The sequence below is a fragment of the Roseobacter litoralis Och 149 genome, from assembly GCF_000154785.2.
GTDB classification, from domain to species: Bacteria; Pseudomonadota; Alphaproteobacteria; order Rhodobacterales; family Rhodobacteraceae; genus Roseobacter; species Roseobacter litoralis.
The window spans coordinates 4151905-4208497 of record NC_015730.1 but is presented as its reverse complement, the minus strand read 5'-3'; the positions used below and the strand labels follow the sequence as shown (position 1 = coordinate 4208497).

55 protein-coding genes (2 of these 55 running past the window's edge) are annotated in these 56593 nt (G+C 56.2%); 19 read left to right on the top strand and 36 right to left on the bottom strand.

The annotated features are described in order from the left end of the window. Positions 1 to 231 carry the 3' portion of a DNA polymerase III subunit epsilon gene (dnaQ, locus tag RLO149_RS20190; RefSeq protein WP_013963937.1) on the top strand. Its footprint begins 456 nt before the window's first position, so the window shows 231 of its 687 coding nt (coding positions 457-687); its start codon lies beyond the left edge, outside the window; its stop codon occupies positions 229 to 231. Positions 232 to 233: 2 nt separating this feature from the next. Here the strand turns inward: dnaQ and secB are convergent, their stop codons facing one another. Together secB and RLO149_RS20180 are read right to left on the bottom strand one after the other, a co-directional pair. Continuing rightward, positions 234 to 734 (bottom strand): protein-export chaperone SecB, encoded by a 501-nt coding sequence (secB, locus tag RLO149_RS20185; protein ID WP_013963936.1) that lies wholly within the window; start codon positions 732 to 734, stop codon positions 234 to 236. A 53-nt stretch (positions 735 to 787) separates the two neighbouring features. Beyond that, positions 788 to 1279 carry an FxsA family protein gene (locus tag RLO149_RS20180; protein ID WP_013963935.1) on the bottom strand — a complete coding sequence of 164 codons (492 nt, stop codon included), beginning with the start codon at positions 1277 to 1279 and terminating at the stop codon, positions 788 to 790. Positions 1280 to 1383: 104 nt separating this feature from the next. On the opposite strand from RLO149_RS20180, the gene RLO149_RS20175 reads away from it, so the two are divergent. Genes RLO149_RS20175 through RLO149_RS20165 form a run of 3 tightly spaced genes read left to right on the top strand, consistent with a single transcriptional unit; the run spans position 1384 to position 3670 of the window. Then, on the top strand, positions 1384 to 2046 hold the full coding sequence (locus tag RLO149_RS20175; RefSeq protein WP_013963934.1) for a Tim44/TimA family putative adaptor protein: 663 nt from the start codon (positions 1384 to 1386) through the stop codon (positions 2044 to 2046). A gap of 47 nt (positions 2047 to 2093) precedes the next feature. Then, a complete protein-coding gene (gene mltA / locus RLO149_RS20170) occupies positions 2094 to 3083 on the top strand; it encodes a murein transglycosylase A (RefSeq protein WP_083825515.1) in 990 nt (329 codons plus the stop codon). Continuing rightward, positions 3080 to 3670, top strand: coding sequence for a Smr/MutS family protein (locus RLO149_RS20165; RefSeq protein ID WP_013963932.1), 591 nt, complete (start codon positions 3080 to 3082; stop codon positions 3668 to 3670). Before mltA ends, RLO149_RS20165 begins: the two co-directional genes overlap by 4 nt. Here the strand turns inward: RLO149_RS20165 and RLO149_RS20160 are convergent. From RLO149_RS20160 to regB, 12 genes are all read right to left on the bottom strand, one after another. Continuing rightward, entirely contained in the window at positions 3667 to 4884 is a 1218-nt protein-coding gene (locus RLO149_RS20160; protein ID WP_013963931.1) for an MFS transporter, read from the bottom strand. The two genes, RLO149_RS20165 and RLO149_RS20160, sit on opposite strands and share 4 nt — an antisense overlap. A gap of 38 nt (positions 4885 to 4922) precedes the next feature. Next, positions 4923 to 6230 (bottom strand): ATP-dependent protease ATPase subunit HslU, encoded by a 1308-nt coding sequence (gene hslU, locus RLO149_RS20155; RefSeq protein WP_013963930.1) that lies wholly within the window; start codon positions 6228 to 6230, stop codon positions 4923 to 4925. 111 nt (positions 6231 to 6341) lie between these two features. Further along, positions 6342 to 7409 carry a hypothetical protein gene (locus RLO149_RS20150; RefSeq protein ID WP_013963929.1) on the bottom strand — a complete coding sequence of 356 codons (1068 nt, stop codon included), beginning with the start codon at positions 7407 to 7409 and terminating at the stop codon, positions 6342 to 6344. Beyond that, the gene (gene hslV, locus RLO149_RS20145) at positions 7406 to 7963 is read right to left on the bottom strand and encodes an ATP-dependent protease subunit HslV (RefSeq protein WP_013963928.1); all 558 of its coding nucleotides are present in this window, start codon (positions 7961 to 7963) and stop codon (positions 7406 to 7408) included. The genes RLO149_RS20150 and hslV overlap by 4 nt, the downstream gene beginning before the upstream one ends. Positions 7964 to 8077: 114 nt before the next feature. Continuing rightward, positions 8078 to 8398, bottom strand: coding sequence for a thioredoxin (trxA, locus tag RLO149_RS20140; protein ID WP_013963927.1), 321 nt, complete (start codon positions 8396 to 8398; stop codon positions 8078 to 8080). 37 nt (positions 8399 to 8435) lie between these two features. Further along, positions 8436 to 11813, bottom strand: coding sequence for a double-strand break repair helicase AddA (gene addA / locus RLO149_RS20135; RefSeq protein ID WP_013963926.1), 3378 nt, complete (start codon positions 11811 to 11813; stop codon positions 8436 to 8438). Further along, positions 11810 to 14767 (bottom strand): double-strand break repair protein AddB, encoded by a 2958-nt coding sequence (addB, locus tag RLO149_RS20130; RefSeq protein WP_013963925.1) that lies wholly within the window; start codon positions 14765 to 14767, stop codon positions 11810 to 11812. Before addB ends, addA begins: the two co-directional genes overlap by 4 nt. Next, on the bottom strand, positions 14760 to 15443 hold the full coding sequence (locus RLO149_RS20125) for a nucleotidyltransferase family protein (RefSeq protein ID WP_044025461.1): 684 nt from the start codon (positions 15441 to 15443) through the stop codon (positions 14760 to 14762). Before RLO149_RS20125 ends, addB begins: the two co-directional genes overlap by 8 nt. Then, complete coding sequence (locus RLO149_RS20120) at positions 15428 to 16447, bottom strand: aminoglycoside phosphotransferase family protein (RefSeq protein ID WP_013963923.1); 1020 nt, start codon at positions 16445 to 16447, stop codon at positions 15428 to 15430. Before RLO149_RS20120 ends, RLO149_RS20125 begins: the two co-directional genes overlap by 16 nt. Continuing rightward, entirely contained in the window at positions 16444 to 16920 is a 477-nt protein-coding gene (gene tsaE / locus RLO149_RS20115) for a tRNA (adenosine(37)-N6)-threonylcarbamoyltransferase complex ATPase subunit type 1 TsaE (RefSeq protein ID WP_013963922.1), read from the bottom strand. The genes RLO149_RS20120 and tsaE overlap by 4 nt, the downstream gene beginning before the upstream one ends. A 50-nt stretch (positions 16921 to 16970) precedes the next feature. After that, positions 16971 to 18518, bottom strand: coding sequence for a PAS-domain containing protein (locus RLO149_RS20110; protein ID WP_013963921.1), 1548 nt, complete (start codon positions 18516 to 18518; stop codon positions 16971 to 16973). An 86-nt stretch (positions 18519 to 18604) separates the two neighbouring features. After that, the gene (gene regB / locus RLO149_RS20105; protein WP_013963920.1) at positions 18605 to 19984 is read right to left on the bottom strand and encodes a sensor histidine kinase RegB; all 1380 of its coding nucleotides are present in this window, start codon (positions 19982 to 19984) and stop codon (positions 18605 to 18607) included. A gap of 90 nt (positions 19985 to 20074) precedes the next feature. Between regB and RLO149_RS20100 the strand changes: the two genes are divergently transcribed. Continuing rightward, positions 20075 to 20698 (top strand): SCO family protein, encoded by a 624-nt coding sequence (locus RLO149_RS20100; protein WP_013963919.1) that lies wholly within the window; start codon positions 20075 to 20077, stop codon positions 20696 to 20698. A 96-nt stretch (positions 20699 to 20794) separates the two neighbouring features. Continuing rightward, on the top strand, positions 20795 to 21349 hold the full coding sequence (locus RLO149_RS20095) for an ActR/PrrA/RegA family redox response regulator transcription factor (protein ID WP_013963918.1): 555 nt from the start codon (positions 20795 to 20797) through the stop codon (positions 21347 to 21349). 4 nt (positions 21350 to 21353) lie between these two features. Here the strand turns inward: RLO149_RS20095 and RLO149_RS20090 are convergent, their stop codons facing one another. From RLO149_RS20090 to RLO149_RS20080, 3 genes are read right to left on the bottom strand one after another with little or no spacing between them, the layout of a single operon-like run. Continuing rightward, complete coding sequence (locus RLO149_RS20090) at positions 21354 to 21842, bottom strand: GNAT family N-acetyltransferase (protein ID WP_013963917.1); 489 nt, start codon at positions 21840 to 21842, stop codon at positions 21354 to 21356. Next, on the bottom strand, positions 21839 to 22426 hold the full coding sequence (locus RLO149_RS20085; RefSeq protein ID WP_013963916.1) for an HD domain-containing protein: 588 nt from the start codon (positions 22424 to 22426) through the stop codon (positions 21839 to 21841). The genes RLO149_RS20090 and RLO149_RS20085 overlap by 4 nt, the downstream gene beginning before the upstream one ends. Continuing rightward, a complete protein-coding gene (locus RLO149_RS20080; protein WP_013963915.1) occupies positions 22423 to 23412 on the bottom strand; it encodes a glycosyltransferase family 8 protein in 990 nt (329 codons plus the stop codon). Before RLO149_RS20080 ends, RLO149_RS20085 begins: the two co-directional genes overlap by 4 nt. A gap of 256 nt (positions 23413 to 23668) precedes the next feature. On the opposite strand from RLO149_RS20080, the gene ahcY reads away from it, so the two are divergent. Continuing rightward, positions 23669 to 25057, top strand: coding sequence for an adenosylhomocysteinase (gene ahcY / locus RLO149_RS20075; protein WP_013963914.1), 1389 nt, complete (start codon positions 23669 to 23671; stop codon positions 25055 to 25057). Positions 25058 to 25268: 211 nt separating this feature from the next. Next, entirely contained in the window at positions 25269 to 25610 is a 342-nt protein-coding gene (locus RLO149_RS20070) for a DUF2853 family protein (RefSeq protein ID WP_013963913.1), read from the top strand. Positions 25611 to 26037: 427 nt separating this feature from the next. Here RLO149_RS20070 and RLO149_RS20065 read toward each other — a convergent pair whose 3' ends face one another. Genes RLO149_RS20065 through tsaD form a run of 4 tightly spaced genes read right to left on the bottom strand, consistent with a single transcriptional unit; the run spans position 26038 to position 28811 of the window. Next, the gene (locus tag RLO149_RS20065; RefSeq protein WP_013963912.1) at positions 26038 to 26481 is read right to left on the bottom strand and encodes an EVE domain-containing protein; all 444 of its coding nucleotides are present in this window, start codon (positions 26479 to 26481) and stop codon (positions 26038 to 26040) included. After that, positions 26481 to 26753: a YciI family protein gene (locus RLO149_RS20060; RefSeq protein ID WP_013963911.1), complete on the bottom strand. Its 273-nt coding sequence runs from the start codon at positions 26751 to 26753 to the stop codon at positions 26481 to 26483. Before RLO149_RS20060 ends, RLO149_RS20065 begins: the two co-directional genes overlap by 1 nt. A 1-nt stretch (position 26754) precedes the next feature. Then, entirely contained in the window at positions 26755 to 27717 is a 963-nt protein-coding gene (locus tag RLO149_RS20055) for an NAD(P)H-dependent glycerol-3-phosphate dehydrogenase (RefSeq protein ID WP_013963910.1), read from the bottom strand. Further along, positions 27714 to 28811 (bottom strand): tRNA (adenosine(37)-N6)-threonylcarbamoyltransferase complex transferase subunit TsaD, encoded by a 1098-nt coding sequence (tsaD, locus tag RLO149_RS20050; RefSeq protein ID WP_044025460.1) that lies wholly within the window; start codon positions 28809 to 28811, stop codon positions 27714 to 27716. Before tsaD ends, RLO149_RS20055 begins: the two co-directional genes overlap by 4 nt. Here tsaD and RLO149_RS20045 point away from each other — a divergent pair. From RLO149_RS20045 to RLO149_RS20035, 3 genes are read left to right on the top strand one after another with little or no spacing between them, the layout of a single operon-like run. Further along, a complete protein-coding gene (locus RLO149_RS20045; RefSeq protein ID WP_245538090.1) occupies positions 28733 to 29596 on the top strand; it encodes a uroporphyrinogen-III synthase in 864 nt (287 codons plus the stop codon). The genes tsaD and RLO149_RS20045 overlap by 79 nt on opposite strands. Positions 29597 to 29656: 60 nt before the next feature. Continuing rightward, positions 29657 to 31144: a COG4223 family protein gene (locus RLO149_RS20040; RefSeq protein WP_013963907.1), complete on the top strand. Its 1488-nt coding sequence runs from the start codon at positions 29657 to 29659 to the stop codon at positions 31142 to 31144. 11 nt (positions 31145 to 31155) lie between these two features. Beyond that, on the top strand, positions 31156 to 32643 hold the full coding sequence (locus tag RLO149_RS20035; protein ID WP_013963906.1) for a heme biosynthesis protein HemY: 1488 nt from the start codon (positions 31156 to 31158) through the stop codon (positions 32641 to 32643). A gap of 129 nt (positions 32644 to 32772) precedes the next feature. Here the strand turns inward: RLO149_RS20035 and RLO149_RS20030 are convergent, their stop codons facing one another. Continuing rightward, complete coding sequence (locus tag RLO149_RS20030; protein WP_013963905.1) at positions 32773 to 33600, bottom strand: transcriptional regulator; 828 nt, start codon at positions 33598 to 33600, stop codon at positions 32773 to 32775. Positions 33601 to 33758: 158 nt separating this feature from the next. Here RLO149_RS20030 and RLO149_RS20025 point away from each other — a divergent pair, with 158 nt between their 5' ends. Then, the gene (locus RLO149_RS20025) at positions 33759 to 34736 is read left to right on the top strand and encodes a fatty acid desaturase (protein ID WP_013963904.1); all 978 of its coding nucleotides are present in this window, start codon (positions 33759 to 33761) and stop codon (positions 34734 to 34736) included. A gap of 36 nt (positions 34737 to 34772) precedes the next feature. Then, positions 34773 to 35579, top strand: coding sequence for an enoyl-CoA hydratase (locus RLO149_RS20020; protein WP_013963903.1), 807 nt, complete (start codon positions 34773 to 34775; stop codon positions 35577 to 35579). Between the two features lie 69 nt (positions 35580 to 35648). Here RLO149_RS20020 and RLO149_RS20015 read toward each other — a convergent pair whose 3' ends face one another. Next, positions 35649 to 36725 (bottom strand): DUF2793 domain-containing protein, encoded by a 1077-nt coding sequence (locus tag RLO149_RS20015; RefSeq protein WP_013963902.1) that lies wholly within the window; start codon positions 36723 to 36725, stop codon positions 35649 to 35651. Between the two features lie 200 nt (positions 36726 to 36925). Here RLO149_RS20015 and RLO149_RS20010 point away from each other — a divergent pair, with 200 nt between their 5' ends. Further along, positions 36926 to 38083 (top strand): hypothetical protein, encoded by a 1158-nt coding sequence (locus RLO149_RS20010; protein WP_013963901.1) that lies wholly within the window; start codon positions 36926 to 36928, stop codon positions 38081 to 38083. A gap of 69 nt (positions 38084 to 38152) precedes the next feature. On the opposite strand, the gene RLO149_RS20005 is transcribed toward RLO149_RS20010, so the two are convergent. The 3 genes from RLO149_RS20005 to RLO149_RS19995 all read right to left on the bottom strand — a co-directional run bounded on the left by RLO149_RS20005 (position 38153) and on the right by RLO149_RS19995 (position 42826). Continuing rightward, on the bottom strand, positions 38153 to 41449 hold the full coding sequence (locus tag RLO149_RS20005; RefSeq protein ID WP_013963900.1) for a calcium-binding protein: 3297 nt from the start codon (positions 41447 to 41449) through the stop codon (positions 38153 to 38155). A gap of 268 nt (positions 41450 to 41717) precedes the next feature. Then, positions 41718 to 42422, bottom strand: a complete 705-nt coding sequence (locus tag RLO149_RS20000; protein ID WP_013963899.1) for an RES family NAD+ phosphorylase — start codon at positions 42420 to 42422, stop codon at positions 41718 to 41720. Next, positions 42416 to 42826, bottom strand: a complete 411-nt coding sequence (locus RLO149_RS19995) for an MbcA/ParS/Xre antitoxin family protein (protein WP_044025459.1) — start codon at positions 42824 to 42826, stop codon at positions 42416 to 42418. Before RLO149_RS19995 ends, RLO149_RS20000 begins: the two co-directional genes overlap by 7 nt. Positions 42827 to 43083: 257 nt before the next feature. On the opposite strand from RLO149_RS19995, the gene RLO149_RS19990 reads away from it, so the two are divergent. Continuing rightward, a complete protein-coding gene (locus RLO149_RS19990; protein WP_013963897.1) occupies positions 43084 to 43929 on the top strand; it encodes a DMT family transporter in 846 nt (281 codons plus the stop codon). Positions 43930 to 43937: 8 nt separating this feature from the next. Here the strand turns inward: RLO149_RS19990 and RLO149_RS19985 are convergent, their stop codons facing one another. The 5 genes from RLO149_RS19985 to RLO149_RS19965 form a co-directional block, all read right to left on the bottom strand. After that, entirely contained in the window at positions 43938 to 45107 is a 1170-nt protein-coding gene (locus RLO149_RS19985; protein WP_013963896.1) for a phytanoyl-CoA dioxygenase family protein, read from the bottom strand. Between the two features lie 19 nt (positions 45108 to 45126). Continuing rightward, a complete protein-coding gene (gene iolB, locus RLO149_RS19980) occupies positions 45127 to 45936 on the bottom strand; it encodes a 5-deoxy-glucuronate isomerase (protein WP_013963895.1) in 810 nt (269 codons plus the stop codon). Next, a complete protein-coding gene (locus tag RLO149_RS19975; protein WP_013963894.1) occupies positions 45933 to 46727 on the bottom strand; it encodes an ATP-binding cassette domain-containing protein in 795 nt (264 codons plus the stop codon). The genes iolB and RLO149_RS19975 overlap by 4 nt, the downstream gene beginning before the upstream one ends. Position 46728: 1 nt before the next feature. Further along, positions 46729 to 47829 carry an ABC transporter permease gene (locus RLO149_RS19970; protein ID WP_013963893.1) on the bottom strand — a complete coding sequence of 367 codons (1101 nt, stop codon included), beginning with the start codon at positions 47827 to 47829 and terminating at the stop codon, positions 46729 to 46731. Between the two features lie 67 nt (positions 47830 to 47896). Continuing rightward, positions 47897 to 48823: a sugar ABC transporter substrate-binding protein gene (locus tag RLO149_RS19965; RefSeq protein WP_013963892.1), complete on the bottom strand. Its 927-nt coding sequence runs from the start codon at positions 48821 to 48823 to the stop codon at positions 47897 to 47899. Between the two features lie 157 nt (positions 48824 to 48980). Here RLO149_RS19965 and RLO149_RS19960 point away from each other — a divergent pair, with 157 nt between their 5' ends. Both RLO149_RS19960 and RLO149_RS19955 read left to right on the top strand, forming a co-directional pair. Then, positions 48981 to 49979 carry a LacI family DNA-binding transcriptional regulator gene (locus RLO149_RS19960; protein WP_013963891.1) on the top strand — a complete coding sequence of 333 codons (999 nt, stop codon included), beginning with the start codon at positions 48981 to 48983 and terminating at the stop codon, positions 49977 to 49979. A gap of 190 nt (positions 49980 to 50169) precedes the next feature. Next, a complete protein-coding gene (locus RLO149_RS19955) occupies positions 50170 to 50433 on the top strand; it encodes a hypothetical protein (protein ID WP_013963890.1) in 264 nt (87 codons plus the stop codon). Here the strand turns inward: RLO149_RS19955 and RLO149_RS19950 are convergent. The 4 genes from RLO149_RS19950 to RLO149_RS19935 form a co-directional block, all read right to left on the bottom strand. After that, complete coding sequence (locus RLO149_RS19950; protein ID WP_013963889.1) at positions 50430 to 51095, bottom strand: L,D-transpeptidase; 666 nt, start codon at positions 51093 to 51095, stop codon at positions 50430 to 50432. The two genes, RLO149_RS19955 and RLO149_RS19950, sit on opposite strands and share 4 nt — an antisense overlap. Positions 51096 to 51218: 123 nt before the next feature. Continuing rightward, complete coding sequence (locus RLO149_RS19945; RefSeq protein ID WP_013963888.1) at positions 51219 to 51728, bottom strand: peroxiredoxin family protein; 510 nt, start codon at positions 51726 to 51728, stop codon at positions 51219 to 51221. A gap of 178 nt (positions 51729 to 51906) precedes the next feature. Continuing rightward, the gene (locus tag RLO149_RS19940; protein ID WP_013963887.1) at positions 51907 to 52848 is read right to left on the bottom strand and encodes a DUF5666 domain-containing protein; all 942 of its coding nucleotides are present in this window, start codon (positions 52846 to 52848) and stop codon (positions 51907 to 51909) included. Beyond that, positions 52832 to 53686 (bottom strand): DUF6502 family protein, encoded by an 855-nt coding sequence (locus RLO149_RS19935; RefSeq protein WP_013963886.1) that lies wholly within the window; start codon positions 53684 to 53686, stop codon positions 52832 to 52834. The genes RLO149_RS19940 and RLO149_RS19935 overlap by 17 nt, the downstream gene beginning before the upstream one ends. Positions 53687 to 53814: 128 nt before the next feature. Here RLO149_RS19935 and RLO149_RS19930 point away from each other — a divergent pair, with 128 nt between their 5' ends. After that, on the top strand, positions 53815 to 54321 hold the full coding sequence (locus RLO149_RS19930; protein ID WP_013963885.1) for a fasciclin domain-containing protein: 507 nt from the start codon (positions 53815 to 53817) through the stop codon (positions 54319 to 54321). A gap of 443 nt (positions 54322 to 54764) precedes the next feature. Here the strand turns inward: RLO149_RS19930 and RLO149_RS19925 are convergent, their stop codons facing one another. After that, positions 54765 to 55220 carry a hypothetical protein gene (locus RLO149_RS19925; RefSeq protein WP_013963884.1) on the bottom strand — a complete coding sequence of 152 codons (456 nt, stop codon included), beginning with the start codon at positions 55218 to 55220 and terminating at the stop codon, positions 54765 to 54767. Positions 55221 to 55506: 286 nt separating this feature from the next. Here RLO149_RS19925 and RLO149_RS19920 point away from each other — a divergent pair, with 286 nt between their 5' ends. Beyond that, a protein-coding gene (locus tag RLO149_RS19920; protein ID WP_013963883.1) for a hypothetical protein crosses the window boundary here: on the top strand, positions 55507 to 56593 show its 5' portion. 452 nt of this gene lie beyond the right edge of the window; 1087 of the gene's 1539 nt are visible here — the first part of the coding sequence; its start codon is at positions 55507 to 55509; its stop codon lies beyond the right edge, outside the window.

The window sequence follows — 56593 nt, the reverse complement described above, 5'->3', positions numbered from 1 at the left end:
TTGCTCGATAGTGAAATTCTGGCGGAAGTTTATCTTGAGCTCATCGGGGGTCGGCAGCCGGATTTTGGTCTGTCGAATATTCCACAGAAAAGCGCCGGGGATACATCGGTCGATTGGACGCCGCGCCCGCGCCCGACCCCTCTGCCTTCACGGATGACCGAGGAAGAAGCCGCCGCCCACGCTGAATTTGTTGCGAAACTGGGCGACGACGCTGTTTGGTTGAAAGCCTGAGTTCAGGCGTCCATCTTGGGTGTTTCGCTCGTCTGACGCCGGGCCAGCTCGTTGCGATAAAGCGACAAAAAGTCGATGTTTTCGAGGTTGAGCGGTGGAAAGCCACCGTCCCGTGTGATGTCGCTGACGATGCGGCGCAGGAACGGGAAAATCATCCGGGGGCATTCGATCAGCAGGAACGGGTGCAATTGCTCATCCGGCACATTGTCCACGTGGAAAATACCGACATAGTCGAGTTCCAGAACAAAGAGTGTCGCGTCGCCGTCCTTGACCTTTGATGTCACGTTCAGCTTGATTGCGGATTCGTATTGATTGTCGGCGGTGCGTTTTTTCGCATCCAGATTGACCTGCACTTGCACGTCAGGCTGTGCGTCAGATGGCGCCCCTTTTTGTGCCATGATGTTTTCAAAGGACATATCGCGAATGAACTGGCCAAGAACCCGCATTTGCGGGGCCTGTTGTTGTCCGTTCGCTTCTGTTTTCACTTCATCTTCTTCAGCCATTGCGCGCTCCTAAAATAAATTTTGAAGACGCTTACCAGCTTGGTCTGTGGTTCTCAATGGTCGGTCCAGCCTGAGGGGCGTTTGTTTTGATCTGCCTCAGGTTTAACTTCGGTGTAATCGCCATCGATGACATTGTCTGGCTGGCCACGTCCGGGGTGCCGCGGGCCATGCGAACGGTTCGCCGCTTCGAAGGTTGTGATGTTCATCCGGGTCTTGATTGCGCGAAAGGCACTGGCGCGAACGCCGGGGATCAACAATAAAAATCCAATCGTATCTGTAAAAAATCCCGGCGTTAGCAATAAGGCGCCCGAAAACAGAATCATTGCACCATGCGCCAAAGGCTCTGTCGGGTCCTGCATCTGGTTAAAGGACGATTTCACCTGCCCAAGGGCCAAAGCCCCTTGATTCCTAACAAGAAACGTCCCGAGAACAGCGGTGATGACCACCGTTGCCAGCGTCCAGCCAAGGCCAATTGCGCCGCCGATCTGGATAAACAAAGCGATTTCTAACAAAGGTATCGCGAGAAAGGCTATAAACAGCCACATTTTGGTACTCCCTTTCGTACGACGGACAGTGGACTTGATGCACTCGTGCACCTACATAAGGCGTCTAGCACATTGTTTCCATCTTCGTCTGACTCGAGGTCGTTATGAACTCTTCGCCTTTAATACAGCTTCTGGTTTTGGCCGGTATCGCTGTCTTTCTGATTTTCCGCCTGAAAAACGTGCTGGGAACACGAGATGGATTCGAGCCGGGGCCGTCACAGACGCCGATGTCGGACAGCGCACCGATGCGTGATTTCGAGGTCATAGAAGGTGGGCCGGACCTGGATATCACGGACCATGTCGAGGAAAACAGCGATGCAGCCGAGGCGTTGGCGAATATGAAACGGCTTGAGCCGGGATTCAATGTGACCGAATTCCTTGGTGGCGCGCGCGGTGCCTATGAGATGATCGTGATGGGCTACGAAAACGGTGAGCTGGCCGACATCCAACCCTTCCTCGCCGAGGACATATACGAATCTTTCGTTGACGGTGTTGCGGCGCGTGAGGATCAGGGGCTGACGATCGAAGCGTCGTTCATCGGTGTGCGGGAATTGAAACTGATGGATGCGACGCTTGATCCTGAGACTAACGAAGGTGAATTGACGATCCGCTTCACGGCCGAATTGACGTCTGCTGTGCGCAACAGCGAAGGCGAGATCATCGAAGGAAGCCTAACCGAGGTCAAACGCCAGAAAGACACATGGAGCTTTGCGCGCCCCATGGGGTCGGACGACCCAAATTGGATACTTGTTTCAACAGACGGGTGAGGTGGCGAACCTTTGCCGCTGCCATCAGCGCCGGGCTCCTTTCCATGATGGGCCCGGTTTTGTCTGATACGCGCGTCACTGTTTTGTCGTTCGATCAGATGCAGGGATGGGCCGAAGACGATCACGCCGCTGCGTTGGACGTTTTCCAAAACACCTGCGCTGATCTGGACGACCCTGACTGGCAAGCCGTTTGCGCCTACGCCACCTCCAACCCCGACCCCCGCAGTTTTTTTGAATTACTGTTTCGTCCCGTCCTGATTGAAGACGGCAAAGACGGGATGTTTACCGGGTATTTTGAACCGGAACTGGACGGCGCACGTCGACCCTCCGCCAAATATCGCTACCCGCTTTACGCATTGCCTCCCGAAGCCCGCGAGGTTGAGAAATGGTACAGCCGCCGCGAGCTTCTTGAGGAGCGCAAGCTGGAAGGCCGCGGCCTCGAAATCGCATGGGTCGACGACCCTGTGGAATTGTTCTTTCTCCAAATTCAGGGCTCAGGTCGGATAAACTTGTCAGACGGGTCCAAATTGCGGGTCGGATATGGTGGCAAGAATGGCCATGAATATAGATCCATCGGGGCAGAATTGGTTCGGCGCGGTGTCTACCAGCCACATCAGGTCAGCGCGCAGGTGATCAAAAACTGGGTTCGGCGCAATCCTGACATCGGCAAAGAGCTTTTGTACCACAATCCATCTTATGTGTTTTTCCGCGAAGTCAGTGAGGTGCCGGGGCACCTTGGCCCATTGGGCGCGATGAACCGTTCGGTTACGACGTTGCGCACGATTGCAGTTGATCCCGCTTTTGTGCCGCTGGGCGCGCCGGTCTGGATCGAGAAAGACGGGGCTGACCCGCTGCGTCGCCTCATGATCGCACAAGACACGGGATCCGCGATCAAAGGGGCGCAACGGGCCGATATTTTCTTTGGCACAGGCGATCAGGCCGGTCGGGCAGCGGGGCGGCTCAGGGACCCCGGTCGCATGATTGTCCTGCTGCCGATCCAACGCGCATATGCAATGGTACCGGAAGCGCTCCAATGACCCGGCGGCGTCTGAAACCAGATGAGGTCGAGCTTTGGCAGAAAGTGACCGAAAACACGCAAGCCCTGCGGCGCACGCAAACCTTTGATCCCGAGGCCTATGCGCCTCAGCCGGTAAAACGGGATGTGCATCTGCCCGTTGAAATAAAGCTTGATGGTAAAACACCCCCAAAACCGGCGTCGCGCAAGACTGAATATGATCTTGCGCCCTCTTTGCCGGACCGCTTGAAAACTGCACCGGTGCAGATGGACCGCAAGACGTTTGGCAAGATGAACCGGGGTAAATTAAAACCCGAAGGCCGCATTGATTTGCATGGGATGACGCTGGATCGTGCGCATACGGCGTTGTCACGTTTTATCCTGTCGTCCCATGGCGCGGGCAAGCGGTTGGTTCTGGTCATCACCGGCAAGGGCAAGAACCGCGACGAAGGCGGGCCGATCCCTGTGCGCCACGGGGTGCTGCGGCATCAGGCACCGCAATGGCTGGCCACGCCGCCGCTGGCGTCGGTGGTGATGCAGGTCAGTCAGGCGCATATCAGCCACGGGGGCGGTGGTGCATATTACGTCTATCTACGGCGGGGGCGTTAGCGGGGCAAATCGCGCTGATACCGCAATATGCCAAGGCCCGCGAGGACCGCGCCCCCGACATAAAATAGCGCAATCGGTATCATTTGATCGGGGAAATCGATGCCAAGATCAATGAAAGCGCCGGTGATACCCGGCCCGATCGCAGATCCAAACACCATCAACGCGGCGGCAGCGGCCTTGATCGCGCCAAGGTGTTTCGTGCCGTAAAACACGGCCCAGAACGCAGTGGTCGCCGTGCCTTGCATGCCCTGCCCGATGCCAAAAATAACGAGACCCACACCGGCCATCCAGATCGTATCTGCGAAAGCCAGAACCGCGAAAGACAAGGCAAACGGCAGCATCTGAAACGGCACGACCCATTTGACGCCAAACCGATCCACCGCCCATCCGGTGATGAAGGTAAAGGCGATGGTTGAAACGGTATAGATCGGCATCAGGGCGACAAAGGACACAAGGCTCCACCCTTTGACCTCCGTCAGGTGGACCTGCTGGAAAAACAGCGCCGTGCCCCAGGCGGCGGGGCCAAGAACGAGGGGGATCATCATGTAAAACAGCGGATGGCGCAGCAATGCGCCCCGCGTCCAGTGTTTGCCGTGCATCCCGAGGCTTTGCGCCGTTTCCGCCATGGATTGCGGCGTGCGTTCCTGACGCAGGAGTATTTGCATCACGGGGATCAGGAAGAGGATGCAGACAGTAGCGACGATCCACAGGTTGCGCCAGTCAGCCTGCAAAAGCAGAGCGACAAAAAGGATCGGCAGAACGGCCTGACCAACGGCAAACCCCATCGAGGCAAGCGAAATCGCCCTGCCGCGTGTCGCCATAAACCAGCGCGACATCGCAACCACGCCCAGTTGAGACATCATGCCCTGCCCCATCAGACGTAAAGCATAGATCACAAAGACGAGCAGAAAACCGTTTGGCACATAGGCCATCGCCATGCAGGCCAGTGCCAGAAAAATCATGACACCAAAAGACAGCTGCCGCACCCGAAAGCGATCCGTCAGCGCCCCGGCCCAGATCATCGTGATCGCGGATAAAGTGGTGCCGATGGTATAGATGGCCCCCCAACCCCCGTCCGTCAGGGAAAAGCTGCCCTTAATCTCACCCGCGAAGAGTGAAATAAAATAGGTCTGCCCGAAGGAGGAGGTAAAGCACAGCAAAAACCCCGCCAGCAGGAACAGCCTGTTTTCAATGACAAAGCGCAGATATCCCATGGGGTCGGTGTCGCAGGCGGGCGCGCTTTTGGGAAGTGCTAAAGAACGTAGCGGCTCACATCCGTGGATTTCGCAAGTGCGCCGAGGTTTTCATCCACAAAGGCTGCATCAACGACTATTTCGTCGCCTGCGCGTTCGGGCGCGGAAAACGACAGCTCTTCGAACACACGTTCCATCACTGTATAGAGCCTGCGTGCGCCGATGTTTTCGACGGATTGGTTCACTTCCGCGGCAATTTTTGCCAAAGCCGCGATGCCGTCTTCGGTAAAGGAAACGGTGACTTTTTCTGTGCCCATGAGGGCTGTGTATTGCAGGGTCAGCGCATTGTCCGTTTCCGTCAGGATGCGCACGAAATCCTCTTCGGTGAGGGCGCGTAATTCAACCCGGATCGGCAAGCGACCCTGAAGTTCCGGCAATAGATCAGATGGTTTGGCGATATGAAAAGCGCCGGAGGCAATAAACAGGATGTGGTCGGTTTTGATCGGACCGTGTTTCGTGCTGACGGTGGTGCCTTCGATCAGGGGCAGCAGATCGCGCTGCACGCCCTCGCGGCTGACATCAGCGCCTCGTGCATCGGATTTGGCACAAACCTTGTCGATCTCGTCCAGAAAGACGATGCCATTCTGCTCAACGGAGTCGATCGCCGCGCGGTTTACGGTTTCATCATCCAGCAGCTTGTCCGCTTCTTCTCCGATCAGCACGTCGTAGCTTTGGGAAACGGTCAGTTTCTTGCGCGTGGTGCGTCCCCCCAGCGCTTTGCCAAAGATATCACCAAGGTTCATCATCCCCATATTGCCACCGGGCTGGCCGGGAATATCCATGGTGGGAAAGGGGTTGGACGTATCGGCGACATCCAGTTCGATGATGGTATCGTCAAGATCGCCGGATTTCAGTTTCTTGCGGAACATCTCGCGTGTGTTTTCGCGTGCATCTTCGCCTGCAATGGCTGAAATGACCCGCTCTTCAGCAGCCAGATGCGCGTTGGCTTTTACGTCGTCGCGCATAAGGTCACGCGTCATGCTGATGGCATTGTCCACCAGATCGCGGATGATTTGCTCCACATCACGGCCGACATAACCCACTTCGGTGAATTTTGTTGCCTCGACTTTCAGAAAGGGCGCGCGGGCGAGTTTCGCGAGGCGTCGGCTGATTTCTGTTTTGCCGACCCCGGTGGGCCCGATCATCAGGATATTTTTCGGGTAAACCTCATCGCGCAGGTCATCCCCGAGCTGCTTGCGCCGCCAACGGTTGCGCAGGGCCACAGCAACGGCACGCTTTGCGTCATTCTGTCCAATGATAAAGCGGTCAAGTTCGGAAACGATTTCACGGGGGGTAAGGTCAGTCAAAGGTCTATCCTGAGATGGTTTCTTACAGGGCATGTAAGGATCAAGCGCGAAAACGGCAACCAAGAAGGCTGTTTCTTGCGTTTTTTAGACCGCTGACAAAGATCCGAATTGTTATAAGTCCGCAGGTGGCAAATGGTGACGCGGGATAAAACCGGGCAGCCGTTTCATCAGGAACGCGCGGATACGCTCCCACCTTGCGCCCAGAAACACCAGAAACACCCCAAGCCCGAAAACCGTGAAGACTGCTTGCTGTCCGTCAAAGACCGTACTGCTGAGAATGACAATATAGCCAATGGCAGCGATCAGAAAGGAACGCCGGTCGATGACAATTGCGATCAGGGCAATGAGGGTCAGAATCAGAACCAGCATCAGATTGCTCCACCCTGCCGACTGCGCCAGAAGGCTCAGCGCAATAGTGTTGACCAAGGCAGGTGCGGCCACAACGTGCAGCCAGAACCCATTCGCAGAGCGCCGCGTGACGCGGTGCGGGTCAGACATGTCAAAAGCCATGGCGATCATAAACACGATCAGGCCCAGACCCAGCGTGATGAATGCAAAGGGACCCCCGGCAGATAGCAAGAACATCGAACGCAGACCCTCTGGCGCGCCCGCGCTGTTTCCCGCAATCAAAACAGAGACTAAAAAGGCGCAAAGAGCGATAATAGCCAGCGCAAAGGGGACGCGGAAACGGAACCAGAAAAGCAGCAAGGCAAAGGTCGAAAGCGCCAAAGGCAAAGGCATGCTGCTGTAGTCTTCCTGAGCGAGCATGAACAACTCACCAAAGCTACTGGTGAATCCATAAAGGGCATTGCCGCCAAACATCAAAGACAATGCAATAGCGGGGGCGACCATGCGTCTGCCCCGGATGAAATATTCCGACAACAACCATATGACGACTGCGCCCAAGACACTTGTCACAATCATGTAGGTCTGAACGGAGGATATGTTTTCGAGCGCGCCAAAGCTGATGATCCCCACCCAGCCAAGTGCCAGAATCCCAAGGCCAATGACGATGAAAATCTCGTTGAACCCACGAAAAAGCTCAAAGGGTTCGTCGCCGGGCTTGAGGTTTTCGCGCGCGCCACGTCTGCTGTCGGCCAGCGAGGTGAGCGATGCGGCTTGCGCCTCAGACAGGATACCCGCCCCAACCGCTGCGCGGATATCATCCTTGCCAATCATGCGCTGATTTTTTCGACCGTCAGGTTCCCGTTGGTATAAACGCAAATGTCGGCGGCAATCGCCATGGCGTCACGGGCCACTTCTTCGGCGGTGCGCTTGCTGTCCATCATGCCGCGTGCGGCGGCCAGTGCATAATTGCCGCCCGACCCGATCGCCGTAACATCGTGTTCAGGCTCCAGCACGTCGCCCGCACCGGTGATGACAAAGATGTCTTTGCCATCCGACACGATCAACATCGCCTCAAGCTTTTGAAGGTATTTGTCGGTGCGCCAGTCCTTGGCCAACTCCACACTGGCACGGGCCAGTTGCCCCGGTGTCGCTTCGAGCTTGGCTTCCAGCCGTTCCAGCAAGGTAAAGGCGTCGGCGGTTGATCCGGCAAACCCCGCGACAACATCAAACCCGCCGGGCGAAAGGCGACGCACCTTGCGCGCGGTGCCTTTTATCACGGTCTGCCCCAGAGAAACCTGCCCGTCACCGGCAATGACGACTTCGCCGTCTTTTTTCACGCCAATTATTGTGGTTCCATGCCATCCGGGAAATTCGTTTCGTGCCATCCTGGCCTCCTGCGTGGTGTTGCGATGTTATATGGCGCGGGGGTCGGAAATGCACAAGGGCAACAAAAAAGGCGCCCATCCTGGACGCCTATTTCGACATTCACTTGGTGCAGATCAGATGTTGTCTTCGATCCAGCCTTGCAGGGCGGCTTTGGGGTTTGCGCCGGCCATGTTCGAAACGACCTGCCCGTCCTTAAAGATGAACAGTGCCGGAATACCGCGCACGCCCATCTGAGCAGGGGAATTCGGGTTCTCGTCCACGTTCACTTTGACGATCTTCACTTTGCCATCCATCTCGGCGGATAACTCTTCCAGCGATGGGCCGATCTGTTTACAGGGGCCACACCATTCAGCCCAGAAATCCACCACGACGGGGATATCGGAATTTTTCACTTCGGCGTCGAACGTATCGTCCGTAACAGCAAGGGTGGCCATTGTCTTCTCCTCGACAGGCTGGGTTTGAGCGCTGAACCTATGTAGGCGTAGCGCTGTCGTCAAGATATAGAGTGTTTTGTAACGCCTGCGTCACGATATCGTGCGGTAAATGCATCAACGTGCAATTGCGCGTCCACAGGATTGCCGTTTCAATTTTTCGATCCGGGTAAACCTGTTTCAACGCATGTGTATATGCGCCCATTTGCCGTAAAATCCCCTCAGGGCAGGCGGCGGGCTGGGAGGGCACGGTCTGGTTTGTCTTGAAATCCACCGCCAAAACGGCCGTGTCAGAGACGATCAGCCGATCAATGATGCCGTGCAGCCGCGCGGTGCCAAACTCGGCAGTCACTGCGACTTCGGCCAGACTGTCCGCTGTGAAGAGATGCGCAAGGTCCGGGTTTTGCAAAACGGTTTTGGCTTCGCTTGCGGCGCGCAGCAGGCCGGGATCGCCTTTATTTGACAGAATATCTATCAGCGCGGGCCAGTCGACAGTGTCAGCGGCAGACAGATGTTCCAAAAACAGATGCACGGATGTGCCATAGGCTTTGGCCGCCTCTTCGTCCTGTCCGGCCTCGCCGGGCAGCGCCTTGGCGCCGCCTAGATCAGAGGGCGACACGGTTTCGCGCAGTGGCGCGCGCGCCGGGGCCCGTGTTGTCAGGCAGGGATCAAGGGCGGTTTGCATTGGCGCGCCGGGGTTTGCTGCTGTCACTGGTAAGGCGTCCCAATCGCCTTTCTGATGCCGCTTGACGGCAAGCCCATGCGTGTCCACCAAATGCGCGCCCGCTGCATCAACGGCCGCATCCACCCGCTGATACCACGTGTCGTTCTGCTTGGAGAGTTCACCCGCTGCGGCAACGATCAACCACTTTTCCGCCCGTGTTAGAGCCACATACAAGAGCCGCAATCGTTCCGCCGCCTGTGCCGCCGCAATGTCATCGAGTTTCGTGGTCAACGCTGCAGGGGTATCATTGGCGGGTGTTTTCCAGACGGGTTTGCCGTTCAGCGTCACAATATCGTCGCGCACCGGATTGTTGCGTTTGCCGCTGTCTGGCAGGATCACGATGGGCGCTTCCAGACCTTTGGCGCCATGCACGGTCATGACGCGGATTTGATTGGACGCGCTGTCGATCTGTCGCTTGATTTCCAGATCATCCGTTTCCATCCAAACCAGAAACCCGGTGAGGCTGGGCACAGCGTTTCGCTCGTAAGCAAGGGCTTGCGACAGGAGCGCGTTGATGCCGTCCTCTGCCTCAACCCCAAGGCGGGCCAGCAGGTTGCGACGCCCCTTGTGGCGGGTCAGGATACGTTCGATCAGATCATAGGGCCGCAGAAAATCCACATTCGCCCGCAGATCGCGCAGCACCTTGAGGGTTTCAGGATAGGCGTCTGCTTGGGTGCGCAGTGCCTGCCACAGGTGGTCTTTGTCCCTGTAATGGGCAAGCTGAAACAGCTCTTTCTCGGACCAGCCGAACAGGGGTGATCTGAGGGCGGATGCCAAAGAAAGACTGTCTTCGGGCACCGCCAGAAAAGACAGGAGCGCAGCTAGATCACGAACCGCAAGTTCACCGCCGACCTTGAGCCGATCCGCCCCGGCGATGTCCAAACCAGCGTTTTTGCAGGCACGGATAATTTCAGTGAACAGGACCGAGCGACGCTGCACGAGGATCAGAAAATCGCCAGCCTGGACCGGTCGGCGGGTGATTTCACCATCCGAATGCTGATCGTCTGGAATGGTGTCGCGTGCGATCATCGCCTTGATCTGCGTCGCGATGCGCTCGGCGAGAATGACGCTGTGATGATGCGCGGCCTTGCGATCAATCGGGTCATGCCACGCGCGATCTTCCTCGGCGGGTTGAGGTTCGATGACGGGCCAGATGTCCACGCGACCGGGCAGCGTATCCTTAAAGGCGATGTGCTGTTCGTCCGTCGAAAACCCGGCGTCTCCCTGCCCGTCAAAAGTGCGGTCAACCACGTCGAGAATGGCGCTGGCCGAACGGAATGAGAATGCCAAGGTTTTGTTTTGAAACAGCTGTTCGGCGGCTCGGATCTTCGATTCGAACTCTGACTGCATCCGATCGAACTCACGCGGGTCCGCACCCTGAAACGAATAGATAGACTGTTTTTTATCGCCCACAACAAAGACGGTACGCTGCGTTTCGGTGCGCGCGCCCTCGCCTGTGGTGAATTCAGCGGCAAGTTTACGAATGACGTCCCACTGCGCTGGGCTGGTGTCCTGCGCCTCGTCCACCAGAATGTGGTCAATGCCCCCGTCGATGCGAAACAGGACCCAGGCGGCCACCTTTTCGTCATTGAGCAAGGCCCGCGCCCGGTCGATCAGATCATCGAAATCCAGCCACCCGCGCAGGGTTTTCTGTTCTTCATAAAGCGGTAGAAACGACGCGGCAAACCGATGCAGCGCATGGGTCTTTTGCGCCGCCAGCAAGGCGATGCGTGCATCACGCGCAATTTCAATACGTCCCATGAAATCATCGAACGCGGGCATTGCGTCAGAAACGATGGCCTGCGTTGGTTTGGTCGGCAGAGTGCCGATTTTGGCACTGAAGGGCGATTTTGCCGTGGGTCCGGTTAAGCATACCTGCTCCAACGCCGGCAGGGACCGGAAATTCAGGGCAGAGATCTGCTGAAGCTTAGCGGCTGCTTTGGCATCGTTGCCGCCCTTTGCCAGCATGGGCGCAATGAGCGCGTTAAGGAGTGCGGCCTCGCCACCCAGAAAGACCTGATCTTCGATCTGCTGCGTCGTGAGGTCCGCGGGTTGATCAAAGAGCGCCAGTGTTTCGGCCCATGACAAGGGATTGCGAAAGCTGTCTTTGTTCTGAACCACGGCTTTTGCGAGTTTTTCGAAATCCTCACCTGTGTAGTGTCGTGCCAGATCTGCAATCAGGCCAGCATCCGGCCCTTGCGCCATCGTGTCGATGATTTCAGCGCGCAGCAGGTCCGCCGCGCGTTCTTCTATTTCACTGAACTGGGGACTTACGCCAGCTTCCAGTGGAAAACGCCGTAGAAGTGACGCGCAAAACGAATGGATCGTCTGAATTTTCAGACCACCCGGGGTTTCAATGGCGCGCGCAAAAAGGGTGCGGGCCTTGCGCAACTTTTCGGCATCAACGGTCGTTTCGACCCCAAGATCGCGTAGCGCTTCGGCCAGCGCCGCGTCCTCCAACATCGCCCATTCGCCCAAGCGTTTGAACAGGCGGTTTTGCATCTCGGAGGCCGCCGCCTTGGTATAGGTCAGGCACAAAATATGTTCCGGTTCGACCTTATCGAGCAACAGTCGTGCCACTCGATCCGTCAGCACGCGCGTTTTGCCCGACCCGGCATTTGCCGCAAGCCAGGTAGAGGCATCCGGTCGCGCTGCATCGACCTGCGCCTGTGTGGCCGGGTGACGGGGGCTCACGACAAATCCTCCGGAACAGGGTCTTGCGTGACATCCCATTCGCCATATCGTGACAGCAGGTCATAGTCGCTGCCGTATTGATCTTTTTCCATCATGCGACGGGCTGTGAACCCTTGATCCATCTCTTGGTAAGCCAGCACCAGTTTGCGTAATTCGGCCAGTATCTGTGCGGGCGGTTCGCTGTCCAAAGGCGCCGGAACTTCACTTGGATTCGAGCCTAACCCGATGAAAGTCGCCTGTGCCACATGCTGCGGCCCCAGCTTTTCAAACGCGCCCTGTTCCACCATCGCAGCTTCGATCAGCAACTGCTTATCAAAAAGTGTCTGCTGTTTGACCGTAGGCGGCGATCCGGTTTTGTAGTCATAGATCAAAACATCGCCATCCTCTGTCTGATCAATGCGGTCGGCGCGCGCGGTCAGGGTGAATTTGATATCCGGCCAGACCATCTTACCGACTGCGTCTTCCTCAAAAGCGACGGGCATTCCGATGTGTTGGCGCGCGCGCTCATTCACAACGAACCACTCGGAAATGCGCGTCAGCCGGGCCAGCCACAAGGCACGCGCGGCGGGCCAGGGTACATCGCGCATCAGAACTTCGTCCGCGACATCGACAAGGTCTTGTGCGGTCAGAGTTGCCGGGTCAGCCAGCGTGCGTCGTACAAAGTCCTCCATGACCTGATGCGAAACCGTGCCGCGCAACAAGGCATCCGGGCTTTGCACCAGCGGGCCCAGTTTACGCAGCCTTAGAACGTGTTTGGCATAGACCGTGTAAGGGTCGCGGATCAGGTGTTTGATGTCCGTAACGGCCAGACGTTTCGGGCGCGCGTCCAACGGCGGGCGCGGGGCGGGGCGCGCGGCCGGGGCTGCGGGTTCGACCTTTTCAAGCAGTACCGTTTGATCAAGCCAGAAGGTGCCGCGATTCTTCATCGCTTCTAGCAGGGCAGGGCCGTCCTGACCCTTCAAACCCGACAGCAGGTTGCACAGTCGATTGACCCAACGCGATGCGACAGTTTCCGCATCATCAGAGCGGATTGAGCGCGTAAGCCAGACTTCAGGTGCGGCGATGGCTTGCTGATAATCGTGCGCAGCAAGCCCAATCCGACGTTCTGGCAAAAGTAAACCTGCCTGATGGCGCAGCGCGCGGTTCAGCCATGGATCTGGTGTCGGCGCTTCGGGCCATGTCCCGTCATTAAGACCCGCAAGAATAACGAGATCAGCCCCCTGCACGCGCGCTTCAAGCGTCCCCCAGATCATAACGTCAGGATGTGGGGCATCACGGTCGCGCACTTCGCCTTCGGACAGCAGCGCGCCCACAAGGTTACCGTAATCAGACGCAGTCATCGGGCCGCCGTGATGCGCCAGATCAGTGAGGTTTGTCATGACCTTAAGGGCTTCTTGTCCAGCTTTCTGTTTCCAGATTTCACCGGTATCGTGACCGAAGGGACCGCTGGAAATTGCCTCCGCCAGCGCCATATGGGCTTGCGCCCAATGGGTTAGCGGGTGCTCACCGCTGGTCTGCACCGAGGCAAAGGTTTGCCCGACCCATGTGCCCCAGACATCAACCGCGTTTTGATGTTCCGGGTTCGGCGAAACGCCTGACAGGGCAACCTGAATGCTGTCCGCGTCGGGGTAGGGCAGTCCATCCCGCCGGATGCGAAGCTCCAGACGTTGCGTGTTCAGAATATGTTCAGCACGGTTTGTGCTGCTATGTGTCAACGGATGTTTGAGTAAGGTCAGCAGGGCTTCGGCATCAAGACGGCGATGAAACAGCGCTGCGACATGCCGCAGAAACCGGCCGGGTGGGCTGAGGTGCAGGGGCGCGCCAGCGGAATCGTCGGGCAGGATGTCGAATTGATCCAGCGCCGCCGTGATTTGCCGCGTCAGCATCCGATCCGGTGTAATGACAGCAGCTTTTTGCCCGTCTTCGACTGCTTTGCGCAGGCGCAGGGCAATGGCCAGCGCCTCACTGCGGGGGCTGGGGGCTTCGAGCAATGTGATCTGTTGGGTGGCCTCGTTCAGGGTGTGGAGTTTGGGCCCTTCGGTCAGCCACGCATCCGTCACCGGAGCCGGGCGCAACGAAAGCGACACCAGCGCGTTGCGCGCAGGGGAAGGCGGCGGTGCGTTGTGCCAAGGGGAGATATCTGAGCGTCCGACGCCGATATGCTGCATCAGTTTGTAGAACCGATATTGCGGGTGGTCCTCTGAAAGCAGCGCATCATCAAGGTGCAGCCACTGTTGGCGTGGCATGTCAAAATCAAACCCCGGCAAGACCAGCGCACCCTGAGGCAATCGGGCAATCGCCTCCATCAACAACATCGTGGTGCCGCGTGATCCCGTAGATCCGGCCAGAATGACGGGGTGCCGGGGCGGATCTATGGCCCAGCGATCGGCCAGCGCAGAGACGAACTGGCGTTGCTGCGCTTCTTTGTCGGGGGTCGTGGTTGTCCGCGACAGGTAGTCTTGCGCAATGCGAATGAAAGTCTGGGTGCGCTGCCAGTGGCCGGATAAATCAGAAACATCGAGGCCGTTGATCGTGTCGGCTGTGACGCCTTCACCCTGCATTTCATCCATCAACGCCGCGAGGCTGTCGGTGAGATCGTAAAGCGATGTGCGCGGGGCCAGCTCTTTTTGCTGCTCGATGAGACGCGCCACGAGTGCGATCAGCTCAAGCCGTCGGCGCAAAGGTTTGACAGCAGGCGGAACGGCGATGCCGGGCGCCAGTTGATCCAATTGCGTCACCAGATGAATTTTCGGCAGCAAACGGGCGGGGCCTGCATCGAAAAGACTGCGCAATCGCCGCTGCATGCGTGACGTGTTGACGATTACCTGCACCCGCGCGAGCTCTTCCGGTGCTGTTTGGCTGACCCGTTCCAGAAGCCCCTGCATCAGACCTTTGGGGAAATCAACGCCCGGTGCCAGACCGAAGACACGGGGCGTGTCGCTGTCTTCAAACATGTCTATATCCAAGCAGCGTCTCGGCGTTAGTCACACCCTGTGGATGGCCGACATCACACCACAGACCCTCATATTCGACTGCGTAGAGCCTGTTTTCGGCCATTAGCATGTCCCATAGAATATTCAGCGAAAACGATGCGCGATCAATTTCGGCCAGCCGTTCGGTTTTGACAATCTGCGCGCCGCTGTAGATGCCGCCGTCCCCGCGTTTGATTTGACCGCTCGGCCCGATCAGGAAATTGCCGGGCCCGTCATAACCAACAGCGTTTTGCGGCGGGATACACATCAAGAGACCGTCCATACGGTCAGGGTCCCACGCTTTTTGCAATTGGTCCAGCGGATTGGGGCCTTGCCAGATGGCATCGGTGTTCAGCGTCATGACCGGACCGGGCCCAAGCAAGGGCAACGCATTGCGCAGACCGCCTCCGGTTTCGAGAATATCCGGCGTTTCCGCAATCGTTTGGACATTTGTGTTGTGCAGATGTTCTTGGAGGATCTCTGCCTTGTAATGCAGGTTTGCAACGACTGTTTCGGCAGGCAACGCGTCGGTCAGCGCGCGTGCATGATCAATCAAAGGGCGGCCTGCGACTTCGACCATCGGCTTGGGGCGATCAGCGGTCAGGTGCTTCATCCGGTTCCCGAAGCCTGCCGCAAAGAGCATTACCGACCAGCCCATTGACCGCTCTTTGATTTGAGTGTGGCGCAGATGTCGCGGGTCGGTTCTGGTAAGGTGGCTCCGATCAATTCCGCTGCAGGTTCAAGCATCGGGTGGGTCAGGTTGGTCATGAGGTGACCCCAAACGCGGGGGAGGAAATCGACGTAGTGGCTTTTCGCATCCCGCATGCAAAGACGTGAAAATACACCCAGAATGCGCATGTTTCTTTGCAGGCCAAAGACGGCATATGCTGCGTCAAACGCCTGCGGATCCAAGGCGTTTTGCGCGACAAAGCGTGCTTTCATATCCGTCGCAAGCTGAGGATCAACATCGCGTCTTGCGTCCTGCAGGACCGACATCAGATCATAACTGCGATGACCCAGAACGGCATCCTGAAAGTCGAGCAATCCAACCCGTGCAACGCCAGTTCTGTCTGGCAGCCACAACAGGTTTTCGGCGTGGTAATCACGCTGGATCAGGACGGTCAGGTCGGTGTCATATTGTGCAAGAAAAGGCTCTAACACTGATATAAAGTCACGTTTTGCGTCGTTGTCCAAGGTGCCCATAGCGCCAAGTTGATACCAGTCAAAGGCCAGCGCAGCGAGCGGTACGGTGATTGCGGACGCGTATGAACCGAGCTTTGGGGGTGCGCTTTTGTGAAGGTGTGTCAGCACGTCCACAGATGTTTCATACAGCAACTCTTCAAGGGCAGGGCTGTCGGCGATCTGATGTGTAAAGAGGGTATCGCCCAAGTCTTCGATCAACAGGAAACCCGCGTCGAAATCTTCATGCATGATACGTGGCGCGCTCAACCCCAACGTCTGAAGGTAGGTCGCGATCTGCACAAAAGCGCTGACATTCGTGTTGTTGGCTGGCGGCGCATCCATCAGGACGGCTGTTGCGCCATCTGGGCGGATCAGCCTGTCGTATCTGCGGTTTGATGCATCACCGGCAAGGGGCGTGATATGGGCGTCTTGCCAGCCTGCCTGCGCGATAAACGCTTTGGCTTGTGCTGCGCGTGTCATGACGCTTTCCAGCTCAATACCACGGCTTCCCATTTCGGATCTGTCCAATCAACCGTCAGGGTGCGGCTGTTTTCAGGCGCGCCTTGGGCAAACCGGATGGTCATTGCGTCATTCGGCGTGAGTTGTGCCAAACGGTCAGGCCATTCGATCAGGCAAATTGCTGTTTCAAAGGCTTCGGTGAGGCCAAGCTCTTCAATCTCGAAAACGGATGAAAGCCGATACAGGTCCGCATGCCACAGCGACCCTGACCGCGTGTCATACGTTTGCACAAGGGTGAAGGTAGGGGACGGCACGTCTTCTGCTACGTCCAAAAGCGATTGAATCAAATGCCGGGCAAAATGGGTCTTCCCGGCGCCAACAACACCATCGAGTAAAATGGTATCACCGGGCCGTAACAATGCGCCCAGCGCAACAGCGCGTTGCGCGGTTTGTTCAGCGGAACCAACGGTGAATGAGCAGGTGTGACAAGCCATACCGCATGCTTACCGCGCGGGGTGCGGGCTGCAAGCGGATTTGCTGCGGTTTAGCCAGAATGCGTGTCTGACAGATGTTCCAAGGCGGGCGGCGTGCCATTCCCCATGACGGCGAACCGAACGACAGTAGCACCGGAGGAGATGCGCGAAACAGTGCATTTGACCTCTGCGCCGGACAGCAGCGATGCTGTCATGTGCCAGGATGTTTTTTCGCCAAAATCGAGGACAAAATCGATCAACCCCTCCCAGAGTTTGTTGGGCGCGCAGTTTTCTTGCCAAGCGCCGACTGAATCGTTGATCGTCACATCCGCAAACGAATTGTCAGGATCAAGGCCCCAAAGTTCACGGTACGCCAGATTGCAGAATGTCAGGACGCCGGTTGAAGAAAAGACAACGATTGCCTCGTCGAACGTGTCCATCAACGATTGGCCAAGCTCAAGCTCTGCGCGGAAATTTCGCGTTAGGGAAACCTCGGCGCTGATGTCTTCGATTAAGAACGCAATGGCACCATCCGGGTGCGGGCGGCCACTGACACGATATGTCTGCCCGGTCTCAAGCGTCCAGGTTTCCTGATAGCGACCATCTGTTGCAGCCGCAATTACCTCGGTGATCTGTTGACGCCATGAGTGGTAGTTTTTGGGTTCCGGCATCCGCCTGTTTTCGCGGATCCGATCAAAAAAAGACATAAGCGTCGGACGCCCGCTCAGGAAATCCGCAGGCAATTCGGTCAGATCAATCAGTGCAGGATTGAACAGCGCCAATTGTCCATTCCGGTCAAAGATCGCCAGGCCGATGGATAGCTGGGCAAAGGTCTTCGCCAGCGTCTGAACAAAATTGCGCTGGGCGGCCTCGGATTTGACCACAGCATTCACATCGACCGCGTGAAAAATCATGATGTCACCAACGCTGGCCACGTTCACGTCATACCAGTCTTTGTGGTCATTATCCGGCAATTGGGCCGACACACGTTGCCGCCCCGCTGTTTCATGAAAGGAGGGTGCAATGTCAAAAACCGGTTTGCAGGGGTCCGGTTCTGTCTGGTGCAGCCGTTTGTACAGAGCGGTATATGCCGCATTGTGCCATGTTACCGACCCTTCGGAGTCGACCTGCCAGATTGCATGCGGTGTTGTGTCGCTGGCCCTGCGCAGGTCTTCTATTTCCTGCTGAAGGTTTTTGAAACGCAGTGATTGTGCTGATGTTTGTACTTCGCTTTCGATCATGTTGATTCGCGTGAATGTGCCTGTGCGCGTCAGCTCAAGAACGGCTGCGTCTTCAAGGTCGCGCGCGGGCACGGTCGTCTGACCCGCCTGGGCCAGCAGGGGGCGTTCCGGCAGGTTTGGAAAGCGATTGATCAGCCGTTCCCGCATGCCGGACCAATCGTCCCGCCCGGGTATCAGTTTATAGAGTTTTGCCGCTGTATCAGAGGCATGCTCAAGGTTTTCATCTTCAAACAGGAGAGAAACACAGTGCTCAGCATTGCCCGGCAGGACGCTATTGTCAGAAGCAGTTTGTTGCTGCCTGCTGAACATCCAATAAACCGCCACCAAGATGCTTAAGACAGCGGCACCCGCGACTGCAGCAATGTCAAAGACTTCCATCGATAATCAGCCCCGTGCAAAAGTACACTACAGGCTTCCCACGGCTTGGTTAATTCACGGTTAATGAAGCCGTCTGTGCCGCGCCTCTAAACGGCGAAACGTTGGTTTTCACCCTTGGTCACAGGGCGATCTCCTTCAAGTGCATCAATCTGTCGCCTCAGCCATTTGACCTCGACTACGGCACCGATGCCGCCCCCCTGCGAGGATGATTCCTCGCGCCCATTGGCAAAGCTGAGTTCAGCGCCGGAGCGCTCAAGAAGCGTTTTGGCGATAAAAAGCCCCAACCCCATGCCCTCATACCCCGGTCGCGCGCCTTTTTCAGATGCCGACCTGCGCCGCTTCATGAAGGGATCACCGATTCTACCAAGCAAATGTGGCGGAAACCCATTCCCATCGTCCATGATCCTGAGCGAGATCGTGTCCTGCGCCCAACTGGCCTCAACCCAAATCTGAGACTTTGCAAAATCAACCGCATTCTGGATCAGGTTGCGCACGCCATGAATGATTTCGGGCTTCCTCAGGATTGTGGGCTGCGCAATTTCCGGCCCGATGATCTGGAAAATAATCTCCTTGCCGCGGTCCATATGGGGTTCTGCGGCTTCTTCGAGGACTGCGCGCAAAGGGGCCTGATGCAGGTGCAGATCATCTTTTCCGGCGCGCCCCATATCGCGCAGGATGTCGCGACATCGATCCGCCTGTTCGCGGATCAACGCGGCATCCTCTTGCAAGTCCGAGCGGTCGGAAAGTTCGTCATATAATTCGCCACTGGCCAGTTTTATGGTCGCAAGAGGAGTCCCAAGTTCATGCGCAGCGGCGGCAACAACACCGCCCAAATCCGTCAGCTTTTGTTCGCGCGACAGGGCCATCTGTGTGGCGGACAAGGCGTCAGACATGGAGTGAATTTCGGAGGTGATCCGTATGGAATAGGCACTAATAAAGACAATCGCGATGATCAGCGCGATCCAGTTCCCGAACAAAAACACGTCAGGCATCGCAAGGATGAACCCCTGTTCGGTGCGCAGCGGGAAATTAAATTGTGCCAGAAGCGACACGAGAATGATGGCCGTACCGCCCAAAAATACTGTCGAGCGCAATGTCAGGACAGCGGCTGAAATCGTGACGGGCCCAAGCATCAGCAGGGCAAACGGGTTATGCAGACCGCCGGTGAGGAACAACAGAAAACTCAGCTGAAGCAGATCGAAAAGGACCGTCAGCATGTTCTGACTTTCGGTCAGGCGCTTGTTTTCCGGAAAGATAAAGGTGGCCACAAGATTGGCGATGGCGGAGGCCCCAATTGCCAGATAGCACAAGCCCAGTTCAAGCTGTAACCCATACATCTTTTGCGCCACGGTGATGGCCGCCAGCTGCCCGGCGATGGCGAACCAGCGCAACACGATAAGCGTCCGAAGTCTGATCCAATTCGCGCGCCTATCGTCAGAAAAGGGCCTGAGGTTCAGATCTGCCAAAATATCACCGGTTGTTGAGTTGCACTGTCCTTCAAACAGGGTAGGACTGCACCTATCTAGGATCAACCCTTGCCTCTGAAGGAGATGCTCATGAATACGCGTTTCATCGCTTTGATTTCTGTCGCTGGCGTGGTCGGCGTGCTGGGCGGCGTATGGCTGGCAACCCAGTCATCAAAAAGCGACGATCAGTTCGCGCAGTGCAGATCCAGTGCCGTTGCAGGGGGTGCAGGTGCGCTGGGTGGACCTTTTGAGCTGGTGAATGCGCAGGGTGACGTGGTCACGGATGCCGATGTCATTACCGAACCATCCATCCTTTACTTTGGCTATACATTCTGCCCGGATGTCTGCCCGCTGGATGTGGCACGTAACGCAGTGGCCGTGGAGGTTCTGGAGGAGAACGGCATGTCCGTGACCCCGGTTTTCATCTCGATCGACCCCAAGCGGGACACGCCGGAGGTTGTTGGCGACTTTGCGGCCAATATGCACGAACGGATGATTGGGCTGACGGGATCACCGGAGCAAGTCAAAGCAGCCAGCACCGCATATCGGACGTATTACAAAGCGCACGAGGGCGATGAGGATTTTTACCTCGTGGATCATTCGACGTTCAGTTACCTCGTCCTGCCGGAACACGGTTTCGTGGAGTTCTTTCGCCGCGAGGTTGCACCTGAACAAATGGCCGAAACGGTCGCCTGTTTCGTAGAGAATGCGTGAACCGTCATAGCCTTATCGGTTAAACTTATTTGACCTGTGGGGTTTTGCGCCACATATATATCCGAACGGACACTAAGTGTGCAGGAAAGAGCGGATATGCCGGATATGAACCCGATTGAGTTAGGTGACGACAAGAGCATCCTTTTGTTGGATGACGACGAACCTTTCCTGCGCCGTCTGGCAAAAGCGATGGAAAAGCGCGGTTTTCAGGTGGAAACAGCAGGCTCGGTCGCTGCCGGGCGTGCCATTGCGACCGCGCGGCCTCCGGCCTTTGCCGTTGTCGACCTGCGGCTTGAGGATGGCAATGGCCTCGATGTGGTCGAAGTTCTGCGCGAAAAACGCCCGGATACGCGGGTCGTCGTGCTGACGGGATATGGTGCGATTGCAACGGCTGTGGCTGCCGTAAAAATCGGTGCCGTTGATTATCTGTCGAAACCGGCGGATGCGACGGATATCGTGAATGCATTGCTTGCGACGGGTGATGATCTGCCGCCACCGCCCGAAAACCCGATGAGTGCGGACAGGGTGCGTTGGGAACATATTCAGCGGGTCTATGAGCTTTGCGACCGTAACGTCAGTGAAACGGCGCGACGGTTAAACATGCATCGCCGGACGCTGCAACGCATTCTGGCCAAGCGCAGCCCGCGCTGAACTCTCAGGTCAGGTCAAAACGCTTGCTGATTTTGTCGACGCGCTGACCGTCGGCTAATGCCACGTTTTCGTCAAACGCCCAATCGCGAAAGCCGCGGCTTTGATAATAGGTCAACCCGCCGTCATTATCCGCGCGGATCGTCGCGTTGATCCATTCATAGCCGAGGTCCTTGGCGGCACCCGCAGTTGCGGTAAACAACGCAGAACCGATGCCAAGCCCGGTTTGTCCAAGTTGCACGAAAGTAGCAATATCAACCGCTTCAGATGGCAGTTTGAGGTTCGGCATGATCCATTGAAACCCGACAACCTGCTCCTCGCCATCGAGGGCTACATGCCAGGCAGAACGATCTGCGTTGCTTTCCATTCGTTTTGCAATGTCATCGGCTGTAACCGGGCGTGTCAACGCGGTGGTGCCGCCTTTTTCGATGATGGCGTTCAGCAGGCGCGCCATTGACCTGCAATCAAGAACCATAGCACGCCGTACATCTATCATGGCATCGCCGCCAGCAATTCGTTGTGGCGCGCGGTAAAGGCGTGCCGCGTCTCAGCCGGGGCGCGCAAGGTAATTTCCAACCCCTGCATGACTTTGTGATCTGGTTTGCCGAAAAACTTGCTGGCTTCGTCTTCGGAAAAACCGGCGATCTGCGTGGCTTCCATCCAGGCGCTGATCTTGTCGGCTTTCTTGATCTGACGCTTCACTGCAACAGGGATGGCAGCGGGAAGACCAAACCGCAGATGGATGGCTGCCATCAACCGTACGTCCAGCGCTTCATACCCCGGTCCAACGGCGGCTTTCACCGGGGAGATCATATCGCCAATCACGTATTCAGGGGCATCATGCAAAAGGGCGGCCAACTGCCATTTGGGGGGTGCCTTGCCGGTGATGCGGGTAAAAAGCGTCTCTACCAAAAGAGAATGTTCCGCAACGGAATAGGCATGCACGCCATTGGTCTGACCATTCCAGCGTGCCACAAAGGCAAGACCGCGCGCGATGTCTTCTATCTCGACGTCAACGGGCGTGGGGTCGAGTAGATCCAGCCTGCGCCCCGACAGCATTCTTTGCCAGGCCCGCTTCATCGGTGGACCGTCAATTCATCAGGAAATCTCGGGAGAAAGCGCGCTATCTTTCGCGCTGATATCAGATGTTTGATTAGCATTTTCGTCATTTTCATACTGTCTGGTGCGAGCTTTCTACCCCCCGTTTCCACTTGCTTGGAGTCTGGAAAGTGTGTCCTGATAAAACGGGCAAATGAGTCAGCAAAGCGCGGTTCGAACTGTCCGCTCTGGTCCTTCCATGGTTTCGCGGGCCCGATGAAATGTATGATGTTCGGATATGCGAAAACTGCAAAGAGTCGCGTTGACCATGAATACTGCCAGTTCCAGACGGGGCTTATTTCGGCCCAATCGTCTTGCAGCACCGCATTATAAAGGTTCTGGTCATGACGTTTCAAATCCTGACGGCGCGCGCGGCCAAATTCGATGCAACGCCGCATCAGCTCCTGTTCGGTATAGGCATGCACATCCATTAGCATTATCCCTGCATTAAAGTATGCAGACGGAACTATCCCCTTGATTGTATTTCGTTTGTTTTGCCGGTTCGGTGTGCGCCATTGCACGTTGTCGCGAACCGATGCGATGCAATGTGGTGCGACGTCAATATCAAGAAGCGCGTTGAAATCACCACCTTGAATGAAAATATCCGAACCCAGATAAAGTATTTTATCATATTCACCGGCAAAAGCGGTCGGCAGGGCGATGCGCAAGTATACGTCATGCGTCTTGCCCTTATCCAGACGCAGGCCATCAAAGACGTCGCCGACATCTATGTGACAAAGCCGTATTCCCAATCCGGCAAGACTTTCCGGAAGCACAACTGCCTGCTGACCGTAACAGATACAGATGTCGTATGCCGGCTTTTCCACAAGCGATGCAATCTGCGCCGCAGCATGTGACGCAAAAGCGAGGTAATTCTGGTCGCAACAAAAGACAATCGCCCTTCTGTGGCGCGGCGGGCGCGATGCCGTTAACCTGACCTGAAATGACTCTGTGGGTGCTGTGGACATAGCCGGGCGTTTGCTCGTTGCTTTTTCAAAATATGTCGCTGGCGGGGTCGGGCTCAGGACACTCTGCGCTTATTCCTAAAGAAGTGAAAGATATTGTCCAGCACTCAGCTTTTCAGTGTCACACATGCGGGGCAAACCCATGAAGATTATGCTGGTTCACAGGATGTGGATAATTGTTGGTATTCGTTCTGTTGCAGCGCCCTGCAACGGGTGGTAGAGCAGCGGCAAAGATCATTCAGAGCCTTGGAGTGCCCGCGTGACCAAAGACTATGTCGTAAAAGATATCGCCCTTGCTGAATTTGGCCGTAAAGAGCTTGATATCGCCGAAACCGAAATGCCGGGCCTGATGGCGCTGCGCGAGGAATACGGCGAAAGCAAACCGCTGGCAGGATCACGCATTGTTGGCTCGCTCCATATGACGATCCAGACCGCAGTTCTGATCGAAACGCTTGTTGCCTTGGGGGCTGATGTGCGCTGGGCGTCGTGCAATATCTTTTCCACGCAGGATCACGCCGCTGCAGCCATCGCCTTGGGTGGGACGCCGGTATTTGCGATTAAAGGGCAGTCCCTGGAAGAACACTGGGACTATCTGGACCGGTCATTCATGTTTGAGGATGGTCCGAACCTGATCCTTGATGATGGCGGCGATGCTACGTTGTATGTTCTGCTTGGTGCGCGCGCCGAGGCAGGCGAAGAAATTATCCCTGTGCCGACATCAGAAGAAGAAGAGGCGATCAAGGCGCAGATCAAAAAACGTATGACCGCGTCCCCGGGTTGGTTTACGAAAATCCGCGATCAGATCAAGGGCGTCAGCGAAGAGACGACAACCGGCGTGCATCGTCTTTACGATCTCGTCAAACAAGGGCAATTGCCGTTCCCTGCGATCAATGTGAACGATTCTGTCACCAAGTCGAAGTTTGACAACAAATACGGCTGCAAGGAATCTCTGGTGGATGGCATCCGCCGCGCCACAGATACGATGATGGCGGGCAAAGTCGCGGTCGTCATGGGATATGGCGATGTGGGCAAAGGCTCCGCCGCCAGCTTGAGCGGTGCGGGTGCCCGTGTAAAAGTCACCGAAGTTGACCCGATCTGCGCCTTGCAGGCGGCCATGGACGGTTTTGAGGTTGTCTTGCTCGAAGATGTGGTCGATTCCGCCGATATCTTTATCACCACGACCGGCAACAGGGACGTGATCCGCATTGAACATATGCGCGCCATGAAAGACATGGCGATCGTCGGGAACATTGGCCACTTCGACAATGAAATTCAGGTTGCGTCGCTCAAGAACCACAAATGGACCAATATCAAAGAGCAGGTAGACATGATCGAGATGCCGAGTGGCAATCGTCTCATTTTGCTCTCCGAGGGGCGCTTGCTGAACCTCGGCAACGCGACCGGGCACCCGTCTTTCGTGATGTCCGCGTCCTTTACCAATCAGGTGCTCGCCCAGATCGAACTCTGGACCCGTGGCGGTGCGTATAACAACGAGGTCTATATCCTGCCCAAACATCTGGATGAAAAAGTTGCGCGTTTGCACCTTGACCGGATCGGCGTGAAACTAACCTCGCTGGACGCGGAGCAAGCGGCGTATATCGGTGTGAAACCGGAAGGTCCGTTCAAGCCGGAACACTACCGGTACTGACTTTAGACCGGCATGCAGAATAGGCCAAGTGGTTTCCGGGAGGCATTGTTTACGCTGCCCGGGAGACACATCCTGTGACCCCAAGGATCGGGAAAATCCGCCTATGGGGAAAACTGTGGTAAATTATCCCTTTTTCGATGGTCCATCAGGTCCTATCATTTCGGTTGAGGTCCAAGTTTGACGGCCTTTTAACCAACGAGGGAATTTTATTATGGGTAAGCGGGACGATCTGATCGCGCAATATGCAGAAGATCTGAAGAACAAATGCGGGATGGAGCCTGATATGGACCTCCTCACCAAAGTGACCATTGGGTGTGGGCCTGCGATTTACAACGCGGATGCATCAACGGTCGCCAGCAGTCAGGCATCGGAACTGGAAACCGTCAAAGAAAAGTTTTTGATGAAAAAACTTGGTCTTGCCGATGGTCCCGAGTTGATGGAAGCCATCAATAAAGTCATCGAGACCTATGGTAAATCCGAGCGGAATAAATACCGCGCTGTGGTGTATTACATGTTGACCAAGCATTTTGGAAAAGAGGCCGTCTACGGATAGTCAAAACCGATATTGATCTGTTGAGCGCCTCTTTTGTTAAAGAGGCGTTTCTTTTTTGTACGGCTTTTAAACTATTGAAGAATTGCACTTATTTATGTGCTGGGCTATCAATAACGCACCCGGCCAGTATGGCCAGGACCAAATTCAAACACGTGTGGTGGACTAGGGAGCACGTGGGGTGAAGAAGGGTTCTGGCTTATGCGCAGGACCCTTTTTCAGTTTAAGAACCTGTTCAGGACCAAGCCCGGTAAAACACCTTTCACATTGTGCTTAGATGAACGCGCCGGATGCGCGAAAGCGAATTCGCATTTCAGACAGTTGTGAGTTCCGACACTATCGCGAAATGCGCCGATCACCCTCATCAGAACCTTCGCACTGCTTCGAGCCGCAACCAGTCATAATGTACCGTACTGGACCGAAGCCTTTTTCAAGGCTGCTGGTTTCCTTGACCGGCGTCAGGCACACCCGCCATGTCACAAATGACCGCCCATTCCTCGGGCTGAACGGGCTGCACCGATAACCGGGACATTTTCAACAGCGCCATGTCGGCCAGCCTCTCGTCTTGCTTTACCGCCTCCAGACTCACAGGTGTCTTCACGGGCCGCACGGCCTTGATGTCCACGCAGTCCCAGCGTTCATCCTCGGTTGTGCTGTCCGGATGCGCCTCTGCGATCACCTCAACAATCCCAACAATGGATTTCTCTTTTTGCGAATGGTAAAAGAAACCCAGATCGCCAACCTTCATCTGGCGCATAAAATTGCGGGCCTGATAATTGCGCACGCCATCCCATTCTTCGCCCGCCTCACCTTTGGCCATTTGATCGTCCCAACTCCAGGTCGACGGTTCCGATTTGAACAACCAATAGGCCATCAGCCGATCACCCGGTTCCAAGGGATCAGATCGACCGACGCAAACAGTCCAGCGGCGCCATAGGGGTCACCTTGGACCCAGGCTCGCGCTTCATCCATATCCGCCACATCCAGAATGATCAGAGAGCCGCACATCTCGCCCGTATCATCCAGTAAGGGGCCTGCCTGTTGTACGGCCGCGCTGGATTTGAGGTATTCCACATGCGCGGGGCGGTTTTCCTGACGAATGGGCAATGCACCCGGTTTGTCATGAGCAATGAGAGCGACGAGCATGTTATTCTTCCTTCAGTGAACGGGACAAAAGTGTGGCCATGGCATCTGCGACATCCAACCTGTTTTCCACAAGTGCCGCAACCACGGATAAGATTGGCAAATCAAGGGCGTTCTCACGGGCATCACGCGCCACAGCGCAAGCGGTCGCGGCACCCTCAACGGTGGTCTCGGGATCAAACGCCTTACCCGCACCCAGTGACAACCCAAACCGGTAATTCCGGGACAGGTCCGATGTGCAGGTCAGCACGAGATCGCCGAACCCGGACAGCCCGGACAGAGTGGCTGGATCTGCGCCTTTGAACTGCGCGTAACGCTGCATTTCCGCATTTCCACGGGTCATCAGCGCGGCGCGCGCGCTTTCGCCGAGCCGCGCACCAATGGCGGCACCGCAGGCAATGGCGATGACGTTTTTCAGCGCCCCGCCCAATTGCGCGCCGGTCACATCGGTGGTGCGATACAGGCGCAGCGTGCTGTTTGACAGCTCTTGCTGCAAATCGCGCGCGCGATTCGGGTTGGCGCAGGCCAGCGTCAGCGCGGTCGGCAGCCCTTTTGCAATGTCATTGGCAAAACTTGGGCCGGTCAGGATCGCATGTTCGCTCTGCGGGCAGATTTCACGCGCGATATCGACGGGCCCCATGCCGGTCTCAAGCTCAATGCCCTTGCAGCACGCGACAAGCGTTTTTCCGGCAACCATCTGGTCAACGCCACGCAGGAACTGGCGCAGCTTTTGCGCTGGCACGGCCAACAGAAGCACGTCGCATTTTTGCAGGTCGGCGAGGTTTGATGTGACAACGACATTTGCCGGCAAAAAAAATCCGGGCAGACGCGCTTTGTTTTCGCGGTTTTGGTGCATCAACTGCGCCTGTTTGGCATCGCGCGCCCACAACAGGACCGGGGCGGTTTGACCAAGCGAGATGGCCAAAGCGGTGCCGAAAGCGCCCGCACCCAATACACCGACACTCATGCCTTTGCCCCTTTTTTGCCGCTGCCGAGCATTGCGGGGCTTTTTGCATCAAGCGGCCATCTTGGACGGGCGGCAAGTGTCAGATCATCGGGCGGATGGTCTGCCATTCTCTCAAGTGCGGCAAAGCCGATCATTGCGGCATTATCGGTACATAAGGCAAGCGGCGGCGCAACAAAACCGGCCCCATTGTCCCGCGCAACCGTCTCTAATCTGGCACGAATTGCCATATTTGCTGCGACACCACCAGCGACACATAGTGTCGCCGTACTCGGTGAAAGCTGATGATATTGGTGCATCGCGCGGCTCGTTTTTTCCGCCAGAACATCAACGACTGCGGCCTGAAAGCCCGCGCTCAGGTCTGCCTGATCCTGTGGGTAAAGCCCGCCCTGATCCCGCACCAACCCGTCGCGCGCCCTCAGAACTGCGGTTTTCAAGCCTGAGAATGACATGTCGCACCCCGTGCGGTCCAGCAACGGGCGCGGTAGGGAAAACCGTTTCGTATACCCCCGCTGTGCCGCCTGTTCCACCGAAGGGCCGCCCGGTTGCGGCAAAGCCAGCAGCCGGGCGATCTTGTCAAAGGCTTCCCCCGGTGCATCGTCAATCGTGCCACCGATGCGTTTGAAATCATCCGGCCCTTTGACGAGCAAGAACTGACAATGCCCCCCCGATACGAGCAGCATCAGATAGGGAAACGGGACATTATCCGTCAATCGAGGGGTCAGCGCATGGCCTGCAAGATGGTTGATGCCATAAAGCGGTTTGCCCGTCGCCAGAGCGAGGCCCTTGGCGCACATGACGCCTGACACCACACCGCCAATTAGGCCGGGACCAGCAGTGACAGCAATCGCGTCAATGTCTTGCAAGGGCGTCTGCGCAACATCCAGTGCTTCCTCGACACAGAGGTCCAAAATTTCCGCATGCGCGCGGGCCGCAATCTCGGGGACAACGCCACCGTAGGCCGCATGCAGGCTGTCTTGTCCGCGCACAATCGAGGATAAAATCTGTGTCTCGCCGGATGCGTTTTTACGCAGCACGGCGGCGGCTGTGTCATCACAACTGCTTTCCAGCGCAAGAACTGTCTGAGTGCGGCCCATTCAAGCCCCCGTTGCATGCCTTTGACTTGGCAGGTAACACCGAAGCGAGGCGCAAACAATGCCGGGGGGTGGCAAAGGCGGTGCAAAAAATTCCTGTGATCCTGACGCGGCCAAAGGGATCGAACTCCGTGTTTAAAGCGGGCATTGCACCAAATGTCCGAGATCGTCTGGAATTCATTCGCAGCCCGCTTCTTGAGATCACGCCGATAGAGCAAAGCGCTGACTGCTCTGGCGCGCAGCATGCGATTTTCACCTCTGCCAATGGCGTGAAACTTGCGCCTAACGGAAACGGGCGGCGCGCGTTTTGCGTGGGGCGGAAAACGACCGAACTGGCGCAATCACATGGGTGGGATGGTGTTTTTGCAGGTGCGACCGTCACGGGTTTGAAAGAATACGTGCTGACCCAACAGCCCCAAGGTGAAATTCATCACTATTCAGGGGTTTTCGTGCGTGGAAACGTCGCCAAAGAGCTGTCGGCTGCGGGTTTGAATGTCATGAATGTGCCGCTCTATGACCAACGTCTTTTACCCTTTTCGGCGGAGGCGTTAGCGGTTCTGCAGGCAAAAACGCCCGTCATAGTGCCGCTTTTTTCGCCACGTACCGCTGCACATTTTGGAGCGATGGCACCGGCTCATCCGAAGTTGTATATTATTGCAATGAGTTCGGCGGTCGCGGATTCTTTAGAAGAAATAGCGGTTTCGCAGCTGATGGTTGCGCAGGAACCCACCGCAAAATCCATGGCAGTTTGTGTGGAATACCTTATACTAAACGACAGCTTGGGTTGAGAGGCCAGAGCGGCAGGGGTAAGGTTCCTTAACAGCATACGCCTGTGAAGATTCGAAAAGGTGGAAGATTTGGCAAAATCACGAAAGCCCAACAAGGCAACTGAAACGGTTGAACAAGGCGTCGAGAAACCAATTGAGGCGGAGGAAATCGTCACCACCGCCACCGACATTCCAGACGCTGACGGTGTTCTGAAACAAGAACCAGAGGCGCAGGAGCTCCCGGAAAAAGAGCCTGTGTTGGACGAAACTCCGTCTGATGTGGATGCCAAGGATGACCTGATCGAAGACGAGAAGCCTGCGGAAATTGCCGCAGCGACGACCGAAAGCGAAACGGTCGATCCCGTCGAGACGGTTGATGCGCTGAAAGAACACGACGCCGAGGACAAAACGGATGAAAAATCCGATGCTGTGGAAAACGAGGCTTGGCTCGACACCGACAAATCCAACGAGAAAGAGCTGGAAGCAGATACCGCTGAGAAATCCGAAAGTCCTTGGGACAAGGAAACCGATGCGGACCCAGTCGAGGAAAAACCCGAGGAACTTGAACCGGAATCGGTGCAAAAGCCAGTCGTTCAGCCGCAGCCCGAAGTTGTGCGTGGCAGTATGTGGCCCGCGATTTTTGGCGGTGTGGTTGCTGCATTGATCGGCTTTATCGCGGGGCGTGGTGACACGTTGGATGCATATTTGCCAGCATCCATGCAGCGTACTGTGGTTGATATCACCGCACTTGAAGCCGCGTCGGCTGAAGCATCTGAACGTGCTGCCGCACAGGCGGCCTTGATTGAGGCGCAAGCGGTGCGACTGGATGCCCTTGAAGCAGTAGACACGACCGAGACGCTTGATGTTATCGCCGAGCTTGAAGCAGATATCGCTGCCCTGACTGCGACAGTCGCCGCTTTGGAAAATCAGGAACCTGTGACGATCCAGACCGATAATGCTGAAGCAAACGAAGCCATCGCGTCCTTGCAGACGGCGCTTGAAGCGCAGAATGAAGAGATCGCAGCACTGGCCGAACGTGCAGAGGCTGCCGAGGCAGGTGCTGCCAAGGAAGCGGCGCAGATATTGGCGCGCGCGGCATTGACGCGGGTCGTGACCGCTGTCGACAGCGGCCAGCCGTTTGGCACTGCTCTGGCCGATCTTGAGGCCGTGACGCCTGTTGAGGTGCCTTCACCGCTGCAGGAAGCTGCGGAAAATGGCGTGCCGACAATGGCGGTCTTGAGAGAGGACTTTCCCGATGTTGCCCGCTCGGCATTGACGGCAGCGCGTTCGGAAACACCGGAATCCGAGGTTGTTGGGATCACGGGCTTTTTTCAGCGACAGTTGAATATGCGCTCCGTGACGCCACGCGAAGGGTCTGACCCCGATGCGGTTTTGTCGAGAATGCAGGCTGCTGTTGAAAACGGCGATCTTGAAACGGCGCTGACCGAAGCGGATGGGCTGCCCGAAGCGGCCAAGGTGGTCATGGCCGACTGGGTGGATGCTGCACAGTCGCGCAAAGCTGCTCAGGACGCGGCAAACGAATTGGCTGATAGCCTGAACAGCAATTAAGGAAGACACTGATGCTTTGGTCCCTGATAAAGATTATCCTGTTCGTTGTCGCGGTCGCCGCTCTGGCGTTGGGCGCGGTTTATCTTTTGGAAAGCGAAGGTGGCGTTCAGGTTCAGGTGATGGGCACCGAATTTACCTTTAGCCCGATCCAATCCGTGATCGCCGCGGCCGTCTTGGTCTTTGCGGTGTGGCTGTTCCTCAAGCTCCTGTCGTTATTGGTGGCATGTCTGCGGTTCTTATCGGGAGATGAGACCGCGATTTCACGCTATTTCGACCGCAGCCGCGAACGCAAAGGGTTTCAGGCGTTGTCCGAAGGGTTGATGGCGCTGGCCAGTGGCGAGGGTCGCGTTGCGATGACCAAGGCCGTGAAAGCCGAGCGTTACCTCAATAAGCCGGAACTCACCAACCTGCTTGTGGCACAGGCGGCTGAAATGGCTGGCGATCGTCGCAAGGCTGAGGAAACATATAAAAAGCTGGTGACGACAGACGCGACGCGCTTTGTCGGCGTGCGCGGTATCATGAAACAAAAGCTGGCGGATGGTGACACGGATACCGCGTTGCAGTTGGCTGAAAAGGCCTTTGCGATCAAGCCAAAGCACGAAGAAGTGCAGGATGTTCTTTTGCGTCTGCAAGCACAGAAAGAGGATTGGTCCGGTGCGCGCAAGACATTGAGCGCAAAGCTGAAATACGGAAATCTGCCGCGTGATGTGCACAAAAGGCGCGATGCGGTGCTGGCCCTGTCGGAGGCCAAGGATATCCTGTCTGATCAGAGTTCCATCGACGTGCAGGAAAAGGCGATTGAGGCGAACAAGCTGTCGCCAGATCTGATCCCGGCAGCCGTGATGGCCGCTGGCGGTTATGTTGAACAGAACCGTCCGCGTCTTGCTGTGCGCTTGCTGAAAAAAGCGTGGGAAGTACATCCGCACCCTGACCTTGCAGCTGCTTTCGCTGCGATTGAGCCGAATGAAACACCGGCGGAACGCATCAAGCGCTTTATGGCGATCACGCGGATCAAGCCCGAAAACCCTGAAACCAAGATGCTTTTGGCTGAACTTCATATCGCCAATGAGGATTTCCCCGAAGCACGGCGTGCCTTGGGCGATCTGGCGGAAACGGATGCAACGGCGCGCTCCGTTACCTTGATGGCTGCGATTGAGCGGGGCGAGGGGGCACCCGATACCGTTGTGCGCGGATGGCTGGCCAAAGCGCTGACCGTGTCGCGCGGACCACAGTGGATCTGTGACAATTGCCAGCATATCCATCAGGAATGGGGCCCGTTCTGCGAAAATTGCGAGAGTTTTGATACTTTGGCGTGGAAAGCACCGCCTTTGTCAGAGATGGCCATGCCAGGCGGGGTACAGATGTTACCGCTGATCGTGGGTGCTTTGGAAGAGAAGCCCGAAGAAAAGACGGGCGATATCATCGAAGACGCTGAAATCATCCCCGACGGTATGGGCAGCAACGCGCATGAAGCACCGGAGCAGAGCAAAGCCACCTGACCAAGTAGTTTGTTTGCCCTGTCGCATTTCAAGGTGAAAGCGCTGGCGCAGCAGGTGCGTAACGCGCCACGCCAACACTGTGAATGGGTGGTTCTTTGAATACGCTGTGATCTGTCGCACGGTTGCGTATCAGACAGCGTCGGCAAGTTCCTTAAGCGTCACGTGTACCTTGTCAGAGCTTATGACCGCGCGCCGCACCAACCGATCGAACTGCCGGGCAAAGCCACGTACCTGATCCGCGCTGCTCACCACCAGATAAGCGCCGCCGATATAGAGAGCCACACGCTGATTCCCAAAGACGGTGAATGGTGCTGAAAAAACCTCTGTGCCGTCATAAACGTGCAGGCGAAGGGCCGGGTAGTGGTCGGCACAGATGCGGGCCATATGGGCCAATTGGCTGTGACACCGGTCTCGCGATGTGCCGCGCCACAGACCGGTGCGCGCCGACAGATCCTGCAGCGTTTGCAGCGGCATCGCGACTTCAATATCCATGTCGTTCAGCGATATCCGTTCCAGCACATTTTCAACGCCACCCCCACGGGCGTCTTCCACGCTGGACCTGTCCGAAACATCGGGCGCAATACTGATGATATCGGGCAGGGTAGAGGGCACCGTGCGTAATTTGAAACCTGCTGCCTCATTGCGCCACTGATCCAGCGGGGTAGAGCCGTCGGCTTGAGTCTCTTTCTCGATTTGAACGCTTTCTGCAACCTCTTGCCGACCCTCTTGCGCGTTTTCCAGACAAAGAAGCCAATCGACGGAGACTCCGCTGACCGTCGCAATGCGGCGCAGCGTTTCCGCGCGCGGCAAACGATCCGTGTCGGGGTTCAAAAACTGACTCATGGCAGAGCGGTCAATGCCAACCGAGCGCATGAAATGGCCGCGCCCCTCGGTATGCGAGTCGATCAGGCTGCTGAGGCGTTCTTTGAACAATCGGGAAAGGTCGCGTTTATCCATTGTGATAAAGGAATACAAATGTTGTGAAAACACAACAAAAATTTGTGAACGCTTCGTATGTTACACTAATCATGCACAAACACGCGCTTGTCGCACAAGACCATTTCTCAAAAGATACGGACCAGAAAGCCGAAAATCCGCACTGAGAAAGGGTTGTTTTGACACCTCGAAAAATCCATGTCCAATGGCAAACGCTACTTGTCTGTCTTTGTTGCTATGGCGGTGTCACAGGGTCTACTTTCTACGCGGATGTGCTTGGGTTGGGCCTTTCGGGGGTGGTGCTGACCGTTGCACTGACGCTGTATTCCTCTTTCAATCACGAAGTGCTGCATGGTCATCCGTTTCGAAATACGGCCGCAAGCACAGCCTTGGTTTTTCCGGCCATGGGTTTGCTGATCCCGTATCTGAGGTTCAAAACGACGCATCTGGCCCATCACCACGATCCGTCGCTCACCGACCCTTATGATGATCCGGAAACGAATTACACTGATCCTGCCGTGTGGAATACATGGTCGAAGGCTCGTCAGAAATTATATAAATGGAACAATACTTTGCTGGGCCGCATGTCGGTTGGCCCCGTTATCGGTCTGATCACCTTTTACAAGCATGACGCACAGCAGATCAAAAACGGAAACCGTGAAATCCTGGTCGCCTATCTGTTTCACTTCGCAGGGCTTGTCCCCGTTGTGCTGTGGTTGATCTGGATGAGTGAGATGCCGTTCTGGCTCTATGCGACGGCGGTGTATTTCAGCCACGCTATCCTCAAGATCCGCACGTTTCTGGAGCATCAGGCCCATGAAAAGGCCCGCTGTCGCAGCGTGATCATCGAAGATCGCGGGCCATTGTCTGTCCTGTTTCTGAAAAATAACCTGCATGCAGTGCACCATGCTTATCCGACGCTGCCGTGGTATCGACTGCAGGCATTTTATGAACAGCGACGGGATAGCGTCCTGACACGCAATGGCGGGTATGTGTATGGATCTTATGCGCAGGTTGCGTCGCTGTTCCTGCTGAAAGCCAAGGACCCTGTGCCGCATAGCCAATGGATTACCGGGCATGAACAGGTGCCTCAGACCCAAAAACTGCAAAAAACCACTGCGGCGCGCGATATCACTGCTTGCAACTTGACCGGATGATCCGCTTTGATGGCGGTATACGTCAGGGAGGCATCGATGAAAGACATCCAGAACACGCCCGTTGAACTGCAAGTCGAGGGTGGTATTGCGACGATAACGCTGAACAGACCGCAAACGCTGAACGCGCTTTCCGAAGATATGCTGGCAGGGTTGCAAGGCACCTTGGACGGTATTGCCGTGAACCATGACGTAAAGGTCGTGATTTTGCGCGGGGCGGGAAACCACTTTTGTGCCGGTCACAACCTCAAGGAAATGAGCGCACGCCGCGCAGATGCCGACAAGGGGTCCGCGTATTTCAATACGCTCTTTGCGACCTGTTCGAAAATGATGCTGTCGATCGTAAATCTGCCGCAGCCTGTGATTGCCGAAGTGAAAGGGATCGCCACTGCCGCCGGATGCCAGCTGGTTGCAACCTGTGATCTGGCCATCGCGGCTGAGGATGCCCGCTTTGCCACGTCGGGCGTCAACATCGGCCTGTTTTGTTCCACGCCGATGGTTGCCCTGTCGCGCAACGTGCCGCGCAAAAAAGCAATGGAAATGTTGTTGCTGGGCGAGTTTCTACCCGCATCAAGGGCTGAGGAGATCGGCCTGATAAACCGTTTTGTTCCAGCCGACGCCCTCGAAACGGCGACACGTCAGATGGCGCAGACCATCGTCGATAAGTCACCTTTAGCGATCAAAATCGGCAAGAAAGCGTTCTATGCGCAGTGTGATATGCCCCTTGATGCGGCCTATGCCTACGCAGGTGCTGCCATGGCGGAAAACATGCTGGCGCGGGATGCGACCGAAGGCATTAACGCGTTTATTAACAAAAAGCCAATGCCGGATTGGACCGGCGAATAAGCCTCAAACGTCGCATGGCGGGCACTATTTTGCCTGTATACCCGCCACACTCTGCTCAAACCGGGTGGGTTAGCCCACCTTGAAGCCCCAGAAATCCGTACGGTCCGCCATGAAATAGCCCGGCTGAGACCGCATGATCCCGTGCAGTTCAACGGTGCTGCCCGCACTCAGGCTGGCCAGTGTCTGGATCGAAATCGTTGTGCGCCCGTTGAAATGGGCGGCTGTGTTCTCAACCTCCGACCCTGTGATGGGGGTGACACCATCAATCAGCAACTGGGCGCCCATGCGGGCAGCGCTGCTGGAATCGGCCTTGAAGGTCAGCAAAGCCCCAAGTTGATACGTACCATCGACCGGCACGATGAACTGATTTGTTGCAGCGTCAAACACGGCCTGTTCATTGTATTCCAGATCGTTGATGGCAATTTTAGTCCATTTCCCGGCCGGGCAGAAATTGTCGAAATTTGTAACGCCCTTGAAGCGTGGCAAGCGTGGCTGATCGACTATTCCCGTGGCGTTGTCGGCAATCAGCGCATCCAGAAAATTGGTGCCGTCAGACGTTGTCGCCACGCGCAGATTGTCTGACCCAAACAGGCCAAACAGCGCACGGGTCTGAAAACCCTGTTGGAAAACAAAACCGCTGTCATCAGCGCTGGTTTCCTTGTTGAGCGTTTTCAACAGACTGCCAGTGCCCCCATCCGCACGGTACAGGGCCGTCCAGAGCGCGGCGTTGAGTTTGGCAGAAAACGGTGTGCCGGGAAGCGTATTCATTCCCAACCCGAAGGTTTCGATTTCTTCCAGCTCGGGACTGTCCAGATCGATCCACTCCGCGCCGTCATAGACCACCAGCGCATCGCGGTTGATCACGTAGGCGCGCCACCCGGCCCGCGGGACAAAGAACCGCCAGGCACCGTTTTCAAACAGGGCAACTTCGCCCTCATGATTGGCCCATTCATTGATCCCGCCTGCATCGATGATATAGCGTGTTCCGTCGGTCGGAGACGTCGGCGGCGTTGTCTGATCATCGGCCGCGACGCCCAGTTGCGTCACGACATCAAGAATACGCAGCGCTTCATTGTGGGTGACGTGTTTTTGGGCTTGGCTTGGCTGGATGAACGGCATTGACAAGCTGCTTGAGATATCGGCCATGTGAATTCCCATGAGAAAGGTTTGAACAGCCTGCATCCTTCCTCAAAAGCCTTGCCGCCGGCTTATGCCATCGGCCGAAGTCTTAAAGTTTTGTTAGGATTTTCGGATGAATTTTCCCCCTTTGCATGCAAAGCGCGAAAATAAATCAACTATGACGTGATGCTTGCTTTGCGTGACAGCGCGCGCATAATGACAGGCAAATGCACGCCAACGTCAAAGATACGCAAACGACGACACCGCAGAAAATAACGCGGCAGCCCTTCAAGTCGGGCGATGTCGACAGACGACCGGCACCTCCCGTGACGACAGCCCTGCAACAACGCGCAAATACCAGCCCGCTTGTGTCACGTTTGGCCACACTGCAGGCGCTGGCTAACAACAGCACTGGCCTGAGTGCTGTGCGATCTGCACCGAATGGACAGCAGGTCGCACAACGGCAAATGTCATCGCAACCTGTTCTGCAACGTGACCGCGTCAGCACAAGACTTGGCGAGCAAACCGTGAGCGCTGATCAAAGCGGTGCTGCCGAAACTCTGGCCTTTCTGGAACCCGGCAGGTCCCACGGTGGGAAATACGCGCCGGTCCATCTGACAAAGAAAATCAAAATGGCAGGCGCCGGTCTTATCGATGCCGGAGGTCTGACCCATGGTGCCCTGAATGCGCAGAATGCCGATACACCGGATTACCACTTTACGATCACATCGGGCTTCATGGCGGCGGCCTTGGTGAACTCACCGATAAAGAATTATCTGGTAAAGCACGGTAAGGCCAGCGCGATCTGGGCTTTTGGAGGGGTCAACACAGAGGTTTTGTCGCAGAACAAACTCAAAGCGAATGAAATCGTCAACGCGTTCAACTCAGATCTTGATCTTGCAGCTGGTGCGAACTTTGACAATTTGATGCTGACCTATGATCCCGATGGAGAAGGTCCGACCTTTGATGCCGTGGTGCGCTTTCATGAAGAGGTGAAAAATACGTTATTCGCGATTCCCTCCGTCAACCCGGGCGGCGATCTGCCATTCGCATCTGTCAAGTTCTCGCAAATGAGAGCCCACATTACCGCTGGCGCTGACCAGCTTGCGGCACAATGGAGCAATTGGACAAACAACGGCGCGGCGGCTACGCGGAATGACTTCAGGATATCGGCAGGCAAGTGGACCGATCTTGCCAAGGCCGTGAATATACTCAACCGCATTCGGGCCAAGGCGCTGAAACTTGAAACCCCGGATGCGGCTGCAGGTGCGGTGTTCGATGATGCATTTATTGACGCTAACCTCGACGCCCACGCCCATGCGAGAACGGCCATCAAGGACAATATGAACACGGATCAGGACAGCCATGCTGAGGAATTCACCTGATCCCCCGTGATTTTAGGTCTCAGAAATACCCCTCTGCACAGGTTTGGACACACCACATTATCTATCACCCTAGAACGCAAAATCTTCCGCGGTCAGGGAGAAATTGTTCGTGCTGAAAACAGTGACACCACTGGCAACGCCGCCATCATTGGTGAACTCAATTCGAATGGAACTGTCAGAAAGACGGTCCCAATTGAGATCGCCGAGGCTCTGAACAGCGTCCATACGCGAAAAATCTATGGTGTCCGCGCCATCTTGCCAGTCGAGAATCTGCCCACCGCGCGATGTTTCCATGAACAAGAAGGTATCGGACCCGCCCCCGCCGGTCATGTCGTCACGGCCGTTGGTCGACACAAGCGTGTCCGCTCCAAGCTTTCCAAACAAGGCGTCCATACCCTGTCCACCCTCGATCCAGTCGTTGCCGTTCCCACCGAAGAGCGTATCGTTCTGAGCACCGCCAAAAATGAAATCGTTCCCGTCCCCCCCGGTGATGAAATCGCTGCCCTTTTTGCCATGGATGTTATCGGCATTTCCGGTGCCTGACAGCTTGTTGGCACCGTCGTTGCCGACAATATGGTTGGGCTGGTTCAGGATCGGTTCAAAGATATCGACCCCATCGAACACGCCGCTGGCGGTTACTGTGACATCGGATTTGCTGACCTTGTCACCGTAGACTTTGACGGTTCCCAAAAGATCTTCGTCATGTGCGCCGCCACCGGGTCCTTGCTGCGAGCGGATGTGCAGCGTTGAAAAATCACCGCCGCCATCCTCGCCGTAGGTGATCCGCGCAAGTTCGACCGTATGGCCGCGCAGTTCGATCGCGTCACCATCCTGTTTTGAGTAATCCAGCAGCACATCATTACCGCCGCTTGTGACCCAATGGTCATGCACGGCGTCATTTTCACCCGCGACGCCACGCCAGTTGATCGTTCCATCATCCGTAGTATGGCGCGCCAGAACAACATCCGTGGCGTCCAGCAGATAGTTGAAGATGAATTTGTCGCTGCCTTGCCCGCCACTTACCACATCCTTGGACAGGGCAGGGGCCACCGGGCTTGTCACGCGTCCGGCACCACCTGTCTGCGCCGGTCCGGGTTCTCCGCCATCGGCGTAGATACGGATCACGTCATTGCCGGGCCCCGCGTAAACCTGTTGCGCACCGGAACCTATCTCGACCCGGTCCACCGCTAAAATACGGACCGGGGCCGTGATGATTTCTTCTTGGTGTCGCGCGCTTTGGAAAACCTGCGCGCCGCCGTTGTACTCCAGCAGCTGGTCAGCCATCGTCAATCGCTCACCGCCATCAAAAATACCATCGCGCTGTACGGTGATGTCTGACGTGTTCACGCGATCCCCGTAGACTTTGATCGTGCCGAGGGGGTCTTTATCATGCGCGCCGGTGGCAGTGTTCGCCCCTGCCGCTCCGCCGTTGCCTTGCTGGCTGATCACTGTGATGGTCGAAAAGGTTCCGCGCGCGTCTTGCCCATAGGTGATGCCGTCAATTTCGACGGTATGCCCGCGCAACACGATCTTGTCGCCCTCACTTTTGGAATAATCGAGGATTGTGTCGTTGCCAAACCCTTCTACCCAGTGATCATGCACGTTGTCGTTTTCACCCGCCACGCCGCGCCAATTGATATTGCCAGTGACCGATGTGTGCTGTGCGATGACCTCTGCGGTCGCGTTGAGCAGCGCGTGAAACTCGAAACGGTCGGCACCCGCACCCCCGGTGAGATAGTCGTCTGACGCGCCGCTGCCCAGTTTCGGGTTCACCCGCCCGACGCTGCCATCCGTCTGTGCCGGGTCGGGTTCACCCGCATCGCCGTATGAAATAATCCGGTCATTGCCGTCGCCTGCCAGAATGGTTTGCGTCCCGCTCCCGGCGTGAAACTGGTTGCTGTGCAGCGTGCCGGTGAATGTGCTGTTGACGGTCCACGGGCTGTCCAAACCCCACAGCGGGTTTGCGATATCTGGCGGGGTATTGTCCGCAAACCCGTCGCGTTCAGAGGCTTTGATATCCTCAAGCGCGTCGATGCCGTAAAAAACATCTGCCCTTACAGAAATATCCTCCATCGTCACCTTGTCGCCATAGACCTTGATTGTGCCCAGCGGGTCTTCGTCATGGGCGCCGGTTGCAGTGTTGGTCCCGCCTGCGCCCCCGTCGCCCTGTTGGGAGCGTAGGGTGATCAGGCTGAAATCGCCAAGCTGGTCAGCGCCGTAGGTGATGGTCGCGACCTCGACCGTATGGCCGCGAATATCAATGCTGTCCCCATCCTGATCCGAGAAATCAAGGATCACATCCTTGCCAATCCCCTCAACCCAGTGGTCGTGTACATTGTCGTTCTCGCCCGCGACCCCGCGCCAATTCACGGAGCCATCCGCGCGGGTATATGCGTCCAACACATCGTCTTTGGCGTTCAGCAGCAGCCGAAAGGCAAAGGTATCCTGCCCCTGACCGCCGGAGATCACGTCGTTTGACTGCCCCGCGCCAATCGCAGGAGTGACGCGCCCGGCGGCCCCATTTGTCTGTGCCGGATTGGGCTCACCCCCGTCTGAAAAGCTGAAGATCACGTCATTGCCACCGCCGGTATCCACGACCTGTGAGCCCTGACCGATGGTCACACGATCCATCTGTGTATAGGCAGAACCCGTATAGTCGGTGTCATCGGTATTGCTGGCCACGATCCGGGTCACGCCTGCGTTCAGAGGCGCAAAAACACCGTCTGCATGGGTAAGCCGGTCAATGCCGTCATTGGTGCGCTCTATGTCCAGATCCCCGCGAAAAATGCGGTCGCCATAGACCTTGATCTGGCCCAGAGGGTCTTCGTCATGGGCGCCGGTTGCCGTATTTGCCCCGCCAGCCCCGCCATTGCCTTGCTGGCTGAACAAAGTGATCAGCGAATAGGAACCGCCCGCATCTGCGCCATATGTAATACCCTCAAGCGTCATGGTGTGGCCGGATATCTTGATCTGGTCCCCTTCGGCCCTGCTGTAGTCGGTGATGGTATCGAGGCCAAAGCCTTCGACCCAATGGTCATGCACATTGTCGTTTTCGCCCGCGACCCCGGCCCAATCCACCTGACCGGATGGCCAGGTGTGGGTCGTGATCACCTCGGTTGTGGCATTCAGCAAGGCCCTGAATTCGAAAATGTCAGCGCCTGCGCCACCGGTCAGAATATCATCGCCGGACTGCGTATTCGGCGGCGTGACGCGACCCTGCGCACCGTTGGTCTGGGCGGGATCAGGCTCACCGCTATCGCCATAGGAAATGATGCGGTCGTCTCCGGTCCCCATTTCAACGGCCTGCGCGCCGCTGCCGATACGCGCTGTATCATTGAGATTTGTTCCGGTTATAGCGGTGGCCATTTGTTTTCTCCCTGCATTAGGCGGGCTTTCACCCGTTGCGCGGGCTAAGCGTCGATATCTCTTACGGATACAAATTCCCGTAATGCGGGAATTCCTAATTGGCAAATGGGCTCGTTTTGCGAGGGGCGGTTTTTTGCTTGGCTGCGCGGTTTTTCAGCAGTGTAACAGTGGTTTCATGCTCGGGCCGTGCAAAGTTCAGCGGTTCCTTGCTGAAAAACCCGGATCAATGCCAGTCTTCTTTTAAATCTAAGCGGTAGTGGCAGGCGACCTACCTCACCACGCGATAGACATCGCCACTTCCTGCATCACGGACCAGATCGACGCAGGTTCCGTTCCAATGATAATCAAGATGGCGTCCCTGAACCGGTGAATGGGCGAGGTCGGGATAGAAAAGTCCAACGCATTCCCCGTCACCGCGCACACTGGGATAGACAATTCCCTGACTACCCGACGCTCTGAGTTGCGCGGCGAAACCTTGTGCGGGCAGGTAATTGTCGGGATGCAAAAACGGTTGGATGGTTTCGTTCACAGTTCGGATGTCGTGCAGATCTGCATCCACAGCCATGCACAGTTCGCGAAACTGGGATGTCCAGCCCGGTGGTTCAGCCGTGGCCGACATGAAAGCCGCATGATGGTATGTCGTCTCCCTGACAGCAGTTTCAAAATCACTGGCGATGTATAGTACGCCCAGCTTGCCATCGGAAAACCGGCTTGGGCGATCGGTACTGCTATGCGTGAACGGAGCCATCAAGTAGCTTGCACCGGGTCCACCAACACGCCGGTCCGGTGGGATCAGATCAAGGGTGCCGATGCTTTCCATCAGTCTCGGGTTTGTCTTTTGCTCAGCCGAGATCAACAGGGGCCAGTCTTCGGGATCTGCGATGTCTTCGAACAAGTCGATGGGGGGATAGGTGCTGCGGATGATGCGCACGCCACGGGGCCAGTCCACATGCGTGATGGATGGCTCTACCAAGCACCTCTCTCCGCATCCAGATAGCGGCGCACGCGCATCAAGTCCGTCAGTTCACCCCCTAGCATGACCTCCAGTGCGGAGTGTCCGGCAAAGGCTGTGTTCGGGGCCTTGACCCACGCGTAAACCCGGTCCGTGTCCCGGAAAATAATGCGCAGTGCTTTGTGAATGCCAAGGATGTTGGAAAGCCGCGCCTTTGTATCGCGGTCCAACCGGCCAGGCTGTCCCGCCTTCCAGCGACGGTAGGTTCGCACGGGCAGGTCCAGCAGCGTTGCCGCGTCTTCATCCGTGATGGACCACTTGCCAAACAGACGCAGAACGGCGCGCAACATTGCGGCCCCTTCCTCAGCGGTGATCGGCTGCGGCGCAAATTCCTGCGCCTTTGTTTCAAGTGGCTGCAAAGACATATAAACACCTTTTTGGTAACTTATACATAGATTAATGCCATATGGCAACAATATTTGGTTTGAGTACTGCATTGCACATATAAACCAACGCCAAATGGTCAGGGCGTTCCACTCAGAGAGAGCCATCCGCCCTCGATTCCGATAATCTCTTGCAGTCTGTTCTGTCATGCGACAGGTCTAGGCAGCAGAAAGCTAAGGGGCGGAACACCAGCAGTGCGCATTTTGACCAACATCTCTGCCACATTGGACGGCCCGATATGACAGCGTTAGGCTTGGGCCTGATCGCCGCCTTTTGCTGGGGCCTGCACGATATTGCCATCCGTTATCTTAGCCGGTCCGTGCCCTTGTTGGCAGCGCTGTTTGTGGTGCTTTGCGTCGGAGCCTTGTTCCAGCTGACGGCAATTTTGATATTGGGAGGCGGCTTTTTCGTCTCTGGCACAGGCGTTTTGCTGTCGCTGGGCGCAGGCGTTGCCTTTCTGATCGCCAGCCTTGGGTTGTACTATGCGTTCGAGCGGGGCCCGGTCAGGCTTGTTGCCCCGATCATCGCGTCCTTTCCCATTCTGTCGCTTGTTTATGCCGTTGCCAGCGGTCGCACAGTCACGCCCGCGCAGGGCCTCGCGGTTTTGGCGATTGTTGTTGGTGTGGGTCTGGTTGCAGCCTTGTCCGATCAAAGTGACGATGACATTCCGCCGATCAAGCGCACAATTATTCTGTCGCTGGTGTCGGCCTTTGGTTTTGCAACGACCTTCAAACTGGGACAGCTTGCGGCGGATTTATCCGGTGAACTGCCCACAACGCTCATTGCCCGCCTCACTGCGCTGAGCCTTTTGACGGGCGTGATCATGATGCGGCGCGCCACCTTCTGGCCGGGACGCAAAGCGCTGCTGCCTTTGGTGGGGATGGGCATACTTGATGGCGTCGCGCTGTTGTCCGTCTTGTCTGCTGGTAAGATGCCAAATCCGGAATATGCCTCTGTTACCTCGTCCATGTTCGGGCTTTTGACGATCCTGCTGGCCTGGACCTTCCTGAAAGAACGCATGACACCCCCGCAATGGTCCGGCTGTCTTATCGCATTTGCTGGTGTTGGGTATCTGGCACTCTGATCTGTCAGTCAGGCATCTTTACGCGCGTCTTGCGCCGTCAGCGCCGCTTCGAAACGGTGCTGGTTCCAATTTTCGCCAAGCGCTGTTTTCAGGAGATCCTGCTGGCTTGGTGGTGCCAGACCACCCGTGGGCGGGTCATTGTCGAGGTTTGTGGGAAAGGAATATCCCTCGGCGGTCGCCGCAATCGCAGCATGCAATGCAGCATCAGCCAACGGCAGTTCTTTCAGGGACCGGAAGGCAAGCAAACTCATCTTTGTGCGATCAACCGTTTCCATCGCGCGCCCGAAAGGGGAGGAAATCTGCAAAAGGTTCACCATGCGGTGGATGTCACGACTACCGTTGGCTCCCGCGGCATGAAACAGGGCCGGGTTGAAAAAGAGCGCATCCCCCTTGGCCAAGGGCAATTGCACGTAGCTCTCTTCGAAGTAGGCGCGAAAATCATCCCGCCGCCACGCTGCATATCCGGGACGGTAGAGCTGCGAAAACGGGAGCAATTTGGTCGGGCCGCTCTCCAGCGGTGTGTCCCCATGCGCTATCCCGCCCTGCAGGGTCATCAGCGGGGACAGGTCGTGCACATGGGCAGGATAGGCAGCGCTGATTTCAGCTGTCTGAAACCCCAAATGATAGTCACGATGCGCCTGCTGTGCCGACCCACCGGGATGAACGACATTGACCTGCGCCGTCATTTGATACTTCGGCCCTAACCATGCCTCGCAGGCGGCATCAATGGCGGGGCTTGCAAAATACCGCACAAAGACATCCGGGTCTGCCTCGCAGAGTTTTTGCAGGGAATTCCATATCCGATCATTCGACCCTGCGGCCGCAAAGTGATCTGCCGCCCCTCCCTGCGCGGCTTTTTCATCCGCAATGATGCGTTCATAGATCACAGTTGCATCATCAATCGCAGAGGTGTCCGCACAAGCGTTTCGCAATACAATGACACCGGCGCCACGCTGCAGAACCTGCGCCCATTCCGCCATCAATTCACGACGGGTTTGCACAGTTTCCAGCATACCGCCGCGGAGCGCCATGTCATAAACGGGGATATTTTTGCAAACCTCAGAGGCCAACGGCACAGTATCGGGAGTGGTCTGTTGGCTTGTCAGCGAAGCGAAATCGTTCAGGTCACAGTCCGCTTCGGTGTAAAAACCGACGGTACTTTTGGATACTTGGGTCATTGCCATGCTCCTTTGAGCACTAGTCCGCGTCCTTTTGCGCGATCCAGTCGTGGTCAGGATCATTCTCGAACCGCCACTTGCGCAAGGGACCTGCCATCACGTTCAGGTAATACATGTCATAGCCATAGGGCGCGCCGCAGGGATGGTGCCCGCGCGGCACACAGACCACATCGCCATCGCTGACGGCCATGGTTTCATCAAGGCTGCGGTCGTCGGTATAAACCCGCTGCACGCCAAATCCCTGCGCGGGGTTCAGGCGGTGGTAATAGGTCTCTTCGAGATAGGTCATGCGGGGATAGTCGTCTTCGTCATGGCGGTGGCTGGGATAGGACGACCAGTTGCCAGCGGGGGTAAAGACTTCGGTGACCAGCAGGCTGGAGGCCACGTCGCGACCTTCCATGGCGATGTTGTTGATAAACCGGGTATTCTGGCGCTTGCCGCGTGGTGTCAGTTCAATCCCCTCAGGTCCCAAGCGCGCCGCTGGATAATCCGCGATACAAGGTGCGCTGCAGATTGCCACGACGCAATCGGTTGTCGCTGTGGCGGTCCAGTCGCTTTTTCCGGGCACGTAAATGCAATGCGGCGGCGTGCGGTCAAACACCAACATTCGCTCACCCATCTCACCAAAATCGGACCCCGCGACAGAGAGGCGGGCTTTGCCTTCGACCAGGACGATAATAACCTCCCGATCACCCGTTTCCTCTGCCGCAGTCTCCCCGTGAGACAGGTGGTAAAGACCAAAGCCAACATAGCCCCAGCCCGCGCGTTCCGGGGTGATGTCATGCACCTTTCCGGAACGGCCCATTGGTTTGTGCAGGAGTGCGCTCATATGGTTCCGCCAAGCGATCCTTCGAGTTTGGCCATTTCCTGACCGCCCGCCATCAGGTCCTGCAACTCATCCGGTGTGATGTCGCCCCGCTTTGCCGTACCGAGAGTCTTGCCCCGGTTCAGCACGGTGAAGCGATCACCCACAGCCATCGCGTGACGGACGTTGTGGGTGATGAAGACCACGCCGATCCCGTCCTTGCGCACGCGGTCGATGGTCGCAAGAACATTGGACGTCTGACGCACCCCCAGCGCGGATGTGGGTTCATCAAGGATCAGCACCTTGGCCCCGAAATAAACCGCACGTGCGATGGCCACCGTCTGGCGTTCCCCGCCCGATAGAGTGCCAACCGCCTGATCCGGCGCACGCAGGTTGATGCCCATCTTTTTCATCTCGGCCATGGTGATGTCGTTGGCTTCATCCGTATCAAAGCGTTTGAAAAGCCCTGCGCCTTTTGTCGGCTCGCGCCCCATGAAGAAGTTCCGCGTCACTGACATCAGCGGAATCATCGCGAGGTCCTGATAGACCGTGGCAATGCCTGCTTCCATAGAATCACGCGGGCTGGCAAAGCTCATTTCCGACCCTTCGAACATGATCCGGCCTTTGGTGGGTTTATGAACGCCGGACATGGTCTTGATGAAGGTGGATTTCCCCGCGCCATTGTCCCCCAGCAGGCAGTGGCATTCCCCGGGCAGGATGTTGAAAGAAACCCCGGCAAGGGCAATCACATTGCCGAAGTGTTTTTCAATATCTTCCATCTGAACGATGGGTGCGTCTGTTGTTTGCGTATTCATATCAACGCTCCCCCGTGACGCGTTTGCGGATCATGTTGTTAAAGAGAACAGCAACCAGAAGCATGCCGCCCAAAAAGACGAGATACCAATCCTGATCAATGTCCGTGTAGGTCAACCCGATCAGCACCATCCCGAAAATGATCGCGCCAAAGAAGGCCCCAATCGCGGAACCATACCCACCCGTCAGCAGGCAGCCCCCGATGACCGCCGCGATGATCGCCTCGAATTCCTTTTGGAACCCGCGCCGTGCGTCGGTTGATCCGCTGTCGAGCACGGTGATGATGGCCACAAGCGCCGCGCAGGTTGCAGTCACCATGAAGAGGATCAGCTTGACGCGTTTGACCGGAACGCCGGAATTGGAAGCCGCATTGGCATCCCCGCCTGATGCAAAGATCCAGTTTCCGAAAGGTGTCTTTTGCAACACATATGTGGCCAGCAAAGCGATGATGACAAACCAGATGATCTCAACCGGGATACCGGAGACTTTTGGCGTGCCGTTGCGGAAGGTATCGATCATGCCCATCTCTGCCAGTTTGGTGAAAAAGCCGGGAAAGGCGTCGCCCGAAAAGATCGGCGTCAGCCAGTCGTTTTCTGTCGCATCGCGCACACCGCGCAATTGGGTGGATCCATCGGTCGCCCATTTCAGCCCGACCAGAGACAACCCGCGAAAGATAAACAGAAACGCCAGTGTCACGATGAAGGAGGGCAGGCCCGTTGCCAGAACGATCTGCCCGTTCCCCGCGCCCACGGCGGCTGCAAAGATCAGCGTGGCCGGAATGGCGATGATCAGGGGCAGTCCAAAGGTCACAACACAGGCCCCGAAAAACAGACCCGTAAAGGCCACCATGGACCCTACGGAGAGGTCGAACTCACCGCCAACCATCAGCAGGGCCGCGCCAATCGCGAGAATTCCAAGCTGCGATGCAGGGGACATGAAGTTCATAAAGCCCGCGAGAGTGAACATGGCCGGGTCAGCGGTAATCAGGAAAAACACCGTGACCAGAATGACCCCGGCAATCGCACCCAGTTCAGGACGTTTCATCATACGCGAAAAGAAGGACTCTTCCTTTATGCGCTCGTCAACGGCGGCATCTGTGGGCATTTTTCCCTCCCGAAAAATGTATGTATTGAAAAAAGCGGGGCCTTGTGGGGCCCCGCTTTAAGTGCGTTCAGCGAATGCCCTTGGCGGACAACTCAACCACTTGTGCGGCCTTGTCAGCCGTGATCAGGTTTGGACCCGATGGCACATTACCGCCCGGGATCAGACCGTATTGCGCATGCAGCGCCAGAAACGCGACCGGCAGATAGCCCTGCAGGTATTGTTGTTGGTCGATTGCAAAGGCGGCTTCGCCCGCTGCGACGGATTCAAGAAAACCAGCGGAGAGGTCGAATGACCCAACCCGGATGCTGCCTTCACCGCCAACGGCTTTGACGGCTGCAACCGCAGGCTCGCCAGCAAGTGATGCGCCCAGTGCCATAACCGTGTCGATGGATTCGTCGGAATCAAGCGAAGCCTTAACCTTGGCTTCGATTTCTGATGGATCGTTCGTTGTTGGCAGTACGATGACTTCACCACCGAAACCTTCGGCAAACCCGGCGCAACGATCATCAAGCGACACGTTGCCAACCTCGTGGTTCACGCAGAGGGCCTTGGTGCCGCCCATTTCTGCCATCTTTTCTCCGGCGGCCTTGCCCGCGTCGAACTCTTCCTGTCCGACGTGCAGCAGCGCGCCCAGACCTTTGGACACGTTAGAGCCGGAGTTCATGGAAATCACGGCGATACCCGCTGCAACGGCCTTTTCGATGGATGGGCCAAGCGCATCCGCATCGGGAATTGACACCACGATGCCATCGGGTTCCTGATTCACCGCCGCGTCGATCAACTGGCTCATCGCCACCATGTCGAATGTTTCCGGGGCGCGATATTCAACATTCGCACCCGTATCGGCAGCTGCTTTCTCAACACCGTTTTTGACAACGGACCAAAACGGATCAGAGGCCTGACCGTGGCTGACGACAATAATGTCTGTCGCGAGCGCAGGCGTCGCAATGGCCAGAGCGGCCGCGGCAAGTGTGGATTTCAAGAAATGTTTCATTGTTCCTCCCAGAACTGGCAATTTTGAGCCTAAACAAAGGACGTTTTCCTACGCCTTCGGCAGGAAGAAAGCACAGGTTCAATATTTTTGCAACCGGTTGCAAGAAATCAAATCCTGTGATCAGATTGAGCCGTGCTGCTGAGAGTAAAAGGTCGGAATGAGCGTAACTTTAAAAGAAGTGGCCGAACGGGCCGGTGTTTCGCGCTCTGCGGTGTCGCGCACATTTACCGTGGGGGCATCGGTCTCGCCAAAAACCCGGGCCAAAGTTGAGAAAGCCGCAAACGATTTGGGCTATAGCCCCAACGCGCTGGCCTCGTCCTTGACCACCGGGCGCACCAAACTCATCGGTCTGATCTCGAACAATTTTCACAACCCGGTGTTTCTGGAGGTCTTTGACCTTTTTACGCGGTGCCTGCAGGATCGTGGCCTGCGTCCGCTGCTGGTCAACCTTACCGATGAAACGGATCCGGCCAATTCGCTGCGGCTTTTGCGGCAATATTCGGTCGATGGGGTGATCGTCGCCTCGTCCACCCTTTCCCAAGAATTCTCGCTGGCCTTTCAAAAGTCGCAAATACCCGTGGTGCATTCATTTGGTAAATTTGCTCATGCGCCCCGCGTCCATGTTGTCGGCATCGATAATATCGAGTGCGGACGTATGGCAGCGCGCACCCTGATCGCGCGTGGTTACAAGAGGTTGGGCTTTCTTGGCGGCCCGGCTGATGCAACGTCAACAATAGACCGCCGCACAGGTTTTCTGGAAGTGATCCGGACGGCAGATGATGTCACTGTCTCAGATAGCTTTGCCACTGCCTATTCCTTTGACGCCGGGCGCAATGAGATGCTTTCGTTATTGCAGAATGCCCCTGCCGAGGCCTATTTCTGTGGCGACGACGTTTTGTCGATCGGCGCATTAACCGCAATCCGCGAGGGCGGCATGCGCGTCCCCGAGGACATTGGCATCATCGGCTTAAACGACATGGAAATGTCGCGCTGGCAAAACATAGATTTAACGACGATCCGTCAGCCCATCCCTCAGATCATCGACAGCTCGGTCGAGCTGGTCATGGCAATGCTGGAGCAACCTGACCGTCACCCCGAGGCCCGGCTTTTTGCCTGCGAAATCATTGAACGGGGTACGTTGCGCGCCCTGCCGTAGGGGCGGATGGTGGCATCAGGTGAAACTGCGCGCGCGCCGTTATTTTTCGTTCTACATGAGCTGACAATTCAATCTTAACGCATTTTGTGTCAAATTGATCGCAGGACAGGCGAGCAGTTCCTTTAATTTTGGGCTGGTAGTCTGATGTTGCGCAGGTACTCTGCGTACAGAGCGGTTATAGGAAAGAGCTATGAAAAGCAGGCTTATTTTGCTGATTATTGGATTGTTTGGCCTTGGCGCCTGTACCGCTGCGACTGGCGGAAATGCCGGCTTCATTCGAAACCTGCCCGAAGAAATCGTTGCAATGGCAGCCCCGAACCAGGATTTGAATTCGGTTCAGCTGAAAGAAACAGACGGCTGTTACTGGTACCGTCATTCCGGCCCGGTTGAGACGACAATGCTGCCTTTGCGCACCGCCGAAGGGCGGCCCATTTGCACCAGACCGCAGGCCTAGCTGTTTGCGGTTACATAGGATTCGGCAGGATAAAGATGTGCAGTAGCGCCCGGCGACACCTCTTCGTAAAGACCGATGATATGCGCCATGACCATACGCACGCATCCGGAACTCGCCCTGCTGCCGATGGATCTGGGTGACGGGGTGCCGTGAATTCTGAGATAGGTGTCACGGTTCCCTTCGTATAGATACAGCGCCCGCGCCCCAAGCGGATTGCCCGGTCCACCCGGCATTCCGTCGGCAAACTCAGTATAAAGCTCCGGATCGCGGCGGATCATATCAGCCGTTGGCGTCCATTTGGGCCAGCGCGCCTTGCGCCGGATTGTAAAAACGCCCGGTTCATACAGATTGCCCCGCGCAATCGCGACGCCGTATCGCATCGCGGTACCATCGCCTTGAACGTGGTACAAATAGCGCGCAACTGCATCAACATGGATATCGCCGGGCACAAGCCCGCTGTTTGCCTCAACCCGAACGGGCAAAAAGCGTGGATGCAATCCCCACGGGTTCGTCGTGGCAGGGTTGTAATTTGCCGGTGTGACCCGCGCATCCCATGCCGACCAATTGCTGCTTGCCGATGCAGCGGTAGCGCTGGCCGCCCCCAATACTGACGTCGAAAACAACGCCGTAGACGTCTGCAGAAAATGTCGCCGTGTCAGCATCTCAAAATATCCCCTCATTAAAACTCTGTGCGGGTGTAAACCAAAATAATTTACACTGGCTAAATCGATTGTGGAATGGGCAGAAACACGTATCACACAGAAGTGCGTTTCTGCAATTTTTGATCAGGCCGTGCCGCGCACCGGGCGGTCGTTCTCAATGTTGAAGATCATGCCGTCCAGCAATTCTTCAAGATCAGGCCGTGCCGCGGGTCCGTTGGAAATTTCAACTAGCATCAGGGTGCCATCGGGTCGGATTGCAAATGCGCCCGGCTCTGCGAAAACACGATCGGTTTCGGTCTCTGACAAGGGTTCTGACACGTAAAGGCCCAAGGCGCGCATCTGGTCTTCGCTCAAATCGAAACCCAATTCGAAGTTCCAGCCAAATTCTTTTTGATCGTCCAGCGCTTTTTGCCGTGTATCGGCAGAAACCACGGCGACATCCATTCTGTCGGTCCATGCTGGCAATACCGCATTCAGCTTGTTGAGGAACCGCTTGCACCGGGGGCAATGACGTCCGCGATAGACAAACAGCATGCTCCACCTGTCTTTGGGCTGTCCCAGCGTGATCGTTCCGCCATCGACGGTCGGAATTGTTACCTGTGCAACGGCAGTGCCCGGATTTGGTTTAGTCATTGTATTTCCTTTTGAATGCGTCGGTCCGTTACATAGGGTCACCGGTTCAGATGCTGTTTGCACCGACCAGAGTGTGGCGGTTTCAACCGGATACAGCAACCGGGTCTGGCCTGTGCATCACCATTTGTTGAAGGGAAACCGTCCGGTTTGTGCACAGACAGCCCCGCTCCGAGCCCATTCAAATCTCAATAACCGGCCCGTCGAACCCTTCAGAAATACCACGGTTCAGCAATTCGCGCCGCGCAACGATGTCTTCGGGCATAATATATCCTTTGGACGCGCCAAACAGACCGTCATAGCGTCCGAAATACACCGCGCGCCGAGTGCCGATAGACCCGAGGGAAACATCGCGGGCGAAACTATGACCGAGCCCCGCAATCCTGAATCCTGGTTGGGTGTTGATGGGTTCGAGATACCCTTCAACGGACAGGTTTCTCAGACTGGTGGCACGGGCAAATCGTCCATTCCCGATACTCTGGACATTAAACCCCTCGTCGTGGGAGGTTCCCATAACTGCCGCATATTGCCCGGTCATGAGCCTGACCCCTTGTGCGTCAAGGCGCACGCCGCCAATCCCGTTGATGCCCGCGTCCACAGAGGTGATGGTGCCCGCGATCAGATCTTTTTCCATCACTGCCGGGTCAATCCGGCTGGCGATGACACCAGATGCAGACCACACACCGCTGACAGCGACGCGAGTACCTGTCAGCGTATGGGCATGTACCGCATTGGGCGCTCGCACGGAAACGCCATTCACATGCAGAGCGCTCTGATGCGCGCGCAACGTGCCGATTAAAAGATGGTCGACAAAGACATCCTTTGCCACAAGCCTGTCACCACGTCGCTGTGCATAAACTGTCAGGGACATGCCCGGCACCAGAGCGTCGAGTGAGGTCGCGCCAAAGCTGGTGGTGTATCTGGTTGCGCGGGTCACATCGACCGTGACGCCATTGATCAGCAGACTGCCAAAACCCGTGAGAACGCCAACGATACCGGTGCCTCCGATGCCACCCTCAAAGGGATCATTGCCGGCGCGCGTGACCACGGCCGGTGCGCAAGAGGCCAAAAGGACTGTCGACCCCAGAAGCGAAAGGATGTCCCTTCTAGTTTTCTGTCTCACTTGTTTCGTCCTTTGGTTTGGATGGATCAGCGCTTGATGGTTCTCGGTAAAAGTAAACGCCTAACCGGTATCGTTCCTTTGCTCCCGTCCCATCTTGGTCGGTTTGCTGCAACACACTGCTTTGTGCATTGAGCGTCTCGAGCATATTTTGCGCCAGTTGACCTGCGTGTTCTTCGATCTGGTCCACAGACGCGGGCGACAACCGATTGTAAAACACGGCACGTTCCAGAAAGGGCGCATCATCCGAAAGCAGGTTTTGTGAGGCCGCTGCAAGGTGATCACCAACATTGGCGGCAAAAAACACCAGTTTGTCGTGATCAGACCTTGGCCCTGTGAACGCACCCTCACTTATCCTCAACAGTCCGTCGGCGCTTTCATGGACCAGATCCTGTCGGGTGAGTTCGTCAAGAATCGTGCGCGGTCGGATGTCCGTATTGATTTCGCGAACGAGCGCTTCGAAGTTCGGACTGTTATCGGATGTCTTGGGCAGGCTTATGGGCTGGCCTGTGTCATCCTGATACTCAGGGCGCGTCATCCATTGGCTCAGGACTGTCGCGAAAGTCGCGGATTTGCCGCGCGCCGTTTTCCACGCATCATCATCGCTTGATAGAATGGTACGCACATCCCGACGATGGACTCCGGTCAAAAGCGACACCCGACTGTCTGTCGGGGCCGCGCCGCCAAGGCGAAACTCCTCATAGGCGACATCGACATAAACCGACTTGAGCAACTTATAAAATGCAGGGGCTGTAACGCCGCGACTGATCAACGTGCGCACAAGCGGGCGCATCAGCCCTTTGAGCAGCAGCAAAAACCCATCTGATCCGGTCGCGTTCATCACGTGAGACTACCCAGTGTAAAAAAATTCCACAAGATCGTTGATTGTTGAAGTATGCGCGTTATTTGGTTTTGTGTGAAAATTACACACACACTGTTTTATGCAGTTGGAATGAAAGGAAATGACGAATGGTACACATGATTTCACGGCGCGGCGCGCTGAAAGCAGGAGTTGGCTTTGCAGGGCTGGCGGGTCTGTCGGCCTGCGGCATGACGACAAGCAGGACACCCGATATTGTTGATACGGCTGTGGCCGCCGGATCGTTCACCACGCTTGTTGCCGCGGTCCAAGCCGCAGGACTTGTCGAGACGTTGAAATCTCCCGGACCCTTCACGGTCTTTGCGCCGACCGATGAGGCTTTTGCTGCTTTGCCAGCTGGTACTGTTGAAAACCTGCTCCTGCCTGAGAACAAAGATAAGCTGGTCCAAATTTTGACCTATCATGTCGTTTCAGGTCGGATTCCGGCGGCTAACATCATCGGCAAGCGCGGATCCGTTGCCACCGTCGAAGGCAGCGATCTGCACTATGACGGCCGTAATGGCGTCAAGATCAACAAGGCGACCGTGATCAGCCCGGATGTTATGGCGTCCAACGGTATCATCCACGTCATTGACGGTGTTTTGCTGCCCAGTTGATCAAGATATGACCCTTTTGGCTTAGCACAGGATGCCTTTGGGCCAAGACGTCAAAATAATATGCCAGTGCAATGACACGCTGAGGGCAAATGACTGACCCGCAAGTCTTTGTGGTTCAGTCCGCTCCTTGTAAAAAAGCGGGCATCATGACAGCTATTTTTTGCCGAAGCCTCCGTCTGGGGCTTCGGTTTTTTTTAAGCGAGCGTGCAACGTCCCCTCTTACAGACCATTGAGATAGCGCAGGGCGCAGAATCTGTCTTCTGTTCGAAAGTCTTTGGCAAGGGATCGCAACTTTGCGCATGCGTCCGGGGGTAGATATGGGTCAGTCCCGTAGGAACGCTTCAATGCAGTTTTGTGGGATTAGGGGGTGAGGCACGTGTCCTTGCCGGTCACTCTAAGGTCACGTTGCCCCCCCGGTGGTCGCTCACGTAAAAACCCGCTCTTTATTGTTCGGTGGAAGAGTAATCCGGCGTAGCCATGAGGGCTTCGTTGTAAGCTGGGTTATCGAGAATCGCATAAAGAGACGAGACAATCCGCCATGTGTTGCCATGCCGTCGGATCACCGAATAAACGGGATAGGGTTGTGCCTGTTCTTGTCCATTCGCGCCAAGCAGGCTGGAGACATGCGTTGAGCCGATCGTGTCAGCATCCAGAAACTTTGCCGATACCACGGTACGAGCGAAATCGACCACGCCGCAGTCATGTAAATGGCGCCGCACCGAGTTGAACGTATACTGAAACTCAGCCTCGGTCGTGATCAATCGCCGCCCGTCAACGGTTTCCATCATCTGGGGGAGCCTGAAACACTCACTGAACATCTGAAAATCCGCCTCAAGCAAGGCTTTCCCTGTGATGTAGAGCAGTTCTTCGGCGATGGATTCAGCGGCGCTATTTTGCATTACTCAAGTTATATTCAAATACTATGTTGTTTATCAAAGCGTCTTGCCCCGCCGTCAAGAAATTCTGATGTGTTTGCGTGGTTCGGTAAAAAATAAACACGTGATTGCAATTTATGCTATGCTCTGAGGTGTATTACGATAATTCTATTCAATCCTAAGGCAATAGCTACACGTAAAGACATTTTTGGTCAGATCTTATGGTAGTAACTTTCCACCTGATGAAGACGCGGTTTGCCCTGAGCAAACGGATCACCGAGATTGTCCGCCGCACGGCAAAGGTCCGATGATGAGCAGGGATCAGGCACAACCTGCGGATCAGACGCAAGCGCTGCAAAACATCTTTGACACCCAGCCATGGTTTGTGCGCATTGGACGTCGTTTCTGGGGTGTTGACCCTTTTGTCGTGCTGTTCATTGCGGTGTTTCTGGGCGTTGTGCCGATCGTTGCTGCTGTTTACGTGCTGAACCTTGGGGATGTGACACATTATATTCTCAGGGGTACGGTCGAGGCAGCGCCTTGTCCGGACGATCTTGTTGGAACCGACCAGTGTCTTGAGAAACAGGTCGGCTATGGTCACGCGCTGAATTGGTGGCCAAGCCTGTCCATCATGATGCCCTTGGCGTTTTTCTTTGCGTTCACCTCGGTGCAAAACCTCCAGCGCACATTTCGTCAGATGATCCAGGACCGTATGTTCTGTAACCGGGACTGGCAGTTTGACCTGTCAGACACATCCAGTGAGATGAACCGGGGAGTATCCCGGATGGTGCGTTTGATCTGGACGTGTTTCTCGCTTGCCGGGATGGTCGTTGCCTTGCTGGTCGGTACGGTCGTTGTTCTGGACTGGTATTGTGTGGTGCATATGCCGCTGATGACGGGTGATTTGCTCACGGCATCGGGGATCACGATTCCTGCTGTTTGTCAGGATACATCCGGGCAGGAAGTCGACTGGTCCATAGCGGCCATTTTCGCGCAAGCCACGCAAATCACAGCCCCCACTGACATGCGCAGCCCGTCGTTCGCAATGAACTGGGGGTTTTCTGCTTACGTATACGCCTTGCTGCTGGTCGAGTTATGCCTGCTGATGATCTACTACTGTTACGTGCTTGCGCTCGCGCTAACCATTCAACGCCTCAGAAACGGTGCGTTTGACCTGTGGTTGGTGCCAAAACTGTCATCGCAGGACCCGAATGGGCGGATGGGGTTCGAAAACCTTGAGCAGATTTTTCGCCCCTGCATCTATGTCACGATCATCAGTTTTCTGGTCGCTTTTGCGATGCGCATTCAGAATGAGTTTCTGCGCCAGACTGAGTTTGAAAACATCTATCAGTTCCTGTTTCAGGATTTCATCGTTGCATTGAGGGACATTTTCACCC

Excerpts from the sequence above, each read along its gene's own strand:
- secB (WP_013963936.1), bottom strand. The coding sequence starts at position 734 with ATGGCTGAAGAAGATGAAGTGAAAACAGAAGCGAACGGACAACAACAG.
- RLO149_RS20180 (WP_013963935.1), bottom strand. The coding sequence starts at position 1,279 with ATGTGGCTGTTTATAGCCTTTCTCGCGATACCTTTGTTAGAAATCGCT.
- RLO149_RS20175 (WP_013963934.1), top strand. The coding sequence starts at position 1,384 with ATGAACTCTTCGCCTTTAATACAGCTTCTGGTTTTGGCCGGTATCGCT.
- mltA (WP_083825515.1), top strand. The coding sequence starts at position 2,094 with ATGGGCCCGGTTTTGTCTGATACGCGCGTCACTGTTTTGTCGTTCGAT.
- RLO149_RS20165 (WP_013963932.1), top strand. The coding sequence starts at position 3,080 with ATGACCCGGCGGCGTCTGAAACCAGATGAGGTCGAGCTTTGGCAGAAA.
- RLO149_RS20160 (WP_013963931.1), bottom strand. The coding sequence starts at position 4,884 with ATGGGATATCTGCGCTTTGTCATTGAAAACAGGCTGTTCCTGCTGGCG.
- RLO149_RS20150 (WP_013963929.1), bottom strand. The coding sequence starts at position 7,409 with ATGATTGGCAAGGATGATATCCGCGCAGCGGTTGGGGCGGGTATCCTG.
- hslV (WP_013963928.1), bottom strand. The coding sequence starts at position 7,963 with ATGGCACGAAACGAATTTCCCGGATGGCATGGAACCACAATAATTGGC.
- trxA (WP_013963927.1), bottom strand. The coding sequence starts at position 8,398 with ATGGCCACCCTTGCTGTTACGGACGATACGTTCGACGCCGAAGTGAAA.
- addB (WP_013963925.1), bottom strand. The coding sequence starts at position 14,767 with ATGTTTGAAGACAGCGACACGCCCCGTGTCTTCGGTCTGGCACCGGGC.
- RLO149_RS20125 (WP_044025461.1), bottom strand. The coding sequence starts at position 15,443 with ATGGGCTGGTCGGTAATGCTCTTTGCGGCAGGCTTCGGGAACCGGATG.
- RLO149_RS20120 (WP_013963923.1), bottom strand. The coding sequence starts at position 16,447 with ATGACACGCGCAGCACAAGCCAAAGCGTTTATCGCGCAGGCAGGCTGG.
- tsaE (WP_013963922.1), bottom strand. The coding sequence starts at position 16,920 with ATGGCTTGTCACACCTGCTCATTCACCGTTGGTTCCGCTGAACAAACC.
- RLO149_RS20110 (WP_013963921.1), bottom strand. The coding sequence starts at position 18,518 with ATGGAAGTCTTTGACATTGCTGCAGTCGCGGGTGCCGCTGTCTTAAGC.
- RLO149_RS20100 (WP_013963919.1), top strand. The coding sequence starts at position 20,075 with ATGAATACGCGTTTCATCGCTTTGATTTCTGTCGCTGGCGTGGTCGGC.
- RLO149_RS20095 (WP_013963918.1), top strand. The coding sequence starts at position 20,795 with ATGCCGGATATGAACCCGATTGAGTTAGGTGACGACAAGAGCATCCTT.
- RLO149_RS20090 (WP_013963917.1), bottom strand. The coding sequence starts at position 21,842 with ATGATAGATGTACGGCGTGCTATGGTTCTTGATTGCAGGTCAATGGCG.
- RLO149_RS20085 (WP_013963916.1), bottom strand. The coding sequence starts at position 22,426 with ATGAAGCGGGCCTGGCAAAGAATGCTGTCGGGGCGCAGGCTGGATCTA.
- RLO149_RS20080 (WP_013963915.1), bottom strand. The coding sequence starts at position 23,412 with ATGTCCACAGCACCCACAGAGTCATTTCAGGTCAGGTTAACGGCATCG.
- RLO149_RS20070 (WP_013963913.1), top strand. The coding sequence starts at position 25,269 with ATGGGTAAGCGGGACGATCTGATCGCGCAATATGCAGAAGATCTGAAG.
- RLO149_RS20065 (WP_013963912.1), bottom strand. The coding sequence starts at position 26,481 with ATGGCCTATTGGTTGTTCAAATCGGAACCGTCGACCTGGAGTTGGGAC.
- RLO149_RS20060 (WP_013963911.1), bottom strand. The coding sequence starts at position 26,753 with ATGCTCGTCGCTCTCATTGCTCATGACAAACCGGGTGCATTGCCCATT.
- RLO149_RS20055 (WP_013963910.1), bottom strand. The coding sequence starts at position 27,717 with ATGAGTGTCGGTGTATTGGGTGCGGGCGCTTTCGGCACCGCTTTGGCC.
- RLO149_RS20045 (WP_245538090.1), top strand. The coding sequence starts at position 28,733 with ATGCGTTTTTACGCAGCACGGCGGCGGCTGTGTCATCACAACTGCTTT.
- tsaD (WP_044025460.1), bottom strand. The coding sequence starts at position 28,811 with ATGGGCCGCACTCAGACAGTTCTTGCGCTGGAAAGCAGTTGTGATGAC.
- RLO149_RS20035 (WP_013963906.1), top strand. The coding sequence starts at position 31,156 with ATGCTTTGGTCCCTGATAAAGATTATCCTGTTCGTTGTCGCGGTCGCC.
- RLO149_RS20030 (WP_013963905.1), bottom strand. The coding sequence starts at position 33,600 with ATGGATAAACGCGACCTTTCCCGATTGTTCAAAGAACGCCTCAGCAGC.
- RLO149_RS20020 (WP_013963903.1), top strand. The coding sequence starts at position 34,773 with ATGAAAGACATCCAGAACACGCCCGTTGAACTGCAAGTCGAGGGTGGT.
- RLO149_RS20015 (WP_013963902.1), bottom strand. The coding sequence starts at position 36,725 with ATGGCCGATATCTCAAGCAGCTTGTCAATGCCGTTCATCCAGCCAAGC.
- RLO149_RS20010 (WP_013963901.1), top strand. The coding sequence starts at position 36,926 with ATGCACGCCAACGTCAAAGATACGCAAACGACGACACCGCAGAAAATA.
- RLO149_RS20005 (WP_013963900.1), bottom strand. The coding sequence starts at position 41,449 with ATGGCCACCGCTATAACCGGAACAAATCTCAATGATACAGCGCGTATC.
- RLO149_RS19995 (WP_044025459.1), bottom strand. The coding sequence starts at position 42,826 with ATGTCTTTGCAGCCACTTGAAACAAAGGCGCAGGAATTTGCGCCGCAG.
- RLO149_RS19990 (WP_013963897.1), top strand. The coding sequence starts at position 43,084 with ATGACAGCGTTAGGCTTGGGCCTGATCGCCGCCTTTTGCTGGGGCCTG.
- RLO149_RS19985 (WP_013963896.1), bottom strand. The coding sequence starts at position 45,107 with ATGACCCAAGTATCCAAAAGTACCGTCGGTTTTTACACCGAAGCGGAC.
- iolB (WP_013963895.1), bottom strand. The coding sequence starts at position 45,936 with ATGAGCGCACTCCTGCACAAACCAATGGGCCGTTCCGGAAAGGTGCAT.
- RLO149_RS19975 (WP_013963894.1), bottom strand. The coding sequence starts at position 46,727 with ATGAATACGCAAACAACAGACGCACCCATCGTTCAGATGGAAGATATT.
- RLO149_RS19970 (WP_013963893.1), bottom strand. The coding sequence starts at position 47,829 with ATGCCCACAGATGCCGCCGTTGACGAGCGCATAAAGGAAGAGTCCTTC.
- RLO149_RS19965 (WP_013963892.1), bottom strand. The coding sequence starts at position 48,823 with ATGAAACATTTCTTGAAATCCACACTTGCCGCGGCCGCTCTGGCCATT.
- RLO149_RS19960 (WP_013963891.1), top strand. The coding sequence starts at position 48,981 with ATGAGCGTAACTTTAAAAGAAGTGGCCGAACGGGCCGGTGTTTCGCGC.
- RLO149_RS19955 (WP_013963890.1), top strand. The coding sequence starts at position 50,170 with ATGAAAAGCAGGCTTATTTTGCTGATTATTGGATTGTTTGGCCTTGGC.
- RLO149_RS19950 (WP_013963889.1), bottom strand. The coding sequence starts at position 51,095 with ATGCTGACACGGCGACATTTTCTGCAGACGTCTACGGCGTTGTTTTCG.
- RLO149_RS19945 (WP_013963888.1), bottom strand. The coding sequence starts at position 51,728 with ATGACTAAACCAAATCCGGGCACTGCCGTTGCACAGGTAACAATTCCG.
- RLO149_RS19935 (WP_013963886.1), bottom strand. The coding sequence starts at position 53,686 with ATGAACGCGACCGGATCAGATGGGTTTTTGCTGCTGCTCAAAGGGCTG.
- RLO149_RS19930 (WP_013963885.1), top strand. The coding sequence starts at position 53,815 with ATGGTACACATGATTTCACGGCGCGGCGCGCTGAAAGCAGGAGTTGGC.
- RLO149_RS19925 (WP_013963884.1), bottom strand. The coding sequence starts at position 55,220 with ATGCAAAATAGCGCCGCTGAATCCATCGCCGAAGAACTGCTCTACATC.